Origin of the sequence: Anaerofustis stercorihominis DSM 17244 (assembly GCF_000154825.1) — a bacterium.
Lineage (GTDB): Bacteria > Bacillota > Clostridia > Eubacteriales > Anaerofustaceae > Anaerofustis > Anaerofustis stercorihominis.
The window spans coordinates 1,087,554-1,145,224 of the sequence record NZ_DS560019.1 but is presented as its reverse complement, the minus strand read 5'-3'; the positions used below and the strand labels follow the sequence as shown (position 1 = coordinate 1,145,224).

Below are 57,671 nucleotides of genomic sequence, written 5' to 3'. Positions count from 1 at the left end.
TTGTAAAAATCCTTCTCTGCAATTATCAAGTGAACCGTGATTTGCAAACTGTAAAATACCGAGTTCGTATGTTTTATCCGCCGAATTACCGCTATCGCTGTTTCCGCAGCCGGCAAATAATCCTACTGCACATACTAAACTAAGTCCAACCATCAATAATTTTTTTGTTCTTTTCATTTCTTTTCCTCACTTTATTAAAAATTTTTATTTTTAATATAGAAAAAGCCCCAAGCAAATTGCTTTGCTTGAGGCGAAATTATCCGCGGTACCACTCAAATTGACATAAAAGTCCACTCTCATACACATACCATCATATGCGCCCGGTCTGATAACGGGTCGGGAACCCGATGACCCCTACTACAGTTCAAAGTCACCCTCAAAAGTCCATTCAACAAGGAAATCATGCTATAATCACACCGCCTATAGCTCTCTTTAAATCATTCTTATCTTGCCTACTACTCTTTCTCTACGGTTTTCTATATTAATGTTGTATAGAATAATACACTTTTTTTATTTTAATGTCAAGAGTTTTCTGTAAATTTAGAAAAATCAATTAAACTACAGCCCTACTCTTCATCGTCTTCGCTCATAAATACGGGAGGCGTGATAACCGGTACCTTGCCGAAGGAAGAAAGTACCTGAGAAATCAACAAAGACACCCCTGATATGGTAGAACTCAAGAAAAATTCTTCGTTTTCCAGTATTTTATTTTCCAAATCACTTGTCTTTGACATAAGAACTATCGTATCGTTAAAATCATCTTTAACGCTGAAATTGGCGGTTGCACTGACCTGTAAGAACGGCTCTACATCATCGTCATTTTCATATACGAGTGTTCTCGTGAAATCTATAATAAGCTCCTTATTGTTTGCTTCCAATATCTCTATTTCATCGGTAACGCCAAAATCCAAGTTTTCCCTAAACTCGGGACTTACAAAACTGACCGACGTTAAATCACATACTTCATCTTCTTCGAAATAATCAACAAAATTATGCATTTTTCGCTCCTTTAATACTTTATAAAAGTATTATATCAAAATTTAACATAATAATTACATTTATTTTTTTAATCTGAAAAATACATCACAGTAAAAATTATTAATTATCAGATATACTACAATTTTTCTACAGTATAAAATGTTATTATGATAATACAAAAAATACCAAGGAGTGATATTATGGATACATATATTAAAGCAACGATAGATGTAAGGAAAAATATCATATTTAAGAAATGCAATAATTACAAACTGATGAAAATTGCAGCAAATCTATTTGAAAGGATTTATAAGCTTGGCGAACAGTGCAGAGATGTAAATGAATTTGAAAATAAATTTTTGGAAAGCTATTTAAGTGAAAAATATAAATATTTATTTGAAAAAGTGGAAGGAGACTTGGAATAAGTCTCCTTTTTTATTATATATAATCATTATTTGGAATGTTTCACTTTGATATTATATAATTTATTTACCTTACCCATAAAACCATATGTAAAAGTAAATCATAAAACTTTAGTGTGACTTTATTAAAATGCTTTATTAACGAATAAAAATTTGAACTCAGTTCAAATTTTTAGGTTTAAATATACATATTCAATTCATTATAAAAAGTTTTATATAAAAATACAAATATAAGTTCTTTATAAAAATAACATATGATTTTCATTTGTAACTACATACAATTCTTAGGAGCATAACTCTAAATCTATAAACGAGCAAATTATCATAACCTTTTAAATCCATGCCCCCCTATGCGGGGTGCGACCGCTCGCTGTCTATCGTTCCTAATCCTTTAGGTATACAGTTTTAATTCACATACCTCGTATGAGTTGCAACTACCTTTTGTTCCGGGCTATTCATCATCGTTGAATTTCAATCCATGCATACTATGCAAGGTACAACACTTTTAAATAATTCTCTGTTATTATGTATACCTTATTTCAATCCACAATATATTAATAAGATTTTATGTTTATTCATTATAAAGTTAAAATTTCACTTTGCCATTAAAATAAAATGTAAACAATATCAATTAAATATGTAACTACTCACTGCTAAATAAAATGCCGCAAAAATGATTTGCAAATGTAGGTTTTGCATACCTTTTAGCTACTGCTTCAGCCTCCGAGGCTTGAGCGGAGATTTTTTCGTTCTTTTTTATCTTAAAAAAGAATAGCATTATCTTTTAATCTACGCACCCCTTGCGGAGTGCAACTTTACAAATCCCTTTAAATAGCCTATTACAGTAATATCAAAAATAATAATATTCTAAAACCAAATTATTAAACTCTCTATATAAAAGGATTTAATAATTATCAAAAAAAGTGAGCTTAAGATTATCAGAGATATTTTAATGGTACTTTAATTTATTAAAATTCCAATACCCTTTCAATACAAAATATTTTTACCTTTAAATTATAAAAATTTATGTAACCTGTTTATAAATCATATCATTTAAGTTCATAATTTCTTTAATCTAATGAATATTTTATATCCACTGGAGATATATATTAATAAATACTATTGACAATTTATTAAAAAACACATATTGTAATATTAAATAATATATCCAGTGGATATAAGGAGATATGTATGAACAACATTAAAAATAAACCGCTATATAAATCAATAAAAGAAAAGATAAAAGAAGACTTCAAAGGACTTCCTTATTACAGCAATCTCCCGGGAGAAAGAGAACTATGTATAAAATATGACGTCAGCAGACCAACTATCATATCTGCTTTGAACCTTTTGGAGGAAGAGGGGCTTATTATAAGAAAAGAAAGAAAAGGTGCCTTTTACCTTGGAAACAGCCCTTATACCGACCACCAGCTTACTTCCATAGTCGGGTTCTTCAATGATGCCAAAATGCAGGGTAAGAAAGTTACAAATAAGATACTTTCCCAAAACATAGAAAAAGCCGATGAAAGAATAGCAAAAAAATTAAATGTCAACATACATGATGAAATATTCCTTTTAAAAAGGCTTAGATATATAGACGGAAATCTATTTTCTCTCGCTACGTCATATATACCGATAAATCATACCAAGTATTTACTTCATGAAGATTTCACGGAAAAGTCTTTATATGACGTACTTTCAAGCAAAGGTATCATACCATTTAAAGCATCACAAAAAGTCTTGATAAAACCAAGCGATAAATACGAAGCACTGTACTTGAATATAGAAGAAAAAACGCCTATATGTGTACTAAAATCCACCACTTTTACAAGAAAAAACGAGCTTATTGAATACGTTGAAGTCAAATCCGAAGCATACAAAACAGAATACGAAATGGTGGTCTATAATAATTTAATTTCGGAGGAAAGATGAAAAATATATTAGAAATGAGCATCAACGAGATGTCAAATTTGGATTTTGAATGCAAATGCGGGAAAAGACATAGCCTCCCTATTAAGGAGATATGTATAAAAAATAATGCACTTGATGAACTTAACCGAGTATTATCCACATTCAAGGATAAAAAAATATTTATTTTCAGTGACGAAAATACTTATAATGCTGCGGGAGAAAAGACAGTTAAAATACTGAAAAACAATAATCATACCTTCAAAAATTTTATAATTCCAAACAGCAAAGAAATCCTGATCCCAAACGAAAAAGTCCTCGGTCGTCTTTTTATGGAACTTGAAAATGACACCGAACTTATAATTGCGATAGGAAGCGGGACAATAAACGACCTCGGCAAATACTTATCCGTGAAAACAAAGATACCCTATATCATAATATGTACTGCACCGTCCATGGACGGTTATGCTTCCGACGGTTCACCTCTCATATGCGACGGTTATAAGATTTCATTCGAGGCAACTCTTCCCTATGCCATAATAGGAGATGTGAATATAATGAAAAATGCACCGGACGAACTGATACGAGCCGGGTTTGGAGATATTGTCGGTAAAATAACAGCTTTGATGGACTGGAAACTGTCAAATATATTAACGGGAGAGTATATTTGCGAAACATGTATAACACTCACTGAGAGGGCAATACAAAGAGTAATCGACAGTGCAGATAAACTGATGAACCGAGATGAAAAATCCGTTCAATACCTCCTTGAGGCTCTCACGTTCACAGGTGTGGCAATGGGGTTGGTCGGAGTATCAAGACCGGCTTCCGGTGCGGAACATATGATATCACATTACTGGGAGATGGACTTCATAAAAAGAAACAAATATCCATATCTTCATGGAATAAAAGTCGGTATCGCCACGCCCATAGTCTTGGAACTTTTTGAACTTATGAAAGAAGAATTACCAAAAGAAGTCTTTAAATACAAATACGACAAAAAAGATGTAATAAAATTACTAAAAGCAGTAGGCGCACCGACACTGCCGAGTGAAATTGAAATAGATAGAGACTTATTTTACAAAAGCATGATTGGTGCATATAAGGTACGAAACAGATATAGTATATTTGAATATGCAGTGAAAAGAGGAAAAATCGACGAATATTCTAAAATAATAACGGAAAAGATTTATGGTTAAAAATATATTTAACGTTTATTTGCTAAATCTCAAGTAAATTATTGACATTTCAATAATGTTTAATTATAATAATAAAGCGTGATAAATGGTCCGTTAGCTCAGCTGGTAGAGCACCTGACTCTTAATCAGGGTGTCCAGGGTTCGATCCCCTGACGGATCACCATGTTTGAAATTGTGCGTCTTTCGAAAGAAAGACGTTTTTTTATGCTTAAAAGCATAAAAAAAGAACGAAGTGATTTATTTCATATGAGAAAAAAATCCATAGGATTGTTTTTCGAACGGTCATAAGTCAAAATCAGATAATATAAATTTATAAAACAAGCGAAGCTTAATATATCGTATTAGAAAAATAAGTTGGTATGGAATTATTCCATTCCAACTTATTTTTTATAATAATGCGTAATATCATTACTTATATTATTTATATTACTAAATTTAATTATCAATAAATCACCAATACAATTTATTTTATATAAAACTACACTCAAAAAAAATACATTTATGAAAACTCATAAATGTATTTTAATATTACTCTTCTTCTTCGGCTTGTAATTGTTTTGCCTTTTCAACGGCATCATCAATCGTACCAACGAGTAAGAATGCTGCTTCAGGTAAATCATCATGCTTACCTTGAAGTATTTCCTTAAATCCTCTGAGCGTTTCGGAAATAGGAACATAAGCACCCTTAAGTCCCGTAAACTGTTCAGCAACGTGGAATGGCTGAGATAAAAATCTTTCAATCCTTCTTGCTCTTCCAACGATCAATTTATCTTCTTCACTTAATTCTTCCATACCTAAGATTGCGATAATATCCTGAAGTTCTTTATATCTTTGTAATATTTCCTGAACTCCTCTGGCAATTTGGTAATGTTCTTCCCCTACTACTTTAGGGTCTAATATTCTACTGGTAGAACCGAGAGGGTCTACAGCAGGATAAATACCTTTTTCACTTATTGCCCTGTCAAGTACTGTAGTAGCATCCAAATGGGCAAATGTAGTTGCGGGAGCAGGGTCGGTCAAGTCATCCGCAGGTACGTAAACCGCTTGAACAGACGTGATGGAACCGCTCTTTGTAGAAGTGATCCTTTCCTGAAGCGCACCCATTTCAGTCGCAAGAGTAGGCTGATAACCTACCGCAGACGGCATTCTTCCAAGCAACGCTGAAACTTCACTTCCGGCTTGTGTAAATCTGAATATGTTATCTATAAATAGAAGTACGTCTTGATTTTCTTCGTCTCTGAAATGTTCTGCCATGGTAAGTCCCGTAAGAGCAACTCTCATTCTTGCTCCCGGCGGCTCATTCATCTGACCGAAGCATAATGAAGTCTTATCCAAAACTCCCGACTCTTTCATTTCATAGTATAAGTCGTTACCTTCCCTTGTTCTTTCTCCAACGCCGGCAAAAACAGAAAGTCCGCCGTGTTCAGTAGCGATATTACTGATAAGTTCCTGTATCAAAACAGTCTTACCTACTCCGGCACCGCCGAACAGACCGATCTTACCGCCTTTTGTGTAAGGACAAATCAAGTCTACGACTTTTATACCTGTTTCAAATATTTCAGGTACAGTCTGCATTTCTTCGAAAGATGGTGCTTCCCTGTGTATCGGTGAAAGCTTGACATCGCTTAAATCCATTTCTTTTCCGTCTATAGGCTGACCTAAAACATTGACCATCCTGCCCAATGTTTTATCCCCTACGGGAACCATTATCGGACTGCCTGTAGAAACGGCTTCCATCCCTCTTACAAGTCCGTCGGTCGTATCCATCGCAATACATCTTACCGTATTGTCCCCGATATGTTCACTTACCTCAATGATCAACTCTTCACCATGATTATCTATTTTAATAGCTTCATTCAGTTTAGGTAAATCATTTTCAGCAAATTTAACATCTACGACAGGACCTACAACCTGGACAATTTTTCCTTTTTTATTTTCCATAGGACTTTGTCTCCTTTATTTGTTCTGACTAATATTTCTTATGTCTAGAAATACCTTCATACGTATTTGCTAAATCTATTCTTACTAAAGCTTTTCTCAACTTATGTTCGGCTTGAACGAATTCACGCCTGTTATATTTGGTAGCATGAAGTTTTTCTTCTGCTCTTCTCTTAGCTTCTTCCGCTCTTCTTATATCTATTTCTTCCGGCCACAACGCATCATCGGTAACGATAAGTATCTTATTGTTTTCAACAAGGACGCTTCCCCCGAATAGAGTAGCTTCTCTTTTATTACCTTTCAAATCCGTTATATGCATTATCCCAAGGTCCGCAAGAGTCATGATTGGAACGTGATTTTTCAGTATCGTCATCTCTCCGGTAGTCGCTTTAAAAGTAAACTTTTCTACTTCATCGTTATAAAAAGTCCTTGTCGGAGTCGCTATTTCTAAATGTAAATTTTGGTCATTCATATCATATCTCCTCCTATTTCAAAGCTTCCGCACCGGATACGATTTCGATAAGTTCGTTTGTGATGCTTGATTGTCTGGCAGAATTATATCTTATTTCAAGTTCTTCCAAAAGCTCGTTTGCATTGTCCGTAGCGGCACTCATAGCCATCCTTCTCGAAGCTTCTTCACCTGCATTGTTTTCTATCATCGCTCCGTAAAGAAGACTCGTTATATACTGCGGTACCAATTCTTCAAGAAGTTCTTCTCCGCCCGGTTCTATTACAAGTTCGCTTGTAACGGGAGTCCCGTCACTGTTATCTGCTTTTCTCGAAATAGGAAGTACAGTGGCACTAATAATCCCCTGAGATACTACAGAGTTAAATTTAGAATAAATGATTTTTACCTTCCTTATATCTTCGTCACTGGTATATAAGTTTATAACAGTTCCTATGATTTTCTTGGCAACTCCGTAATTTGGGTCATCGCTTATACCGATATATTCTCCAACCACGTCATAATCATTTTTCTTGAAATAATCCGCACCTTTTGCACCAAGTGCAAAAATAACGGCTTTCTCTTTTTCATCTCCGATTTCACTTACCGCCTGCTTGATAACATTAGTATTAAATCCGCCGGCAAGTCCTTTATCACCGCTTAAAACAACATATATAGTCTTATCTGCATTTTCTCTGTCTTTAAAGTAAATGTTGTTTATATATGAAGTATATTTTGCGACTCTGAGCATGAGCTGATAAGTCGCATCGGTATAATGACTTCTGCAAATAGCTCTTTCTTTGGCTTTTCTTAGTTTAGAGCTCGCTACCAGTTCCATAGCTTTAGTTATCTGCTTTGTACTCGAGACACTTTTCATTCTTCTTTTAATGTCTGCCATATTTTCAGCCATAACTTAGCTCCTTATTCTCGACCACTTAAAAATATACTTTTGTAGTCGTTTATTAGTTTGGAGATTTCTTCGACAAGCTCGTCATCAAATCCCTTGGCAGTCTTGATTTTATCAAGAGTGGAAGGTGAATTTGAATGTGCATGTTCGATCAATCCCTTTTCAAATTCTTTCATTTCATCAACTTCGATTTCTTTCAAGAAGTTGTTTGTAACCGCATATATAACAAGAACCTGTTCTTCTACTTTCATAGGAGAGTACTGCTCTTGTTTTAACATTTCCACGATTCTTTTACCTTTTTCAAGGCTCGCTTTCGTGGATTTATCCAAGTCAGAACCGAACTGTGCAAAGGATGCAAGTTCTCTGTACTGTGCATATTCTATTCTTAGAGGGCCGCCTACTTTTTTCATGGTACTTATCTGAGCGGAACCGCCAACTCTGGAAACCGAAATACCCGGATTAACGGCAGGACGAACACCTGCATTGAAAAGTTCCGTTTCAAGGAAGATCTGTCCGTCCGTAATGGAAATTACATTAGTCGGGATATATGCGGAGATATCTCCCGCTTGTGTTTCGATTATAGGAAGTGCGGTTATAGAACCGCCTTTTTCAAGCCTTGCAGCTCTTTCAAGCAGTCTTGAATGCAAATAGAATACATCCCCCGGATAAGCTTCTCTTCCCGGTGGTCTACGAAGAAGTAAAGTCATTGAACGGTAAGCCACCGCATGTTTACTTAAATCATCATAAACTATCAGTACATCCTTGCCTTTATCCATGAAATACTCTGCGATGGCACATCCTGAATAAGGTGCAAGATATTGAAGAGGCGCCATTTCACTTGCCGTAGCACATACTACGGTAGTATAATCCATGGCTCCGTATTCTTCCAAAGTACCTACTATTTGAGCAACGGTACTTGCTTTTTGACCTATTGCAACATACACGCAAAGTACATCTTCGCCTTTTTGATTTAAAATAGTATCAACCGCTAAAGCTGTTTTACCGGTTTGTCTGTCTCCAATGATAAGCTCTCTTTGACCTCTTCCTATAGGAATAAGAGAGTCAATAGCCTTATATCCGGTTTGTAATGGAATCGTAACGCTTTTTCTGTCTATAACACCGCTTGCTTTCACATCGGCTTTTCTGTATTCTTCGGCTACGATACTTCCTTTTCCGTCGATTGGTTCGCCGAGAGCATTTACAACTCTTCCTATGACTCCGTCTCCAACGGGAACACTCATTATCTTGCCTGTACATTTAACAGTGTCGCCTTCAACTATATCAGTATCATCACCCAAAAGAACACAACCTACGTTATCTTCTTCCAAGTTCAAAACCATTCCATAAACATCACCCGGGAACAAAATAAGCTCACCCATCATTGCGCCGTCTAAACCATGAACCCTGGCGATACCGTCACCAACGCTTAAAATAGTTCCCACAGATGTAGTTTCTATTTTTTTATCATAGTTTTTTATCTGCTCTTTAATTATTCTACTGATTTCTTCGGGTTTTAAATTCATTTTTATTTCCCTTCTTTAAACTATCTTTGTTTCTTTCAACTGTCTTTTAATCATATCCAGTTCGTTCTTTACAGATAAATCTATCATTTTCCCGTTTATATAAAGGATCATCCCGCCGATAATATTTTTATCGACGCTTTTAGATAATATTATTTTTTTGTTAAATTTATCCGAAAGTTTATTTTTTAAACTGCCAATAAGTTCTTCACTTAATTCATTGGCACTCTTAACTTCTACGTTTAAAATGCCGCTATGTTCTAAGTATAAATTTTTAAAATCCAAATATATGAGCTTAATCTCGCCTATCCTGTTTTTATCAACCAATAAGAACAGAAAATTCTTAAGCATTATATTATCGTCTTTATCAAAGACATTATCTATTACTCTTTTTTTATCTTCTTTTTTAAAAGTTTCGTCAGACAGCAGTGTATATAACTCTTCACTTTTATTCAGCAGTTCGTAAAAATCCGTGAACTCTTTATATACAACTTCCATCATATTTTCTTCTATACATAATTCAGACAAAGAATATGCATACCTGTAAGAAGCACTACTCATAACTTACCTCATCCAGACTTTCGATAGCCTTTTTGACTAAAGCTTCATCTGCATTTTTGTCAAGCTTTGTATCAAGTACTTTACTTGTGATATCAAAAGATATGTCGATGATACTGTCTTTCATTTCTTTCATTGCAGTCTCTCTGGCATTTTCGATATCTTTCTTGGACTTAGCTTTTATTCTTCTTGCTTCTTCGTTAGCCTCGGAAATGATATTTTCTTTTATTTCCTTAGCTTCCTTGGTTGCATTATTAGTAATAGTTAAAGCCTCTTCATTTATACTCTTAACTTTTTCTTCATACTCTTCTCTAAGAGAATCAGCCTTAGCCTTTTCTCCTTCAGCTTTATCAAACTCTTCTGTTATCATATCCTGTCTTTTATCGACTATTTCAATGACTTTTTCATAAAAGAATTTCTTAACCAAGATAAAGAACAGTAAAAAGATAGCGCCCTGAATTAACATTTGGTAAAGCATTTCTGTTGAAAAGTTTATCAATGATCCGGCTAACATAAAATCACCACCTTAATATTATTGTTCATTACTGTATCTTAGCTAAAAGGTTTAACAAATAATAAGATTAAAGCGATAACCAAACAGTAAATAGCTGATGTTTCCGCAACCGCACAACCGACAAGTAATGTTCTTAAAATTGTTCCTTCAGCTTCAGGTTGTCTGGCTACTGATTCACAAGCCTTACCTGTAGCATTACCTTGACCTACACCGGTACCTAATGCACCTATCATTGCAAGACCTGCACCTAGTGCTGAGAATGCTAAAATTAAATCACTTCCTGAAATATTCATTATTATTTCCTCCTTGAATAAAGTGTGTGTTTTGTTTTTTTATTTATTTTTTATCCGGCTAAAAGTCGGGTAAAGACTTATTATTCATCCATTGCAGATGATATGAATACCATTGACAGCATACAGAAAATGAATGTTTGTAAAATCCCCGCAAACAAGTCAAAATATCCGTGACAGAATGCTAGGAAGAATGATGGTATCAGTAATAAAATCGCAATGGTCTTTACAAATTTATTCTGAGTAAATTTATTTGGTTTGCCAAATTTCATATATATACAAAGTAATAAAGTCGTAATAAAGGTAAACATTGCCGCTGTAGTCGAACCTAAAAAGATCGAGTAAGCCAATGTCAAGATTATCATACCCCCGGTGATATTACCGAACAAACGAAATCCAAGTGAAACAGGATTTGCGATTTCTCCTATAATATTTATGGGAAGAAGGATAAATATCGGTTCAAAGAACGATTTTATATACTTCTTTACACCTTTGGATTTGATTGCAAAAAATTGAGTCAATATAAATGTAAGAAAACCCAAGGTAAGTGTCGTTGCCGCATCCGCTGTAGGAGGTCTTACTATATTTAAAAAGACAAACCCGCTCAGATTGGATATCAATAAAAATGCCGCAAGAGAAAAGAAATACGGTGAAAAACCAACATTCTTTTTACCCATGGTATTACTTACAAAATCTCTTGTTGAAGTAACCAGTGTTTCCGCAATAACCTGTCTTTTTGTTGTCGGTCTTATCTGTAAATCCTTTTTTAGGAACATCAAGATCGCAAAGGTAAGAGCAAGAACAAAAACAGTCCAAATGATAGTATTGGATATGGGGATATTTCCGATTTTAAAAACTTCATTAACTGTGCTTATAGTTATACCCATTTTTTTCTTCTCCGTTTTTAAATTACTTGTTTTTTACAGTTCTAAGATTATATAAATACAGTACCACTCTAAGTGATAAAAGACCTATTATAAGTCCCACCGCATTTACTTTAATCCACTTGTTAGCAACAAGAAAAACTATTACAATGATAAGAAGCAATTTCCTTATTAAAGAATGAATATTGGCATAGTTTACTGCCTGCTCCTTATCCAGCTTTATAGCGGTCCTAAGGTCCTGAAACAGCCATAAATGAAAGGCTATCGCAGTTATACATCCCGCCATTATTCCTAGGATTATACTCCTATCAAATTTAAAAAGCAATACTAAAACAACAAAAATTAAATTTAAAAATACAGTATATTTGCATATGTCCAGCTGTTCTTTATAAAGCTCTTCGACCGTTAAATTGTCATCTGTCTTATTTACCATTTTTAAACCTCATTTATGTATTTTTTATATTGCCTTTTATTTTCTTCCCGCCTAAAAAGGCGGGATATATTATCTATCTTATTTATCATTTATGAAGCTCTTTATTATATAGTACATATTTCTAAGAGCCGCACATACACCAAGAAATAAAAATATCAAAGTCCATAAATTGTCTTTATGAAACTTATTATCCAAAAACTTACCGAAGAACAGGCATAACAAAATCGTCACTACCATGGTAAGTCCCAGCTGTAATATTATCGATACCGCCTTTGCAATATCCGACATTTCATTATTTTTATCCCTCTGTGTCATATTTGATAACTTCTATCCCCGCTTCATTTAATAGTTCCAAACTAAATTCATCGGGATAGCTTCCTTTATAAATAATTCTTTTGATACCTGCATTAATAAGCATTTTTGAGCAGAGGATACATGGCGAGTCGGTTATATAAATATCCGCTCCCTCGACACTTACTCCCATGGTTGCCGCAGAAATGATAGCATTCTGCTCGGCATGTGTTGCCCTGCATAGCTCATGTCTTTCTCCGCTTTTAATGTTATATTTAAGTCTCACACAAGTATCTTTTGTGCAGTGAGCAAGACCTTTCGGAGCGCCGTTGTAACCTGTTGAAATTATCTTATGGTCTTTTACGATTATCGCACCCACATGTCTTCTTATACAAGTGGAACGAGTTTTAACGACTTCCAGCATTTCCATGAAATATTCATCCCATGAAGGTCTACTATCTACATTATTCATTATTTCTATTCCTTACTATTTATATACTTTTTCTTCGTATGCTTTTATTTTATTTACTCTGTTTTCATGTCTTCCACCTAAAAATTCTTTTTCGTTTAAGTACGTTCTAAGAATTTCGGCAGCAAGTTCGGGACCTGTTATCCTACCGCCAAGTACGATAACATTGGCATTATTGTGCTGTTTACACATCTTTGCAGAGAAGCAGTCAGTACAGTGAGCAGCTCTGATACCTTTAACCTTATTTGCCGCGATACTTATACCGATACCTGTACCGCAAATCAAAATACCTCTGTCAAATTTACCTGCCGCAACATCTTCACATGTTTTTATAGCATAATCCGGATAATCAACACTTTCTTCGGAATTCGTACCGTAGTCTACGAAATCATATCCTTCTTTTTTAAATGTTTCGATTAAAAATTGTTTTAATTCATAACCACCGTGGTCACTAGCAATTACTATTTTCATTTTATTTACTCCTTTTTTTAGTGTATTTATATAAACTGCATAACAGTTTTTAACATAATAATCAAGTTTTAATATATATACTGAAACCTATACTTACATTTAAATCAGCATTGATTTAAAATAATATACAGCCATAATCATACTATAAGAAAACCCTTTTATAAAGCTCTTTTAATTCCCGATTTAAATTCAAAGTAGATTTTATAAATAAATCATATAACTATCAATTCAATGGGGATGGGGTAGCACTTACTTCAAAAATGCTGGGTAAGAATTTTTAGAAGATTTAAGTGCGCAAAGGCTCCGCGCCCAGCGGAAGCATTTACATCCAAGTTTTGTTGCTTCGGACAAAACTTGGCGGATTGTAAGGCAGAGCCTTACAGGTGTATAATATCCCCCGAAGCAGCCTTTAAAAGCCTGTTCATATACGCAAGACCTATCCCTCTACTGTCCATAGCCTGAACATAGATAATATCCAAATTCTCACTATCCATCTCTCTAAGCAGATAATAAAGATTTCTGCTTGCGTCACTTATATCTTTACCAAAAGATTTTAATTTGATTTTTTTATTACCAATCTTTTGAGTAATATTATCCAGCCCGATAAAGCCGGCATCATCTGCTTTTATATCGTTTAAATAATTGATTATACTCTTATCATTTCCATTAAGCACGACTACCTTTGTCTTTGGTTTATAATGCTCGTATTTCATTCCGGGAGATTTAGGTAAAAGTGCATCTTCACCATTGTATCCATAAACTTTCTTACCTATGACTTTTTCAATATCCTCAGCACTTATTTTTCCCGGCCTTAAAAGTTTCACTTTATCTGACGAAACATCCAAAACCGTAGACTCGAGTCCTATTGAAGAATTTTTTGAACAAAGTATCATATCTACCTTGCCCGATAACTCCTCTACAAGATATTTTTTATTTGTAATGCTAGGTCTTTTTGAAATATTTGCACTGGGTGCCGCAATGGGGACACCGCACGCCTTAATGAAACCATTGGCTTCCTTATCGCTCGGCATCCTTATACCTACAGTATCAAGTCCGTTAGATACGCTGTTTGGAACTTTTGAAGATTTTTTCATTATAAGAGTCAAAGGACCCGGAAAAAATTTAGACATAAGTTTCCTTGCATCATCACTGATACATGTAACCAAATCATCTATCATATCAAGATCACTTATATGTACTATCAAAGGATTATCGCTTGGTCTGTTTTTAGCCTTGAATATTTTCTTTACCGCTTCATCATCATAAGCATTTGCACCAAGACCGTATACCGTTTCCGTCGGGAACACTACGGTACCGCCCGCATTTATAACACTTGCGGCATCGCTGAAAATCTCTGTTAAATTGTCATCTTTCGTAAGATCATATATTTTAGTTTCCATTGATACTTCCCTTAAACAATATATTGTTAATTATATCACTTATTTTGTTATTTACCTACTTTTTAAAGATAAAAAAACAAAAATATAATTTAAAATATACAAAGAAATAATCACTAAAAAAAGACGTAAATCAAACAACAATTTACGCCCTTGTAAACTAAATAAAATAGTTTTTTAATTGTAAAACATCGCACCTACAAATACATAAATAAGTAAGCTATTGATTTAAAAATAAATGTTATTTCTAAATCATTTTTTATTATATACCCTAACCTTAAAATAACCTTAAATTTTATAAATATGATACAATTATAAAACTCATTTTTAGAAAGTAAATAATATGACTTCTATAATTATTATAATGAAACCCTTAAAACTATTTATGTATTTATTAAGTTTATTTAATTCGCTTAAATTTTTATGATAAAGCTTACGATATTAATTTTACTTTCACTGTCTGATAATCGATTATAAATAACCTATTCAAAGTATTTGATTTTAAGCTTTACAAACCCAAAAACTATAAATTTCAACTCACCTTATACTTATAGATAGTATTTAAAATACTATTTAAGCATTTTAAGTATCAGTTTAGCTTCTTCCATAATATCCTTAAGTGAACGTTTATTAAGTATATTCACAACCTCAACAACATGCATAGGTTCATGGATAACATAATCGGCACCTGCTTTAATAAGCGATTCACCGCCTCTGAATCCCCAGCCGCAGCCGATAGAAAATGCCCTGGCATTTTTGGCGATTTGTATATCCACTTCACTGTCGCCTATAAACACTACTTCATCGTGATGTATATCAAGAGTCTGCATCAATTGATTGCAGGAAGCAGGATTTGGTTTTAGGGGAAATCCCGAATCGGCAGCAATTATATGCTTAAATTCTATATCTGCAAAAAATTCATTTAGTAGAGGTATAAGAAGTCTTGAAGGTTTATTTGTAATAACACATATATCTATATTATTTTTCCTAAGAGCTCTTATGGCATGCCTGATATTTTTATATGGTTTGCAGTTTTCATTATAATGTTTTGAGTAATGATACTGAACTTCGACATCCATTTCATGTAAGAGCACAGGGTCGTTCATGGTTTTCGGAGTTACAAGATTTATCATATCGTAACAGCTTCCTCCGAAAATATTCTTATACTCATCTATGGGAACCTCATCAAACCCATGATTTTTTAATACATGATTTATACAAAGAGCTGTATCAACCAAAGTATCCATTAGTGTCCCGTCAAAATCAAAAACGGCTGCTTTAATCATAATATTTCTCCTTTAATTTATATATTTATTTTTCGTTTAATTTATTTACTATTTCAATTATTTCTTTTGGCGTATCGACTATATATTTCGCTCCGGCTTCCTTTAATTCTTCAATAGGTCTGAAGCCCCAGCTTACACCGATTATATTTTCTATATCTCCGTTTATGGCAGTCTTCATATCCACGTTACTGTCACCTATGTATATACATTCACTGCTTTTTACATCCAGTTCGCCGATGACATGCATTATACATTCCCTGCTCGGTTTTACAGGATACTTATCGGTTTTTCCTAAAATCACACTGAAAGGAAATTCACCAAAAACTTTTTTTAGCATAGGCACAGTGAATTCATGTCCTTTATTGGTAAGAACCGCTACCTTTATGTCATTTTTTATCAAAGTATCAAGCATTTCATTAATGCCGTCATAAGCACAGGTATTGTCCATATAATGTTTTCCGTAATATTCATTGAACTGATCAAAAATTTTCAAGATCCATTCTTCGTCATTTTTTTTATCTTCGGGAAGGATCCTAATACATAAATTTCTTATCCCGCTTCCGACAAAAAACCTATATTCTTCATTATCGTGAATTGGAAATCCATTCTTTTTTAAAACATAGTTCCCCGCATTTGCAAGGTCAGTCAAAGTATTAATAATAGTTCCGTCCAAATCAAAAATCGCTGCTTTGATATTTTCCATTTTTTACTCCTAATCTTAACAAAAATTTTATTGATATTATATTTAATTTGTCGTTCTTTTTGGTATAATAATAAAGTTATGAATAATGATTTAAATAACTCTATGCAAAAAAACTTAACAATTTTATTTTCTCTAATATATATTTTAATGTTACTTGTGACACTAAATATATCATCTGTAAATAATTATAACAAAGCCTACGAAAATATACAAAGCAAAAATGAAAATACTTTTATATCATCTAAAAATATCAAAGGACCGATAAAGTATTCAAAAAATAAAGAAGATAATGCGATTACAAAAACTGTCTGCAAGATATATGACTCAAAGGGAGAGCTGTCAGGATATATAGATAATAACGAAAAAATCAAAATAATAAAAACTAAAGGGAATAAAGATATTATCTCATATGCGAATACAAATAAGTTTAGTATCTCAGAATTATTATCTTCCATGACTAATAAAAATAAAGACCTATTTACCATTGGTGAAGTAAACAAAAACGATATTAAATCAAGAAAACTGAAAAAAATATATTTGACTTTTGACGACGGACCAACAAAGATGACTTATAAAGTATTAAAAGTTTTAAAGAAAAATAATATAAAAGCAACATTTTTCTTTAACGGCGCAAAAAATAACGAAGGGAAAAAAGTAGTTAATGAAATAGTGAAAGAAGGACACTTGCTGGCACTTCATACTTATTCTCACGATTATAAAAAAGTATATAAAAGCCCAAAGGCTTTCCTTAAGGATTTAGAGAAAAACAGGATCAATTTTTTAAAAGCCACCGGATATGACTGCAGGATTTTCCGTTTCCCAGGAGGAACAAATAACACCGTTTCCTTTTCTTACGGAGGCAAAAAGGTAATAAGAAAAGCTATCAAATTAACGAAATCGCACGGATACGATTATGTAGACTGGAATTCTTTCCCTGATGATGTAGGCGCAAAAATGCCCAAAAAACAATATAACAGGATCATAAAACAGGCAAAATGGAATGACGAATCAGTTGTACTAATGCATGTCTTTGACAGAAATACAGCTCTGCCAAAAGGTCTTGACCATGTAATAAAAACATTAAAAAAACAAGGATATACTTTCGATACGGTTGATAATTTAAATACCCCTGTAAAATTTGCTCCGGCTAAATAAAAAAGAATAAATAAAAAAGCACCTATTCAGGTGCTTTTTTATATGAATTTTTTATTGATTATAATCCCCAGTTAAAACAAACTTACCAAAGTGCTTGAGATAAATAATATTAAATTACTGTTATCTGAAGTATCAGGATTATTTGTCATCTTTTCAATTTTACTATTTGTTTTATCATTACCTTTTTCATAAGGATTATTATTATATTTTACTAAGGATATTCACGAAATACTTTTGACTTTAAGAAATAACTCTTATTTTAGTATTTATTAAGTACGTAATTTAAAATTATCTACCCAAAATTCTACAAATGTAAAATCTCGTTTAAAAAAGTTTTTTATGTTTTTACGTCACAAATTATCTTCAAAATGTAACAACTTTATAATATTTTATTAAATTTTATAAATATGACCAAACTATAAATTTATCAAGAATTCCAATGCTTTTTCAGAATTATCAAAGTTCACATCCTTACCGGTGATATAATTGACTGCATCGTTCCATTCCTTTAAACAATAATCATAAGGATCGATACTTCTGAGTTCATGCTGTATATTATATAAATGACTATTGCATCTTAAATCTGATAAATACATACAGCCAACTTTGAATGATATATATTCCAATAAACTAAGATTATTTTTCCCCTTCATGCTAATATTGCTCCTTAAGGTCAGCTGAATATTTATCATTTAAAATTGCCGAACGAATTAAATTAAGCAGCTCAAGCACACTTCTAAAAGGTACTTTTTTATGCCCTTTCCAAATGACTTCTCCCTGCCAGCTGCTATTACGTCTGTAAATAACATTTATATAAAAAACAATAATATCTTTTTTATTTGGTTTTAACGATTTAGGATCCCAATATTGAGTATAATTGTTTTTTTCTTTACCTTCACTTAACCATTTATCATAAAATTTTTTAGTATGCTTATACTCTTTATCAAAAAAAGTCCTAAGCTTGGTAAACGACTGTGGATTGTTAAGCACATCCATCATCTGATTTATTTTCAAAATAGCATCATCAAACCCTAAGAATGTATAAGGATCTAAAAAAAATAGATTATGTATGATCCCCTTTGGATATCCGTTATTTAAATCTTTTATTTTTAACGTAAAAATCCTGCCGTTTGGGGGTATTTCTTCCGAATAGAAAGAATGTAAATTTGATTTTTGAATTAAATATTTCTTATCCAAAAACTTTCACTCCTTTATATTATTAAACTAAATCAATATCGGCTGAAAAATACAGGGACATAATTTTACTATTTGAAACAAAAATTTTACTTTTAGTTTATAAATAATCATATCTATAAATCTCAAATATTAATACAATCATCTGCATATTTGTATTGATATTTATTTTTTTATTTCATTTTATATATTTTATTTTTAATTTTAATAATATCATATATGTTACTAAAAGTAAGATTATAGTAACAAAAACAACTAACCGACATTATAAAGTTTATTAAATACTTTAATATATTTTATAAAATTTAAAAAGATAAAAACAACACCTATTTGATAAGGTATACACATAGGTTTATAAAATTTATGTTATAATAAAACAAAAAAGGATTTAACAATGAATACAAAAGAAACAAAATTTGATTATGTATATAGAAATTTAAGAGAAAGGATAGTGAGCGGTGTAATTCCGAAAGGAAACCGTTTATCATCTTCAAGAAAATTATGCGACGAATTCCATGTAAGTATTTATACAATAACTAATGTACTAAATAAACTTAAAGAAGAAGGCATGATAGAAATCGAACCTCGCAAAACTCCCATAGTAGTTTATAATACAAATGAAAATAAAGACCTAGCAGAAAAAATATTATCTCAGAGAGATGTTTTCTTACAGCTATATGAAACAATGGCATTGATTATACCTCCCATTTTAACTTTTTCTTCAAAAGGATTGGAATCAACAAATTTACTGCCTCATTATATTGAAATAGAGAAAATCAAAAAAAGGACGCTTCCTCCGGATAAATGGAGGATAATATCTAACATTTATCGAGATATAATAAACAGAAGCCAAAACCCTTTTATTGAAGACTTATATAATAACTTTGAACTCCATAGCTATTTGAGCTTTTTTGCGGAAGAACAAAAGGCATATACGGGAATATCTATCAGAGACAGTATACCCGACATAAAACACTTGGTAACGAAACTAAATTTAAGTGATCCTTTAAAAAGATACGAACACTTCAATAAAGTCTACAACACTGCTTTTTCAATAATAAAATGCAGTCTGGAAAATTTAGAAAAATCAGTAAAAACCTTACCTGCTCAAACAGGGGAATTCACATGGGATATAAGAAGAGGGAAAAACTATCAGTACAGACAGATAACACAGGATTTGATAGATAAAATCGGAAGAGGCATATATCCCTATGATACTTTCTTGCCTTCAGAAGCAATGTTGGCAAAAGAATATAATGTCTCCGTTTCCACCATACGTAAATCTTTATCCATAATGTTTCAAATAGGATTCACCAAAACCATTAATGGAAAAGGAACCTTAGTGATAACACCGAGTGATGCAAATAACTATGAAATAAACAAATTCCCAAATTTAAAGCAAGACGCATTATCATATTTATATGCTTTGCAGCTGATGTTATTGATTATAGGTATTGCTTCATATAGGGCTGCTGAAAAGTTCAGCGAAAGTGAAATCGAAATATTAACTGATAATGCAAAAGATACAAACACTATCTCATTTGATAATTTATTAAGTGAAATAATTTAATAAAACAGATTTAAAACCGCTTAAAGAAATACTTATACAAACCAACGAAGTAATTGAATGGGGATATTATCTTTCTTTATATAACAATAAAACTCAAAGCATATATAAGCTGAATAAAAAAAGTTTACAAGCCTGTTATTATCTAAAAAAGAAAGACTATCATAGTTTTGCATTCGAAATGGAAGATTGCTTCCGTCTTATTTTAAAAGCCGTACGTAAATATATGATAGAAGTAAACAATATAAAAGAGGCTAAAGACATATTTATCCCATAATAAAAATATTTTTCCACACAAAAAAAGAGCATAAAATGCTCTTTTTATTTTTCACTATTATCCAAAGCATGCTTAACGAATTCTCTGAACAACGGATGTGCTCTGTTAGGTCTGCTCTTGAATTCAGGATGTGCCTGAGTAGCAACATACCATGGATGGTCTTTGATTTCAACCATTTCAACCAATACCCTGCTTGGAGAAATACCTGAAATGATCATTCCGGCTTCTTCAAGTTTATCTCTGTATTCGTTGTTTACTTCATATCTGTGACGATGTCTTTCCGAAATATGTTCTTCCCCGTATGCTTCATAAGCTTTTGTACCTTCTTTTAAATCACAAGGATAAGCACCGAGCCTCATTGTTCCGCCTTTATTATCTATATCCTTTTGTTCCGGCATTAAATCTATAACAGGATTTTTTGTGTTTTCATCAAATTCGGAACTGGTTGCGTCTTTGATACCAAGAACATTTCTTGCGAATTCTATTACGGCAACCTGCATTCCAAGACAAAGTCCCAAGTAAGGAACTTTATTTTCTCTTGCATATTTAGCGGCGAGAAGTTTTCCTTCAACACCTCTTGTTCCGAACCCTCCCGGAACGATAATACCGTTTACGTCTTTTAATTTATCTTTAACGTTTTCTTCAGTTATTTCTTCAGAATCGATCCAGTCTATCTCAACTTCTGCTTCATTTTCTATACCGCCGTGATACAATGCTTCCGCAACGGATAAATAAGCATCTCTCAATGAAACATATTTACCGACAAGTGCAATCTTGACTTTCTTGTTTATTGATTTTACTTTATCCACTACTTGTTCCCATTCGGTAAGGTCAAGTTCTTTTGCAGGTATATTTAAACATTTGATGACATAATCGGCTAAACCTTCGTCTTCAAGAGACATAGGTACTTCATATAAAGTTTCCGCATCGTAATTCGGGATTACAGCTTCTTTCGGAACGTCGCAGAATAATGCTATCTTTTCTTTGATAGATTCCGATACAGGAAGTTCGCTTCTCGGAACTATGATATTAGGCTGGATACCTATACTTCTAAGTTCCTTAACCGAATGCTGCGTAGGTTTCGTTTTAAGTTCCATTGCTTTTCCAAGGTAAGGAAGAAGCGTTACGTGTATGTATAAAACTCTGCCGGGACAATCACCTTTCATTTGTCTTATTGCTTCAAGGAAAGGCTGGCTTTCTATATCCCCAACGGTCCCGCCGATTTCGCTTATTACAACGTCTGCTCCGGACTCTTCGCCCGCAGCTTTAATGAAATCTTTGATTTCATTGGTTATATGAGGTATTACCTGAACCGTCCCACCAAGGAAATCTCCTTTTCTTTCCTTAGAGATAATAGACCAGTATATCTTACCGGTGGTTATATTACTTTTATTCGAACAATTTATATCTATAAATCTTTCATAATGACCAAGGTCCAAGTCAGTCTCTGCACCATCTTCGGTCACAAAAACTTCCCCATGCTGGAATGGAGACATCGTTCCCGGATCAAAATTTAAATATGGGTCTAATTTTTGAATGAATACATTTACCCCTCTTGCTTTAAGTAATCTTCCCAAACTTGCCGCAGTTATTCCTTTACCAAGTGATGAAACTACTCCGCCTGTTACGAAAATATAATATGGTTGCATAATTAACTCCTTACTCATCGATTACATCATCTTTTATTAATTTTTTTCTAAATAGATATATCACAAATAATATGATACCATAAAGTAAACTTATTGCAACTAACATTTTAAAATCCTTGCCGATAAATCCCGCACCCAAAAGCCCGGGATATAATATCCCCGGTGTCCTTGCAAGCAGTAAAAACACAATGAATTCTTTATAAGATAGATTACTGCTTCCGGCTATCAAGCATAGTGCATCATCGGGAAAAAACGGAAGTAAAAATGCTAAAAATAAACTCAGTTTACCTTTTTTACCAGACACTATTTTTAAATAATGGTCATAAGTCTCCTTTTCTACAAACTTAAGAGCAACTCTCTCGCTGAAATGTTTACCTATGGCAAACATAGCCATACTTCCGAGATATATTGCAAGACCATTGAGTATAAGGCTGTTTACAAAACCAAACAGTCCTCCTCCGACAACACCGAGCACATTACCGGGTATCGGAGCAATAATAACTTGTAAAAACTGCAAACTAAAAAAAACTAAAGGAGCCCACACTCCAAAACCGGAAATGAACGCCTTTAATCTTGCGGGGTCGGTAAAGAAACCGAACCCCACCTTGTTAATAACGAATGCAATTAATAATCCTATACTTATTACTAAGAGAGTTATTCCCGCAATTCGTTTTTTATTCATTATTTTCTTCCAACAGCTTTTTTAGCAGCTTCGATAATATCAGGAGTATCTATATGATATTTTGCTAAAAGTGCATCAGGTGTACCACTTTCACCGAATGTATCCTGAACAGCTACATATTCCATCGGAACAGGACATTCTTCACTTAGAGCTTGTGATACAACGCTTCCAAGTCCGCCGTAAACAGAATGTTCTTCACAAGTTACGATAGCACCTGTTTCTTTTGCAGCTTTAACGACAGCAGCTTTATCAAGAGGTTTGATTGTAGCCATGTTGATAACTCTTGCATTGATACCGTCTTTTTTAAGTTCTTCAGCCGCTTCGATAGCTTTTTGAACCATGATACCGCAAGCGATCAATGTTACATCATCGCCTTCTTTGATTGTTGCGGCTTTACCAACTTCAAATTTATAATCATCACCGAACACTACAGGTGTAGCAGCTCTTGCAAATCTCATAAATACAGGTCCGTCGATTTCTGCAGCAGCTTTAACTACTTGTTTAGCTTCTGTATCATCGGCAGGAACGATAACTGTCATGTTAGGAAGAGCATTCATAAGAGCGATATCTTCTAACATTTGGTGAGTAGCACCGTCTTCACCTACTGTAAGTCCTGCATGTGTCAAAGCAAGTTTAACGTTTAATTTAGGATAGCATACAGCATTTCTTACCGCATCGTAAGCTCTTCCCGTACCAAATACAGCAAATGTAGAAACGAATGGGATTTTACCTGCAAGTGATAAACCGGCAGCTAAACATACCATGTCCATTTCAGCGATACCCGCATTAAAGTGTCTTTCAGGGAATGCTTTTTTAAATACACCTGATTTTGTAGCGCCTGCTAAATCGGCGTCTAATACAACGATGTTAGAATTTTCTTTACCAAGTTCTGTTACGGCATTTCCGTAAGATTCTCTAGTAGCAATATTACTCATTATTTCCAACCTCCTAATTCTTCAATAGCTTCTTTAGCTTGTTCTTCACTAGGAGCTTTTCCATGCCAACCAACTTGGTTTTCCATGAATGAAACACCTTTACCTTTTACTGTCTTACAAATAATTACACTAGGTTTTCCTTTACAAGCTTTAGCTTCTTCGTTAGCTTTTCTTAATTTGTCAAAGTCATGTCCGTCATCTACATTGATTACATTGAAACCAAATGCAGCGAATTTTTCATCGATTGGGTATGGTGACATAACGTCTGTTATAGGTCCGTCGATTTGTAGATTGTTGTTATCTACATATACGATTAAGTTATCAAGTTTGTAATGACTTGCAGCCATTGCAGCTTCCCAAATAGTACCTTCTTGGATTTCACCATCTCCTACCAAAGTATAAACAGTAGAATCTTTTCCGTCTAATTTGTTACCTAAAGCAAGACCTGCAGCTACAGGGAAACCAAGTCCCAATGAACCTGCTGTCATATCAACGCCGGGGCATTTATGAATTGCAGGATGACCTTGAAGTCTTGTATTGATTTTTCTGAATGTCTTAAGTTCTTCTCTTTCAATAATTCCTTTTTCAGCAAGAGCAGCATATAAAACAGGTGATGCATGTCCTTTACTTAAAATAAATTTATCTCTGTTTGGATCGTCAAGATTGTCTTTATCGATGTTCATAGCTTCAAAATAAAGATATGTAACGATATCGGCACTTGATAAAGATCCGCCTGGATGACCGCTTTGTGCAGCAGCTACTTCTGTAATAATGCCAACTCTGACATTATTAGCAATTGTTTTTAAATCCATAATTCTTCATTTCCTTTCAAAATATAATAATTTTTTATGAAAAAATTGAGCTAATAGATTTTCCGGTATGGATTATCTTTATTGCCTTAGCAAGTAAAGGCGCAACAGATAATACCGTAATCTTGTCAATTTTCTTATCAGCTGTTAATGGGATAGTATTTGTGGCTATCAATCTGTCAATAGCCGAGCTTTCAATTCTTTCTACCGCCGGACCCGATAACACAGGGTGAGTACAAGCACAAATGATTTTACTTGCACCGAGTTGTTCCAAAGCATTTGCCGCACCTACGATAGTACCTCCGGTATCTATCATATCGTCGATCATAATAACTTTCTTTCCTCTTACTTCCCCGATAACGTTCATTACTTCCGCAACATTATCCTTTGGTCTTCTCTTATCTATTATTGCTAAAGGAACATTTAAATATTCCGCTAATTTTCTTGAACGCTTAACACTTCCCGCATCAGGAGATACTACAACCACATTGTCCATACTTTCATTTTCGGAAAGGATATAATCGGCAATGATTGGTCTTCCGTATAATCTGTCAAACGGTATGTTAAAGAACCCTTGAATTTGATCTGCATGAAGGTCTATCGAAATAACTCTGTCAGCACCCGCAGTAGTAAGCATATCAGCAACTAATCTGGCTGTGATAGGAACTCTTCCCTTTTCCTTTCTATCTTGTCTTGCATATCCGTAATACGGCATAACAACATTGATCCTTCCGGCAGAAGCCCTTTTAAGTGCATCTATGATAATAAGTAATTCCATCAAATTATCATTGACCGGATAACATAAAGATTGAATGACAAAAACGTCTCTTCCTCTAACTGATTCATTGATTGTTACATTGATTTCTCCGTCAGAGAATTTACCGATTTTTGCCGAACATAGAGGTAATGCTAAATTGTCTGCTATTTCTTGTGCCAAAGCCTTATTTGAATTACCTGCAAGTAAACAAATGTCTGAAAAAGATTCTATCATTTTCTACTCCCCATTATATTTTATATTTTATTAAAATAGTGACTAAACTATTTATAAACTTATTATAGCAAAATTTGATTTGTTTTTAAATTGTAATGGAATAACTTTTTATTTTTTTTTGTATCCTTTTTTTACTGTCTGTCTGCTCCTTGCAATTGCAAGAGAGTCTTTTTCAACATCGTCTGTAAGTGTGGAACCCGCTGCGATATATACATTATCGTCTATATTTATAGGCGCAACAAGATTTACATTACACCCTACAAAACAGTTATCACCGACTTTTGTACGATATTTCTTTTTACCGTCATAGTTTACGAATACGACTCCGCACCCTACATTGGTATTCTCGCCTATATCGCCGTCTCCGATATATGTAAGATGACTTACTTTAGTCCCGTTACCTATAGAGGAATTTTTGACTTCCACGAAGTTACCGAGTCTGGTATTATCTTTTATATCCGCATTCGGTCTTAAATGAACATAAGGACCTATTTGATTGTTGTCATTTACTTTTGCGTCTACAATAACACAGTTATCTATCTTATTGTTATTTCCGATTATACTATTTTCAATCCTTGAAGAGTATATAATATTTTCTTTCCCTATAACACTGCCTTTTTTGATTATCGTATTTGGATAAATCACAGTGTCGGTATCAACTTTTACATTCCTGTCTATATACGTAGATTTAGGGTCGATAATCGTCACCCCGCCTAGCATCAATTCTTTATTTATTTTTTCTCTGAATAATTCTTCGCATTTGGATAATTCATACCTGTTATTTGCTGCTTCTATAATATTACCTTCACTTGCGGCAAACGCATCTACATTATAATCATTATCTTTGAATATTTCAATCATATCAGTAATGTAGTATTCGTTTTGAGCATTATTTGTGGAAAGCTCATCCAAATGTTTTAAAAGTTTTTCTATATCGAATATGTAAGTCCCCGAATTTACTTCTTTGATTTCGGTTTCGTTTTTATTTGCATCTTTAAGTTCAACTATCTTTTCGAGCCTTCCGTTTTTTCTCACTATTCTTCCGTAACTCTTTGCATCGTCTAAAATAGCTGTAAGAACGCCCAGATCCAGCTCGTTATCATAAGAATATTTAACGAAATCATTTATGATATCTTTATTTATTAAAGGAGCATCTCCGCATAAAACAAGTATCTTGCCTTTTTTATCTTTAAGGAATTCCTTTGCCATCATGACCGCATGACCTGTCCCAAGCTGTTCGCTTTGAAGGAAGTAACTATACTTATCTCCGGTCATCTCCTTAACCATTTCGGCTTTATATCCGACTACTACCCCGATATCTTCAATGCCTGCTTCTTCCACATTCAAAATAACATGCTTAAGAAGAGTTTCTCCGCATATTTCATGAAGCACTTTTGGTTTATCGGATTTCATTCTTGTACCAAGCCCTCCTGCAAGGATTAATGCCGATACGTATTCGTTTCTTTTCTCCATAATTTTCACCTACCAGCTAACATTATAATAAAGAAGTGAGAAAAAGTACATAAAAAATTTAAATTTATTCCTTTTATTTATTTATGTATGGTAAAATATTTGTAATATAGAAAGAAAGGGATGAAAAAAATGACAAAAGTAAAGATAGAAATGGAAGACGGCGATATTATGCTCGCTGAACTTTACGAGGATATAGCACCAATAACATGCGATAATTTTATCAAACTTGCTAAAAAAGGATTTTACAACGGACTTATATTCCATAGAGTAATAAAAGGATTTATGATACAGGGAGGTTGCCCGGACGGAAACGGAATGGGAGGTCCCGGACATACAATAAAAGGAGAGTTTTCTTCCAACGGGATCAAAAACGATTTAAAACACGAAAGAGGCGTTTTATCTATGGCAAGAAGCATGGATAAAAATTCTGCGGGAAGCCAATTCTTTATCATGCACGAAAATGCTCCTCATTTAGACGGAGACTATGCTGCATTCGGAAAACTTATCGAAGGATATGACGTTTTAGATAAAATCGCTGAAACTCCAACCGACTATATGGATAAACCAAAAGAAGAAAGAAAAATAAAAGAAATCACTGTTATTGAAGAATAATTACAATTTACGTTCGATAAATTCAGTAAAAAGTATAAATAATTTTAGTACAAAAAGTCGCCTATGATTAGGCGATTTTTTTATCCTTTCTATATCTATTTTATTACCTTATCCAATAAAACAATAGCTTATATAGTTTTAATAAATAATTTGTTTTATCATATTGATTTTTAGAAAATATATAAAAATAATTTTTATATTATACTACTTAAAAAAATATAAAGCATTTTACTAATTTGACAATAAAAGGTATATAATTAAATAAATTAAGAGAGGGATTTATATTATGAAAAAGAAAAGTATACTATTTATTTTTATATCAATCATGGGTTTAAGTATTTTCACTCCCGTTAATGCCAAAACAAAACTATACGATTTGATAAGAGGAGATAAGCATTTTAAAACGAAATGCGTCAATATAATCAACAATAAAAAAAGCGAATTTTCCTTACCTAAGAAAAATGTAATATATGTTTCATCTAAAACAGGAAATGACAAAAACAAAGGTACAAAAACATCACCGTATAAGACCATAAAAAAAGGCTTATCCAAAACAAAGGCAGGATACACGCTTGTTTTAAAAAAGGGTAATTACAAAGAAGAAATTGATATAAAGAAAAAGGGAAATAGAAATAAATATATTACAGTAAGAAATTACAATAAAGAAGAAGTCATAATAGACGGTTCCGACATCAAAAACCATAGCTCAATAATAGATTTAAACAATTCTTCATACATAAAAATCATGGGACTTACCGTTAAAAATGCAAAGGGAAATGATATAGCAGGTATTAACTTATCAAGCGGAGCAAACCATATTATTATAACAAATAATAAATTAACCGATATAAAAGTAAAAAATCCAAAGAAAAAAGAATATACCAATGGGATTTTGCTACTTGGAGAAAGCGGTAAACATAAAATAAATAATATCCTTATAAATAATAATACATTATATGATATGAACACCGGCTGGGGAGAATGTATTTCCGTTTCAGCAAACAATGAAAATATAAATATCACAAAAAATAAATTAAATAAAACAGGTAATATCGGTATCGACCTTACAGGGAATTACGGATACTGCAAAACAAAAAAACAGACTTTCCAAGAAAGTGTTTTGTTTATAAAAACAATATACAAAACGAGAAATCAAAATATGCAACAAGCTATGGGCTTTATGTAGACGGTGGACAGGATATAAGACTTCAAAGCAATAAAATAACCAATTCAGACGGAGGGATCGAAATAGGCTCCGAGAGGAAACCAAGCAAGAAGTACAGCACAAAGAACATAAAAATATATTATAATAAGGTATACGAATGCACACAAAATGGTATCACCGTTGGCGGATATAAAAAAAGTCTCGGAAAAGTTTATAATGTAACGCTGTATAAAAACAAATGTATAAACAGCGGTAAAAAGGAAGCAATACTTACAATATCAAAGGCAAAGAATATAAATGTAAAAAATAATATATTTTCCAATAAATATACAAACTCTCCTATTGTATATATTCCTTTCAATAAAAAATATAGTAATGATTTAAAATTCAGCAAAAATATTTACTACAGCAAGGGAAAAACGTCAAAATCAAAATATTACTATAACGGGAAGTACATTAAATCATTTAAAAAGTGGACTGAAATATCAAAAGATAAAGGAAGCAAATTCAAGAAAGTGAATTATTAAAAAACACATATCATTAATTATTATTTTCTTTCCTCGGGGCACTACGCCTGCTTACGCAGATTCCGCGCCCCGACACAATGCTTCCACTAAACTAAAAAAGACCTTTTTTAAAAGGTCTTTTTTAATAATAAATTACTTTATTTTGATTTATACTTTATTTCTTAAATGCAGGATCTGTAGGACAGTATCCCCTATCTCCCGAAACTCTTCTCGGATTAGGTCTTTTAGGTTTTTTGAGGGGTGCTTTTCTCGTAGTGGAAAATACCTTTACGGTAGACCCCGCACATCTGTCATATATCCATTTTGCATCTGCAACGGTAAGCCTTACACACCCGTGAGAAGCATTCCTTCCAAGCTTTTTATATTCAGAAACACTTATTGACTTCTTATTTCCCCTTTGATAATACCATGCAGAATGGAACAAATAATTCCCTGAAATCTGTGTGCAGTACTGACCGTAAACACTGTTCATAAGTTCATGCCATTTGCCTATCCTTCTGAGTTTAAAAGTCCCTCTTATAGTAGGTGAAGAAGCAACACCCGTAGAACAAACCATCGCCTTTACAGGTATTATATATCCGTACTTCTTATCTTTAGCATATATTATGACCGTATTGGTCTTAGTATTAACGGTAACCAAATATTTCTTTTGCTTCCCTATTAATTTATCGACGTTCTGAGCTTGTTTACCCTTTGAATTAAAATAAAGTTTATATCTTTTTCCGCCGATCTTAACATATTTCCAAACCTTTTTCTGCATAACTCCGGTCTTAGGATGGAAATAATATCTCGTACCCTTTATGCTTGCCACACCGTAAACCAAGGTTCCGTTTTTCTTTGCATAATACTTCTTACCGCTTTTCTTATACCACCCCGGCTTTTTACATAATGATACGACCTTGCATTTTACTTTCCTGCCGCTTCCGTCAAGAGCCTTACAAGTAATGGTTGCTTTACCGGGACCGACAAAATATAATTTACCTGTCTTGGAATTGACTTTTACCACATTTTTATCGCTGGTATAATATTTGACCTTTTTATTGTAAGCGTTGCTTGGATATAGCTTAGCTTTTAACTGATACTTGCTTCCTATTTTTTTCTTTACCGTTGTCTTGTTTAATTTTATTTTAGTGACCGCTCTTACAACATTCACTTTGCATGAAGCTTTCTTTCCGCTTCCGTCAAGAGCGGCAGCATAAATATATGCACTTCCGTAACTTTTTGCCGTAACTTTGCCCGAACTTGTTACAGTAGCAACCTTTGAATTACTGGTAGTATATTTATATCTTCTGTCATTTGCATTTGAAGGGTAAATACTCGCCTTTAAAACAAAGCTCTTTTTAGGAAATAAACTTACACCGGTTTTGTTCAATTTTACCGAAGTAACAGGCTGATTGACAGTGATATTACAAGTATCCTCAATATCCCCGTCTTTTGCCTTACAGGTAATTACCGCACTTCCTCTTGACTTTGCAGCTATATTCCCACTATTATCCACATTTACTACATTTGAATTACTGGAAGTAAACTCCACATCATCTAAACTTGCCTCTGAAGGCAGTATATTTACCTTTAAAGTATCTTTGTTTCCCGCCTTATAAGTAAGGTTCTTATTTTCAAAGCTTATACTGCTTACGGAAATCTTGCTCCCTTCCGTACCGGATGTATCATCTGAAGCGAATACACCAACAGGCATAAAACTTAAAACCATCACAATAACGGTAAATATTGAAATCAATCTCTTTTTCATTAACAACTCCCCCATTTTTTATCAGAACATCCCCGTATATAATGTTCTTTCAATTATATTTTCTATTACATAACAAAGAGGATCTTCGTTATTAGTCTGAGTCAAAACTATATCACTTGCATTTTTCAGATTTTCGCTAGCGTTCTTCACACTGACTCCCAACCTTGCATTTTCAATCATAGGAAGGTCGTTATCGCTGTCCCCCACCGCAAGTATCTCCTCTTCTTTTACATTCAGCCTTTTAGCTACTTCCAAAAGTGTTGCGTATTTATCTATCCCCTTTGGATAAAAATCTATAAGAACTTTGAATGACACACATCCGCTTATCTTTTCATATTCTCTGCTTAATATATTATCTCTCTCTTCATCTGTTTCATAATAAGCACAAATTTTAAAAGGATTTGGAACGTCCAAGATATCCTTCATTTTTATATAATGAGCATCTCCGTTATTTGGAAGCATAGTTTCTACACATCTTCTGTCTTCGGTTTCATACCACATGCCCGTTTCATTTGTAACCACAAAAGATTTACAGGTCTTCCTTAAGTGTTCTATCAATACTTTATATTCATCTTTATCAAAGACATTGACAAATTCCGCTTCGCCCTCTGTATTGAAATAACATATCCCGTTATCCGCAACATGATAACTATCTGTAAGACCCAAGGACTCTGCAATGGGAAGAACGCCTTTATAATATCTTCCGCTGGAAAGAACGACATAAACTCCCATATCCGCACATTTCTTAATGGCGTTTCTCGTTTTTTCGGTTATCTTTTTATCGTCGGTAAATAAAGTCCCGTCTATATCCGTTGCCAAAATTTTATACATAATCTACTACCCCTATTTAATTTTAATCTAAAATTTTGCATTATTTACTGTTCTTGGGAAAGGAATGACATCTCTTATATTTTTCATTCCCGACAAATACATTATAAGTCTTTCAAATCCAAGACCGAACCCTGCATGTTTTACGCCTCCGTACTTTCTAAGATCCAAGTACCAGTCCATGCTGCCACTGTTCATACCGAGCTCTTCCATTCTTGAAACCAAAACATCATATCTTTCTTCTCTTTGACTGCCGCCTATTATTTCTCCCACACCGGGAACAAGTAAATCCACCGCGGCAACAGTCTTATTATCATCGTTCATCCTCATATAAAAAGCTTTAATTTCCTTAGGATAATCCGTCACGAACACGGGTGCACCAAAATGTTTCTCCGTCAAATACCTTTCATGTTCCGTTTGGAGGTCAAGCCCCCATTTTACCGGATATTCAAATTCAACGTCGGCTTTTTCAAGTATTTCTATCGCTTCGGTGTAAGAAATCCTTTTAAATGTGGAATTTACTATACCCTTTAGCCTTTCAACAAGCCCTTTATCCACAAATTTATTAAAAAATTCTATTTCATTTCCCGCTTTTTCAAGTGCATAATTTATCACATATTTCATTAAATCTTCCGCAAGATCCATATCGTCATTCAAATCGGCAAAGGCGATTTCCGGCTCGACCATCCAAAATTCCGCCGCGTGACGCGGTGTATTCGAATTTTCCGCTCTGAAAGTAGGTCCGAATGTATAAACATTTTTAAAGGCAAGCGCATAAGCTTCCGCCTGAAGCTGACCCGAAACGGTCAAATAAGTCTCAGCACCGAAAAAGTCTTTTGTATAATCAATACTATCTTCTTCATTTAAAGGCGGATTTTTCATGTCCAAAGTCGTTACCTGAAACATCTCTCCCGCACCTTCGCAGTCACTTGCGGTTATAAGAGGTGTATTCACATATACAAAATCTCTTGTTTGGAAGAATTCATGGATTGCAAAGGAAATCAAAGAACGTAGTCTGAAAACAGCATTGAAACTATTTCCCCTAGGTCTTAAATGCGCGATTTCTCTTAGATATTCAAAGGAATGTCTCTTCTTTTGAAGCGGATACGAGCCGTCGCTATCGGCTAAAAGACTTACTTTTGTAGCCTTTATTTCAAAATCCTGTTTCATATCCGGCGTTAAAACCAAAATCCCGTTTACTTCTATACCGCTGGAAGCATGAAATTTAGTTACTTCTTCATAATTATCTATACTGTCTTTTTCTACAACGACTTGTACATTTTTAAAATTAGTACCGTCATTTATTTCAATAAACCCGAATTGATTGGATGAACGTATTGTTTTTATCCATCCGTTTATAGTTATTTCTTTATTTTCATAGCTTTTAAAATTTTCAAATAAATGCTTTGTATTTATTTTCACGTCATTTCTCCTTAAATCCCTGTACTCTTTTTATATTATATCATAGAATTTATTTATTCATAGATAAAAAATACTTATAAATTACTTATTTTAAGGGGATAAAAAAAGAAAAAATATATATAATAATATATATGTACAAGGTGAAAAAACATTCAATCCAACAAATTACATGGCGCATAAGTGTTTATAAAATAAAGGAATAAATAAGTCACATATTAAATAAAAAAGATTTAAAAAGTATTGACAACTTACAAAATTTGGGGTATACTATTCTAGCATTTGTAAGTGCGGGTGTAGCTCAGTGGTAGAGCCCTGGCCTTCCAAGCCAGTCGCGAGGGTTCGATTCCCTTCACCCGCTCCATTATATTTTTAAACACTATGCGCCTGTAGCTCAGTTGGATAGAGCAACGGCCTTCTAAGCCGTGTGTCAGGGGTTCGAATCCCTTCAGGCGCGCCATAAAAATACTTTGAATGTTTGATGGTGATTGTAGCTCAGCTGGTTAGAGCGCTGGATTGTGGCTCCAGAGGCCGTGGGTTCGAATCCCATCTTTCACCCCAAAACACAGGGGTATAGCCAAGTCGGTAAGGCAACGGACTTTGACTCCGTGATCGTAGGTTCGAGTCCTGCTACCCCTGCCATATTAAAAGCAAACTGTCATAACGGCAGTTATTTTTTTGTCTTATAACATGGTTTGTTTTTAGAATCTAAAGGTAAGTACTATAATTTCAAAATAAAATTCATATAAACTAAAGTACTATATTAAATATATTTCTTTTTTAAAAATATTATACAATTTAATTCTTACTATTTTAATGGTACTATTCTTATCTTAATCAAAATAAAAAAGGATAAATTTAAATTTATCCTTTTTAAATAAAATCTTGATTTATTCAAAATTGACGATTGCGCGAGGATCTTTTATCCTTAAAGTTACAGTTTCCAAAATCCTAAAATAATGGTTAAAATCCTTAAGTTCCAGATACCCTACTCCAAAGTCCGCCCCAACGGCTAAATCTATATATTCTGGTTCTACGCATAATAATACCGCTTTATTAGAACCGAAAGCACCTGTAGTATAAACTCTTCCATCTACGAGTTTAGAAATACGCTCAAGTTCGAGCATATTTATTCCCGGCTGAATCCTCTGTAAATCCAAATATACATCTGGAGAGAGGACCAAAGCATATCTTCCTAAAAAACAATTGCTTGAAAGATAAGCTATACCATGAGCAACATCTTTGAAAGCATCTTCATTTTCTTTCCAGTTACCTCTTTTTATCCCAAAAGTCCCTTCTGCATTAAAAAGACCTTCCATACCTAACTCTTTATTACCAAAAAGAATTAAATCATCTTCTTTTTTTGCCGCCTTTTGAGCCGCAGCCGCAGCAGAAGACAGATCAAACGGCCATCCGCTCTTTTCACTTTGTTCCATATCTCTCCATAACAAAGAAAAATCTTCATATAACTGAGGCATTTGAACTATTTTACGACCGGTGATTTCGCCGAAACCATTTGACAACGCTTCTGTTTTATCAACGGAATCTATAGGTATAAAACTTACCCCGGCACCAAGGGGACCGAACAAACTTAAAAATCGTCTGCAAACCAAATGCTTTTTTAATGTATCTACTACCGTTTTATCTATCTCATCCCATACATCACTACTAAAAGGTGCATCTTCTCTTGCTAAATATTTCATATATATTTCTCCTTTCTTAATCTTCTTTTAAACTACCGACCCTATGATTGATAGCTTTTTCACTGTCAGAATCGGACATCCCCAATTCTTCCAGCATTTCCTTTACTTCATTTTCACCATGGAAAAATGAGTCTGCTTCTTTAGGATCCAAATAACGCATTAATGTGATAAGCTCTCCCACATGGGCTTTTTCCTCGTCTCTTATATCACCGAGTACAGCTTTGGCAGCAGGGTCATCGGTTGCAAGATAATGTGCATCGTATAAAAAAATAGCTTCCAGTTCAGATGCAATATCAAGTCTTAAAGCCTGCATCAATTCCGCATTTGACATTTTTCCCTTTACGTTTCCCTGAAACGGGTTTGCAAAACTTGGCATAAAAAACTCCTTTCTTACGCATGAGCGTAATCGAATATTAATAACTTACAGTATTTTAATAATTTTGATTTGAATAATCTTACAATATAAATTTCATAAATAAAAAAATCATTAACATTCATTTTTATATTCATATTATTACCATAACTAATTTGATTTTTAATATCAGTTTATAAGTATATAACACGACATTGTAATCATAATTATTATTTCTTTCTTTGTATTTTTTATTACATTTATGAGATTTATATTTTAATAATTTTATTTTAATAAATTATTTGAATTTAAAAATTCAATAACATATACTTTCCCCCTATTCTCACAACAAATTATCTAAATTGGATATTTGCTAAAATGAAATAAACAGACTAAAAATCCGTACTTTAATATTGAGCTATTTAAAATGTATATAAAGGTATTAAGAGGATATTATAAAAAAGTATTTATTGAAAATTATAGTTGTATACAAAGACTACAATAATATTTTCGAGATTAAGTCAAAAGGTCTTAATTTCGAAATAAATTCAATAAAAAAAATTAATAAAAAATATATTTATAATAAAAAAGTAATATGTAATATTAAAGATAAAATTCTCCTTTAAATAAAAAGACATTTATATTATTCTTTTTTATTTACATTTTATCTTTTAAACATCTGAACTTTATGATATAAAAACTTATATTTTCTCTTGATATATATTTTTTTTGTATTATAATAATAAAGTACAATTACATCACAGGGGTATAGCCAAGCTGGTAAGGCAATAGATTCTGGCTCTATGACGCGCAGGTTCGAATCCTGCTACCCCCGCCAAAACGCTGAATATAGCCGATTGTGAAAAACAATCGGCTTTTTTTGTATCTATAATTACATTTCATAATAATTATTTGATTTTTATTTGATTTTTACATAATAGTGTGTATGATAAATATATAATATATAAATATAATTATAGTGTGTAAATAAGAGGCTCATTATGAATAAAAAAGAAAAAATATATGATATGTTAAAAAAAATACAATTTGACAATAATGATTTTACAGATATAAAAAATATTGCAATGGATGCTACACAGATATCTGATATATTAAATACAGACAGAAGTAACACAAGCAGATATCTAAATGATTTGGTAAAAGAAGGTAAAATAATTAAATTAAACGGCAGACCCGTAAAATTTATCGATAAAAACATTTACAATGAAATAAATAATACTAATGACAGTAATTTGTCAAAAAACGAAAATAACGATGATACCGATCCATTCCAAGAACTAATAGGTGCAAATGCTTCTTTAAAAATGTATATTGAACAAGCCAAATCGGCAGTATTATATCCACCGAGAGGGTTGCACACTTTATTAACAGGACCAACCGGAACCGGTAAAAGTACATTTGCAGAAAAATTTTATGAATATGCAATTCAAATGAAAACAATTAGTGAAAAAGCAAAATTTGTTGTATTCAATTGTGCGGAATATGCAGAAAACCCTCAATTGGTTATGTCACAACTTTTCGGGCATATAAAAGGCTCTTTTACAGGTGCAAATACTGATAAAAAAGGACTTATAGACGAAGCTGAAGGTGGGATTATTTTATTGGACGAAATACATAGATTATCCCCGGATTGTCAGGAACTTCTATTTATGCTTATGGACAAAAATGTCTTTAGAAGACTTGGGGAAACAGATGCAATCAGAAAAGCAAATGTTCTGATCATTGGAGCCACTACAGAAGATATAAATGAAACTTTACTAAAAACATTTATAAGAAGAATGCCGGTGACCATAAATCTTCCGCCACTAAAAGAAAGACATCTATCAGAAAGACTTGAATTGATAGAAAATATATTTATGACAGAACAAAATAATATGGACGTGCCTATAAGACTTCATAAAGATGCTCTTATTTCTTTATTGTTATATGAATGTGTAGGTAATGTCGGTCAATTAAAAGCTGACATACAAATTATTTGTGCAAGAGGCTTTTTGAAGTATAAAATAAATAAATCCCAATATGTTGACATATCGGTTTCTATATTACCTGAACATATACAAAATGGATTATTGTTGGCAAATAATAAAAATGATTTGATTGAGTTTATAAAAAATTCCGATGAACATCATTACTTTGATACTTCAAAAATTAAAAGCAATGATAATAATGAATCAGAACTAGTTGCTCAAATTAATAAAAAATATAATAATTACATAAAAATGGGAAGAAGTAATTCGGAAATAAATAGTATTATCAATTCTGAATTGGAAGTTTATTTAAAAAATATACTGGATAAGTACCAAATTAATGAAAAAGATATACATAAAGAAAATTTATTAAAAATTGTTGATGCTAAAATTCTCGATACTTGTGATGATGCAATAAATTTTGCGGAAATGAAACTTAATAGAAAACTTTCCAGCCGTATCAAAATAGGCATGATAATGCATATTAATTCTTTAGTTAGCAGAATATCTAATGGAGATTCCATAGAAAACAAAAAAATTAATGATATCGTATTAAACAATCCTAAAGAATTTAAAATAGCCAAATTTATATTTACATTATTAGAAGAAAACCTAAATATTAAAATACCAAAATATGAAATAGGTTTTTTAACTATGTTTTTATGTGCACCTGAAAAAATAGAAAACATTGATACTATCGGCGTTATAGTTATTGCCCATGGACAAAGCACCGCTTCCAGCATGGCGGAGTTTGTAAATAATTTATTAAATACTAATCACTGTAAAGCTATTGATATGCCTATTGATATGAGTGTAAATTCTGTTTTTAATAATGCATGTCAAATGATTAAAGAAATCGATGAGGGTAAAGGTGTTTTACTTTTAGTTGATATGGGTTCTTTAAGTATTATGGGAGAAATGCTAAAAGAAAGAACAGGAATTAAAATATGTACAGTCGAAATGGTTTCAACTTTGGTTGTTATAGAAGCCGTTAGAAAGTCCATATTAAAGGATACCGATTTAGATTCTCTTAAAGAAGAATTAAGTAAAATATATTTAAACTTTACAAATAAAAATATTAACAAATCATATTTAAGCGAAGAAAAAACCATAATAACTTCTTGTATATCCGGAGAAGGTGTAGCAGTAAAAGTCGAAAATATCATACGAGAATCAATCGACTTAAAGAAATATAATATTACAATAGAACATTTAGATATATTGAGTGCAAATAATGCTGAACATATTCTAAAAGAAAAAGGAATTAAAAATGTCATTGCTGTTGTTGGAACAGTGAACTTAAGTATTAAGGATATTCCATATATACCTATTGATGAATTGATAGTGGGAAATGGAATTAAAACACTTGAAAAAATCATTAATACAGAGTTTTATACCCCCAATAATAAACAAAATGAAATAATAAATAAAAGTGTTGTCAAAGAAACATTAAAAAACATACTAACTTTTTTAGATGCAAATAAAGCAAATGAATTATTAATAAATTCTTTTGAGATAATTTTTTCAGAATTATCGTTGACTAAAACAAAAGATATCTTTTTAAGATTTATCATGCACACAGGCTGTATGATAGAAAGAGTTTTAAAAAATGAAACAATCCCATATTCAAATGTAAAAAAATTCATTGCAAAACATAAAAACAAATATGAAACAATCAAAAAAGGATTAGAAAAATGTGAAGAATCATTTAACATAAAAATTCCAGATGACGAAATTGCATATATTATCGAAATATTGGATTAAGATTATATACACTAACAAAATTAAATATACACACTAGTATATTTAACTACACATTAATAATTTTTATTTTAAAAAGTCGGATAAAAAAGAAAAAATCCGACTTTTTTTATTTAAAAAATATACACACTAACACTTGGCACGAGATTTGCTACTTATAAATACAAAGATAAAAGGAAGGAGGTAACGATATGATTGGAATTTTACTTGTCACCCATGGAAATGCGGGAAAAGAGTTAATAAAAAGCAGTGAACTTATTATAGGGCATCAACAAAAGATAGACTCTTTATCACTAAATCATGGGGATGATATCAACGAATTGCAGAAACATGTATTAAACAAAATCGAAATTTTAAATGATGGTGACGGAGTTATTGTTATGGTTGATCTTCTCGGCGGAAGTCCTTGTAATGTAACAGGTAAAATAATAAAAGAAACAAATAATGTAGAATGTTTAACAGGAGTAAATTTACCAATGTTAATCGAAGCAATATCATCAAGAGAAAATTTAAATCTTAAAGAACTCACGGATATCAGCAAAAACTCTTCTAAAGAAGGGATTAATAATTTAAAAATGCTTATGTTTGGATAATTTGTAATTATAAAACCAAAATATTAAAAAAATTAAAGGAGGATAAAATGGCAAAAATTAATCTTGTCAGAATAGACAGCAGACTTATTCATGGACAGGTAATAACAAAATGGTTAAAAATGTCAGATGCAAACAGAATAATCATCGTTGATGACGAATTGGCTAAAGACGATTTTATGTCTATTATTTATACAACTGCAGCACCAAAAGATGTTAAAGTTGAAATTTTAAGTATTGAAGATGCTAAAAAAGGTTGGGTGGAAAATCAACTTGGAAACGGAAGTTTATTAATTTTATTTAAAGATATAAAAACTTGTTATCAGCTAAAAAATGAAGGAGTTGATATTGAAAATATCCAAATAGGAGGACTTCCGAGTGCTCCGGGAAGGACAGTTATACTAAGAGCTGTATCATTTGATGATGACGATATTTCAAAATTAGAAGAACTTCATGAAGCAGGAGTTGAAATAAATATTCACATTATTCCTGAAGAACCTAAAATGAACTATGAAAATATGATTAAAAAATACAAAGAAAAAAAATAAGAATTAATTAAGGAGAAAAATTATGTTATTAACTTTATCAATCGTTGCCGGTCTTTGGTACTGGATCAGCCAAAGTAAGCTCGGTTATACATTTCACTGGGCAATTTGTCAGCCTATAGTAATGGCTCTGCCTTTCGGACTTATATATGGAGACATATCAAAAGCATTAATAATAGGTGCATCACTTGAAATGGTTTATCTTGGCATGGTTGCCGCAGGAGCAAATATACCTGCAGATGAAAGCTTGGCCGGTGTAATTGCTATTCCTATCGCACTAGTTTCAGATATATCTGCAGCAACTGCAGTTACCCTTGCCATTCCTTTTGGGTTGCTTGGTGTACTTCAAGATCAAATTAGAAGAACAATACAAGCAAATTTTGCTCACAAAGCAGATAAATACGCTGAAGAATGTAATATCAAGGGTATAGAAAGATGTGCTATATTATTCCCATTGATTTTGGGTTTCTTTTTAAGATTTCCACCCGTATTTCTAGCTAACTATTTCGGCTCAGGTGTTGTAGAAAATGTTTTAGCAGCTATACCTCAGTGGTTAACTCATGGTTTGGAAGTAACAGGAGGTTTATTGCCTGCATTAGGTTTTGCTATCACTGTATTTATTATCGGGAAGAAAACTTATTTGCCATTCTTTATTTTAGGATTTTTCATGGTTCAGTATTTAAAAATAAATGTTATGGCAGCCGCAATATTCGGAACATGTATGGCTTTACTCATTGTTTTCTTAAGAAGAGAAAATCAAAATACCACAACATAAAAGGAGGAAAAAATGAAACAAGAGAAATTAGATAAAAATTTAGTTAATGATAATGTTAACGAAGTGATTGAAAATAAAGAAGAACAACCTGAAAAAATCACACAAAAAGATATTAATAAATCTTTTCTTAGATGGTGGATAGATGTGGAAGTTGCCAGTTCATATGAAAGAATGCAAGGTATACCATTCTGTTATTCCATGATACCTATTTTAAAAAAATTATATAAGAAAAAAGAAGATTTAAGTTATGCTCTTAAAAACCATTTGAATTTCTTTAATACTCAAGGTACATGGGGATGTCCTATTCATGGTATGACAATCGCTATGGAAGAAGAGCTTCACGACAGTGATAGAGAAATGAGAGAAAATGCGATTACAGGTATAAAAACCGGGCTGATGGGCCCTCTGGCAGGTATAGGAGATACTATTGACTGGGGTACATTAAAAACAATTATCGCAGGAATTGCGGTTACCTTCGGTGCAACAGGAAGTATTTTGGGTGCTATCATTCCATTTGCATTTACAATAATCACATTTTTTATAGCTAAGTATTTATGGAATATGGGATATAAACTCGGAAAAGAATCCGTAAAATCAATTCTACAATCCGGTTGGATAAATGAACTTATTTCAGGTACGGCAATTTTAGGACTGTTTATGATGGGTGCCTTAGCATCCAGCTATGTTAAGTTAAGCATTCCTATAACTTTTACAGTAGGCGGGACACAAATGGCTGTACAATCCATACTTGACAGTATTGCTCCTGGATTATTACCTCTTGGTGTAGTCTTTGGAATATATTACATCCTAAAAAACAAAACACAAAAATACGGACTTATATCTATTGCCATAGTTGTACTTTCAATTATAGGTGCTCTAATAGGATTATTTTAAAGGAGGATACTGAAATTATGCTAGTAAGAATGGATGAAATTTTAAAAAAAGCAAAAAAAGGAAAATATGGGGTTGCAGCTCCAAATGTTTATAATGATATCAGTGTAAAAGCTTGTTATGAAGCGGCTGATAAATTAAACTCTCCGATTATTCTAGATTGTGCCGGACTTCCTTTCCTTGAAGAAACTGCGGATATAGTAAGATTTTATGAAAGAAAATACCCACATGTCGTTGCAGCATTAAACTTAGACCATGGCGGTCCTTTTGAAGAGATCGTTCATGCTATCAAATATGGTTTTACATCTGTAATGATAGACAGATCAACTCTTGAGTTTGACGAAAATGTAAGAGAAGTAAAAGAAGTTGTGAAAATTGCACATGGTGCTGATGTTTCCGTTGAAGCAGAACTTGGACATGTAGGTCAAGGCTTTGAATATGAGCAAACAAGAGATGCCGGACTTACAAAAAAAGAAGATGCTTTAAGATATATTGATTTAACCGGTGTTGATTGTCTTGCGGTTGCAGTCGGAACATCTCACGGAACATATAAAGGAACTCCTCATTTAGAGTTTGAACTTTTGAGCGATTTAAGTAAATCAATAGATATTCCTCTTGTATTACACGGCGGCTCCGGAACAGGGGACAATAATTTACAAAAAGCAGTACAAACAGGTATTCAAAAAGTAAACTTATTTACAGACCTAAGTTCTGCAGCATTAGATGCAATGATTAAATATCTTGACTTTAATTGGGACGATCTGAAGCAAGAGGGCTCTAAAGGTGAATTCGGAAACTTAAAAGCTAACTTATGCGATATATCAATAGCAGCAAAAGACGGTTTTGCTGAATTATTGGAACACTACATTAAACTTTTTGGTTCTAACGGAAAAGCTTGATTTAGTAAAAAATTAATTAAAACTAACTGACGTAAGGAGATATTATGAACAACTTTAATTTTTTATGTGATACTAAGTTTATTTTCGGTAAAGAAACCGAAAAAGCGGTAGGCAGTGAAATAAAACAATATGGTAAAAAAGTCTTATTTGTAAATGATGGAGGGGACTATTTAAAAACAACAGGTTTATATGATTCGGTTGTGGATTCCATAAAATCCGAAAATTTACAATTTATAGAATTAAGCGGTGTTAAAGCAAATCCGGAAGTTGAACTTGTAAGAAAAGGTATTGACATTTGTAAAAAAGAAAATATAGATTTTATTTTGGCAGTTGGTGGCGGAAGCGTAATTGATACTGCAAAATCAATCGGTGTAGGTGTTTATTACGATGGCGATGTATGGGATATTTATGAAGGAAAAGGAAGAATAAACGATACTTTACCTGTCGGTGTTGTTCTCACTATTCCAGCAACGGGAAGCGAAGCAAGTATATCGGCTATTTTAACAAACGGACATTCAAAAAAAGCAATTGACGATACAAGAATCAGACCTGTGTTTGCTGTTATGAACCCTGAACTTACATACTCTCTTCCTCCATTCCAAACAACTGCAGGCTGTGTGGATATTATATCTCATGTATTTGAAAGATATTTTACAAACACCAAACATGTTGGATTTACCGACAGACTATGCGAAAGCACAATAAAAACAATTATTGACAATGTATATAAAGTTATGAAAAATCCAAGAAACTACGAAGCAAGAGCAGAAATCATGTGGGCAGGAACAATTGCTCATAACGGAATTTTAGGTGTTGGCAGAGATGAATGCTGGGGAGCACATATGATAGGTCATGAACTTAGCGGTGAATATAATATTACCCATGGAACAACACTTGCCCTTATTCTTCCGCATTGGATGAAATATGTTTATAAGCATGATGTAATGCGTTTTGTAAGATATGCCGTAGAAGTATGGGGAATCAGCCAAAATTATGATAATCCGGAAGAAACAGCTCTTGCCGGTATAGAAAAAACAAAAGAATTCTTTGAATCGGTTGGGCAGCCTACATCTCTAAAAGATGTAAACATAGGAGATGAAAAAATCGTTACAATGGCAGAAAAATGCACAAAGAACGGCAATATAGGCGGATTTGTATCACTTAACAAAGAAGATGTAATAAATATTTATAAAAGTGCTTTGGAATAAAATTTTACAGAAATAAAGAGGAGAAATAAGAATGGACATAAAAGAAATGAAATTTTCGGTTTTGACGAAAAAAGGTCATGCAGAAGTTAGAACAAGACCTTTACCTGAACTTGGAGACAGGCAAGTTTTAATAAAACAGGAAGCTTGCAATATATGTACAACAGATTATGGCCAATGGTTAGGACTTAGAGAACATCAAGGTTATCCTATGGCTGGAGGACATGAAGGCTCAGGTACAATCGTAGCAAAAGGCAAAAAAGTTATGGATTTTGAAATCGGTGACAGAGTTGCAATGGCTTATGACGGATGCGGTGAATGTGAGGCTTGCAGAAAAGGAGATGTATTACATTGTACCGATACATCTATAACAGGAAAGACTGAAGATGGTTATTGGGGAGCTTTTGGTTTTTCAAATTACGCAGTTAGAAATGCAAGAAGCGTTATCAAAGTAAGCAAAGATTTATCCCCAAGTGAAGCTGCATTCTTAGAACCTTTGGCTACAGTAGTTAAGGGACTAAAAAAATTAAAAGTAAAACCTATGGAAAATGTAGTAATAATAGGAGCAGGAACAATGGGGCTAGTTAATGCTCAAGCTGCAAAAGCAAACGGATGCAGAGTTATCGTTTCAGAAGTAATGGAAAAGAAACTGGAAACAGCAAAAGCAATGGGATTTGAAGTTATTGATGCAGGTAATTCTGACCCCGTTGAAGAAGTTAAAAATCTTACAGGCGGTGTAGGTGCAGATGCTGTTATTGTTGCAGTAGGTTTGACTCTTGCAAATAACCAAGCTATTGAAATGTTAAAACCAACAGACGGACGAATTTTATTCTTTGCTGCGGGATATCCTGCTCCACAGTTAGATTTTGATTCAAACTTGGTTCATTATAAGAGACTCGAATTAATCGGCACATTTGCTGCTGATTCAATAGATTTCTTTACTGCAGGAAAAATGTTGAGTGACAGAAGCGTAGATGTTTCAAAAATAATCGAGCCAACTAAATTTAAACTTGACGATGTACAAAAAGCGTTCGAAATGGCAGCAAAACCAGGAATGTACAGAGTAAGTGTTTTACTTCAAGATTAATTAGATATGTACGTGTAATAAATACTTTAAAATTAAAATTGTTGGAGGAACTATTAATTTAAATAGTTCCTTTTCTTTTTTATATCTTATTATATAGATAATTTAAACTATTATATTTTTTGACTATTCCATTAAACAAACATTAAGAATATGGGGAAACAAATTATAAATATACTAAATATGAAAAATCATAAAAACAATAAAAATAAATAATTTATATCTAAAACTTTTCTCTTAATTTATGACTTTATTTGACATTTAGCTATTTTAAAGATAAGATACAATTATAAAGAACTATATCATAATTGGGGAAAGGAGAAATATAATTATGAAAAAGTTATTGACGTTTTTTGGATGTTTTTTTATGGTATTTGGTTTATCTATGGTAATCAATATTGGAAGCAGTGGAATTAATTTTAATTTAAACAATGTAAAAGGTGCAACGATAACCCCTGAAAGTAAGCCATATAAGGATTATGGAGTTACAAGCAAGAATTATAACAAACAAAGAAAACACTCCTATTTAATACAATCGTATTTAAAAGCCTTTGAAGACAATAAAAAAGGCGGTACATTGTATTTAACTAAGGGTTCCGGTAATGGCGTTTATACTCTTTCAAATGAAATGTGTATTCCTTCTAATGTAAAAATAGTTATAAAGGACGGAGTAACGGTAAAAAAAACGTACGATGCAGGAGTTAGTAAAGATGGCAATGAAATAAACGCTTCTACATATATGTTCTCTTTTGTACCAATCTCTTTAAGAAGTTCAGGAGCAGTTAAGAGAGGAAGCGGAAATGCTACAGAGAATTCCAGTATCATAGGTGAAGGCAGTGCAACGATAGATGCAGGTGGTGCAACATCTTATAAAAATGGAGGACAACCATATTGTGGAACTATAGCTTTTGGAGACAATACAAATTGTAAGGTAAGCGGAATAACATTTAAAAATATGAATAAGACCTACGGACACTTTATGGAAGTCAACGGAACTGCAGATTGTATTATCGAAAATAATACTTTCATAGGAGGAACAACTGCTATAGATGAAAACGGAAATAAAGTAAATGCGGAAGCAATCAATATTGACACATTTGATAATGTTAAAAAAGGATTTTCAGGTAAATGGTTAGCACCTGACGGAACACGTAACATACGTTTAAAAATCAGAAATAATAAATTTTCCGATATGAACATTGCAATTGGTACTCATGGATATACTCATGATAATCCTCATAAACAAGTTGAAATCACAGGAAATACATTTACAAATATTTATTCAAAAGTTATACAGCCAATGAGATGGAAAGAAACTGTAATTTCAGGTAATACATTTAACTGCTCTCCTGAAAATACAATAATATACTGTAGAAGTGCAAATGTAATGGATGTATACAACAACACTTTTAATGTAAACAATGCAAGTACAAGAATATATCATTTTAGATATGCATATCATCAAAGTGGAAGTACGGACAAGTTAAAAGTGGAGCCGGTAGCAAACAACATTACAGCTGAAAATAAAGAAAATATACTTCATAACAATACCTATAATGGCACATATTTTAAAAATATTTATTTTAGAACAGCACCAATTAAGGTAAACGGAGTCTATACGGACCCTAAGGATGCAAATGGTAAATGGATATACGATGATATTTGGACATTGGATTAAATTGAACTATATTTATAATGAAATATTGATTAAAAAATAATAACGTAAAAAACAAAATTTTGAGTTAAATAAAATTTCTACGACAATAAAGAGTCTATCTTCAAAAAACATGGTAGGCTCTTTATTATTTACATATTAAATACTTCATAACGATTTTTTAACAACATAATTTATATCTTTTACATAATAAACTATCATTAATTTGCATAATGTAATTAACATACAATTACGGACACAAAATAAATCAAAATCTGAATTTTTACAAAACACAAACATATTAGAAACTATGTAAAACCAATATTAAATCATTATTGTATCATACTCCGAACTCTCTCCGATACGAACAAAAGTTGAATATTAATTATTTTTATGCTATAAAGGTAGCATAGAGTACGACTATACACATTATAAATCATACACTTTTTATTTATGGGAGATAAAAATGAAAAAGAATAAAGCCCAACTCATATTAAACGAAATAGAAAAACGAACGTCTGACTTACCGAAAGACTATTTTCTTGATAGTAAAGATTTTAATTACAGTTACTACTCTACTATCTCCGTAGCAAATGATTTAAATATGCAACGGACAAATGTAAGCAAATGTCTTAACGAATTGGTCGAAGATAAAATATTAATTAAAATAACGGGAAAACCAATATTATATTTCCATAAAAAAAGCTTGAAGAAAATTTTAATAAGAATTTAGATAAATGTGTATACGATAAAAGCTCAATATTAAATTCTCTTAATGATAATATTGATATAACAAAAAATAAAAATGAAGATAAAAAAGTGTATGATGTATTTAAAAATATAGTGGGATTTAATGATACACTAAAAAATCAAGTTTCATTGGCTAAAGCAGCAGTTACCTATCCCCCTTTGGGGTTAAATACAATACTAATAGGTTCGACCGGATGCGGGAAAAGCACTTTTGCGGAAGCAATGTACAACTATGGGATGACGATAGGTATGTTTTATAAAGATACAAAATTCGTAGTTTTCAATTGTGCGGATTACGCAGACAATCCTCAGCTTTTAGTCTCTCAGCTCTTCGGAAATATAAAAGGAGCATATACGGGTGCAGACACAGAACGAACGGGATTAGTCGACAAAGCCAACGGCGGGATATTATTCTTGGACGAAGTCCACAGACTTCCAAAGGAAGGACAGGAAATGCTGTTCACCCTGATGGATAAAGGTATATACAGAAGGGTCGGTGAAACGGATATTACAAGGAAAGCTGACCTAATGATAATTGCGGCAACTACCGAAAGAAAAAATTCCCAGCTCTTAAATACCTTCATAAGGCGTATACCCATAACAATAGAGTTACCGGATATCAATAAATACAATACGCAGGAAAGATTGGAATTAATATTTAAATTCTTTTATGTCGAATCGGCAAAGACCAAAAGAAAGATTAAAGTCAGCAAAAAGATTTTAAAAAGTTGTTTAAATTACGACTGTCCGCTAAATATAGGCGGTTTAAAAAGCGATATCCAGCTCATATGTGCAAAGGGTTATTTTTCCTGCGTTACAAATTCAGAAAAAGATATAAAGATAAAATGGAACGATATTCCAAACAATATGAAGCTTGGATTAATAAGTACAAACCACGAAAGCAGCAATTATGCAGACCTCGTTCTCGATGATACGGTAATTTTTGATTACAGAGAAGTCAACGAAAGCAAGTATCTTTCAAATCAAATGAATAAATTTGAACATGAAAATAAATACTACAGCAAAATCATAGAAGACTACTATGAACTATCATTTAAAAATGAAGAAAACGATAATGTGAGAAAAAAAGTCGAAGATGATTTAAAGAGTTATTTCTTATCCATGCAGGAAAAAATAAGAAGTAATCAGCTTCCCGAATACGGAGAACTGCTTTCGAGAATAGTCGATGAAAGGATCATTGAAGCAGTTATCGATGCTATCGATTCCGTCAAAACCATATATAATAACCAGGAAAACAATAAGAGGATCGTTTGTGCATTATCTTTACATATAAATAATTTGATTGAAAGGATAAAAAGCGGCAAATATTCCGTAAATAATAATTTGATCAAATCTGTAGAGCAGCTCTACCCCATCGACTATTACGCAGCTCAAAAGATAATCGAAGTACTTTCAAAAGAACTCAATATAGAAATCTCTTCAAACGAAATCATGTTTGTAACAATGCTGTTACATACGATGAATGATATGGATCTGGGAAACAGGATAGGAGTTTTATGCATAGCTCACGGAAGCAATGTTGCAAGTTCTATAGCGGAAGTGGTGAATACACTCTTGGACATAGAAGGTCTATATGCTTTGGACGTTCCTCTTAACGAAAAGGTAGAAAGTATATTAAATAAAGCGATTAATTTAGTAAAAGAAATAGATAAGGGAAAAGGCGTGATATTACTAACGGATATGGAATCTTTATGCGACTTTGACACATTGATCACCGAGGAAACGGGGATACCTACAATATCTATCCCAAATGTAACGACGCTTATGGCATTGGAAATTACGAGAAGAGCATATAGTTCCACAGTAGAATTAAATGATTTTTATAATGAGTTGATAGACGATAATGTAATATATAACAAAAGAAATATAAATAAAAATAATAATACATTAATGAACAGTGAAGAAAAAAAATTCATTAAAGTCCTTGATGAAATGTTGACTTTCATAGATCCGACAAAAATTTATAATTCTTTAAAATCTGTCCTTATAAATATATGGAACGATTTAGGACTTACAAAAGACAAAATGTTTGAATATAAGTTTATAATGCACTGTGCATTTATGGTTGAACGAGCTATAAAAAAAGAACCTATGCCGGGAAAAAACCTCAACTATTACTATAATAACAGAAAAGAAACCCTTAAAAAATTGGAAGAGTATTTCAGACCGGTTTATCAGGAATTTGGTTTTATTATGTATCCGAGCGAGTATGAAGCAATAATAGAAATGTTTGATGTTCATTATGATTTTGAGATTTAAAATTATACACATAATCAATTAAATCATTGAAAATTTAATGTGTATAAAATAAAGTCAGCATATGTATAATTATATAAAAAAACAGAAATTTGCAATAAGAGGCTAAATAAAGGGATTTGCCTCTTATTTTTTATTTATTTTTATACACATCAACTTGGCATGATATTTTCTTATATATAATTGAAGCATAAATTTTACGGAAAGGATGGTGTAATAATGATAGGAATTATACTCGCTTCGCACAGCAACTTAAGTAAAGGTGTTAGAGATGCAATGAACTGTATCATGGGAGAACAGGATAAAGTGAAAGCTCTGTCTTTAAATGTAGCCGATGATATAAATAAGTTTGCTCCTTTAATAGCTGAAACAGTTGACGAAATGGATAACGGAGAAGGTGTGTTGATATTTGCAGATTTGCTTGGAGGAAGCCCCTGCAATCAATCAGGTAAATTACTAACTTCCAAAAATGTAAAAATAGTCACAGGGTTAAACCTTCCCATGTTATTCGCTGCAATAGAAGCAAGATCACAAGGAATGGATTTAGACAGTACTGCACAGTATTCCATAGAATCTGCGATAAACGGAATTCAAAACTTAGAAACCGTTCTAACAATGAACAAAAATCAAAAAGGAGGAAATTAAAATGGGAGAACTCGTTTTAGTAAGAGTTGATGAAAGATTGATCCACGGAGTTATCTGTGTTACATGGGCACCAAACGTAAATGCCGATACGATCATAGCGGTCGACGATATTACCGCAAATGATGATTTTGTAAAAAGCATTATGAAATCAAGTGCATCCGGTGCATCAGGACTAAATGCAGATATATTGACAATAGATAATGCAGTTTCATCATGGAAAGAAAAAGGGCTCGGCGAAGGACGGATACTTTTAATCTTTAAATCCATTGAGGATGCTTATAATGCTTATGAAAAAGGTTTAAACTTTACTTCCCTTCAGCTTGGATGGACAAACCCCAAAAAAGGAAGAGAAAGGATCGACCAATCTCTATGCATCAGTGAAGCTGATGTGGATTTAGTAAGGAAAATGGAAAAAGACTACGGCGTAGAAGTAAATATGCAGTATTCTCCTCAATTCGAGCCGGTTTCCTTTGAGTATGGAATAAAAGGAAAATTTTAAATAGAAAGGAAAATATAAAATGGAAATCACATTAATACAAGTAGTTTTGATATCTTTGATTTACGCACTGTTCCACGGAAACGGCGGACTTCCTCCGATCGGCATGATTACGACGATGGTCACTCCTTTTACTTTCTCATGGCTTATCGGTGCCGTGCTAGGAGATTGGAAGCAGGGACTTATAATAGGTGCGACGATACAAACGATAAATATGACTCCGGTCATTATCGGAGGGATTACGACCGTAGATTTATGGTATTCCGCTACACTGGTAATACCTCTGGTTATAAGCTACGGACTTGATATCACAGCAGCAGTCGCAATTGCCGCACCGGTAGCGGTAATCGCAAACTTCCTAGGGCAAATTAATATAATCGGTTTATTTGATCTTGTGTATGTCCCTTTGGGAGATAAAGCAGCTGCCGAGGGAAATTGGAAGAAACTTCTATATGTAAGTCATGTATTGCCTGCAGTACTGAATACAGCATTTAAATTCGTTGTTGCATTCATGGGAGTTTATGCGGGAACAGCCGCAACAAGTTTGATAATAAACAAAATCCCCGAAAGCGTAATGCTAGGCTTCGGTGCCGCAGCAGGATTGATGCCGGCAGTAGGTTTTGCAATGTTCCTGGCATTAATAGGTAAAATGAAATTCTTACCATATTTCTTCGTAGGATTTTATCTCGTAAAATTTGCAGGTCTATCAACTATTGTTATAGGACTTATAGGACTGATTTTAGGATTTATATACATGCTTAACAGAGAAGGCATGAACGATTCCGAAAATTTGATAGGAGGTAATTAAATATGTCAGAAAATAATAATATTGAAAGAAAAGCTCCGGATAAAATTACTAAATTTGACTTATTTATGGAGCAGCTTATATTTATGGATGGTATCGCCCATACACAGGGGAATACAAGAAAAGGCGGATTATCATTTTCTTCCGCAATGGAATATATATTACATAAGTTTTATAAAAATAAAGATGATTTGGCAGAAGCCTTAACCAGACATATGGATTTTTACATGACAGATTACGCATGGGGCGGTTGTATAAACGGACTTATAATTTCAATGGAAGAACAAAGAGCTAATGACCTCTACGAAAACGGAGAGTCCACTATTTCTCCTGATTTGATAAGGGCGGTTAAAACCGGTTTGATGGGTCCATTGGCTGGGTTTGGAGATACTATCGTTCAAACGGTATTTTGGGTAATAACCATAGGTTATGCACAGCCTCTCGCAATGGCAGGCAACTTCCTCGCTGTACCGATATCTTGGCTTGGGATAGGATTTTCCAGATATTTATTATCTTGGCTTACCTGTTTCTCCGGATATTATTCAGGAAGAGAAGCAGTATCGAAACTTACATCCTCCAAACTGGCACAAAAAGTACTCACCGTATCCGCAGTTGTTGCAATGTGCATAATGGGAGCTTTAACTGCAGGAAATGTCAACTTTGTAACTGCAGTCACCATTGGGAAACAATCCCTACACGAATTAGTAGATTCACTTCTTCCGGGTATTTCAGGTTTAGCTCCCGTATTTATAATATATTATCTTTTTAAGAAAAAGAAAATACATATTGCAAAAATAATGATAGGAATTATAGTTATTTGCATAATTCTTGGTATTTTGGGATTATTTGGATAAAAGTAAATAAAAATATGACAGAAAGGTCAACGATTTAAAATGGGAAAATATATAATACTTACTATTATAAGCTTTGTCATAGGTTTTTCACTTTGCATGCTTATAAGTACAAAGTTAAAAAGAAAATGGGATAAAGAATACGCAGATACTCTTGTTATGGTTTTGCAGGAACAGTTTGAATGTGCAAAGCATTCAGGTGCACAGTCGGGTATACATTATATGCTTGATGAAAAAGGACTGGACTATACGATATATTATTTCGATAAAGTATATACCCTTATTCATTCGGTAAAGAACAAAAGTGAGAGTCAACAAAATATCGAAAAATCATTAAAAACTTTTCTGTCAGGTGCTTTAGCAAAAGACATTCAGGAATACAAGGAAAAGATGAAGACAAAAGAAAGCAGAATGGAAACATTAAAACAATCTTTAGAAAAAGAAACAAAAGGATTTACCAAGACGGAAAGGATATAGAATATGTTATACACAATGAAACCAATCCTGGATAAAGCCAGAGAGGACCATTATGCAGTTGCGGCGCCGAATGTACTTGACTATAAGACAATTGATGTTGCAATCAAAACCGCGGAAAAGAAAAATGCTCCGATCATATTGAATGTAACATTTGAAACGAATGATGATTTATCCACATTCGTAAATTACGCAAAGGATAAGGCAATACATTCAAAAGTACCCGTAGCGATAAATCTCGATCACGGAGGAGACTATGAACAAATCATAAAATCATTAAAAATGGATTTTACTTCCATTATGGTTGACCGCTCAATGCTCGAATTCGAAGATAACATAAAAGAAGTATCGGAAATAGTTAAAATCGCTCATACATTGGGATGTTCGGTAGAAGCCGAGCTCGGACATGTGGGAACCAATATAGGAGCTGACTCGGAGGGGATGCTTGGAAGTAATACGATCATTACCGAAGAAGATAAAAAAGCTACTTTTACAAAAGTAGAAGAAGCAGTGGAATACGTTGAAAGAACAAAAGTGGACTGCCTAGCTGTAGCTATCGGCACAGTACACGGACTCTACCCCAAAGGATTAAAACCGAGCATTGACTTTGAATTATTAAAAAAGCTCAGAGACGCAGTTAAGGTGCCGTTAGTCATACACGGCGGGAGTGGTTCCGGAGATGATAATCTGGCACGTGCCTGCAAAGAAGGCATATGTAAAGTAAATATTTGCAGTGACTTATTAAAAAAAGGGCGTGAATATATCAATAATGGATATTTGAAGGATTCTGATGATATGCTCACAAAACTCATGTATCCGCTTCCCGCATACTATGCAGGTTATTCGGATATGCTTGAATATTATATAGATTTGTTCAAAAGCACAAATAAAGCATAAAATTTCAAAAAAGAAGGTATAAGAAAATGTTAGACTCAATAAGTGATAAAACTTTAATATTGATAGTATTTTCAATAATTACTATTTTAAATATAATAGCTATTTTTAGGAAGACTTATTACAGCAATGATAAAAAATCCGATAAAGCCATGGCTCATGTATTAAACAGTAAATATAAACTCTATAAAATAAAGAGAATCGATATTTCATATATCAATATTATTTACGGAGTGATGAATATCATCTTATCTGTTACGGCTCCTTTTATAATATTATATTTTAATTCCACAATAGGTATTATTTATTATGTAGCAGGTATGCTCATCGGAAATATCATAGTTAATCAATATATAATAAGTAAATACTTGAGACTAAAATAACATTTTCTTAAAACTTCAAAAAATAACAACGGAGGTTAGAGAATAATGTTAAAAGCTCTATGGACAGGAGAATATGATGATGAATGGAAAAAAATATTCTCACAAAATTTTGAACTTGAAAGAGCCAGCTTAAATATAGGGGCAGTATATCCTGACGGATTACTGAGAGGTATAGACTTGATAGAAGTATTAAAGGATAAAGATATTTTTATTGACGGATACGACCCTGTAGATGAAGAGATAATAAAGAATTGTCCCAAATTAAAAATGATTTTAAGCGTAAGAGACGGTCCGGAAGAAAATATAGATATAAATATGTGTACCAAATACGGGATACCGGTTTTGTTTGCGGGAGGAAGATGTGTACATAGTGTTGCAGAATTGAATATGACGTTGATGTTTAATCTTGCATGCAACTTTATTAGATTAACCAATCGAATGAGAAATGAAGGCTGGACTTCTACGAATATGACAGAAGACTTATTTTCGCAAACGGAATTATATAGGAAAACACTTTCTATTATAGGACTTGGAAGAAACGGAAGAGAGCTTGCGAAATTAGCTAACGGCATTGGTATGAATGTAGTTTCTTATGACCCGTATGTAACAAAAAAACAAGCAGAGGAATTAAACGTTACTATGATGTCTCTTCCGGATGCAATGTCAGCGGGAGATTATGTCACATTACTTGCAAGAGTGACACCTGAAACAGAGGGCATGATAGGTAAGAAAGAAATCGCAATGATGAAACCTACCGCATATCTCATAAATACCGGGAGATCGAAACTTGCTGATGAAAAAGCTATATTCGATGCTCTGGATAACGATATAATTAAAGGTGCGGCTTTGGACGTATTTACCTCGGAACCTTTAAACAAAGATAGCAGAGCCTATAAAATCCCTGAGGATAAACTATTATTAACTCCGCATATGGCAGGTATTTCAATGGAAAGAGTTCCTCATCAATATGAATATTTAATGGATAGTTTTGATAAATTCAAAAAAGGCAAAACAAAAGGACTCAGATTATATAATCCCAAAGTATTTGACTCCTTAGAGTTTAAAAATCGAGGCGGTATTATATTTGAATGTGAAAAATAAACTTACGATGAAGAGCTGATATACTCTTCTAAGTAAATAAAAATCAGGAGGGAAAAAATGATAACTGATATGATATTATACGTTATATTGACTTTGATAACTATATATATAAGACAAAAACTTATAAACAATAGTTTAAAAGCCTATGGGGAATTAGAATTTAAAATAAATGAATTAAATCATGATACGAAAAAGGAATTATGGCTTATTATACTAACTCTGATCGGAAGTCTTTTCTGTGTATTTATAATCAGTTTTTATAATAATAATGAACTCATTCCCTCCTGGCTTTTTTCTTTTCTTTGTGCTGTCATAAGCGGGATTTATATAAGCTCAATCTTACAAAACAAATATTTAAATATAGGATTATATAAAAGTGGTATTATTTTAAAATCTCAAATAATAAAATATAAATGGATAAATTATTATTCTATTTCCACATCCGATGATGATTACTACACTATATATCTATATGATAGAAATAATAAAAAAATCAATATCAACGAACCCATAAAAATAAAAAATATTGATTTTGAAAATATTAAAGAAGTTTTTCTAAAACATGATATAAAAAACAATAACTAAAACCGATCGATTCGATCGGTTTTATATTTCTTCGCCGATTATAAATCACAATAAATCCTGCAATGCCTCAATAAATTTCTCGGTAGCCTTTGAAAAGACCTGATACTTTTTCCAAACGATATAAAGAGGTGCTTCCAATTTAGGTTTCAGCGGTTTAAAACAAAACTTGCTTCCACCGGAGGTATTTACGAGCTTATCCAAAGTAAGTACGTATCCCAGCCCTTCATCGACCATTAATGTAGCATTATAAACTAAATTATAAGTCGCAACGATATTTAAATCTTCAAAGCTATACCCGCTCCACCCCGATAATTCATTTGTTTTCAGCGCCTGTATGGAAACTATCAAAGGTAAATCTTTTAAATCCGCTGAACTTATCACGTCTTTATCCATAAGAGGGCTGTCCTTTTTCATCAAAAGCCCCCATGTATCCGTAACGGGAAGCCTAATATAATCATATTTATTTAAATTCGATGAACCTATTAAAATACCAAAATCCAATAATCCCTTGTCCAGCCTTTCGGTCACGTCCTGTGCATTCCCGCTGTAGAGATGATATCTGATACCCGGATAATTTTTTTGTAGTTCTTTTGCGGTCTTAGCCACTATCCTCATGGCATCGGTCTCTCCCCCGCCGATATATATATCCCCGCTTATTATATCTTCATTTGATAAAAACTCCGACTGAGTTTTATCAGCAAGCTCAACGATCTCCTGAGCACGCCTTCGAAGAAACATACCTTCTTCGGTAAGGGTAATTTTTCTTTTCCCTCTTATAAATAATTGTTTTCCAAGCTCCTTCTCCAAATCCATAAGCTGTTTTGAAAGTGTCGGCTGAGTTATATGTAAAACTTCCGCCGCCGCAGTAATATTTTCTTCTCTGGCAACCGCCAAAAAATAACGAAGTACTCTTAATTCCATATTATCGCATCTCCTTATCTTTTTTATCTTTTTTATATTTTATAGATTATTACCATTCCTGTCAACTATGGTAATCCATTCAATATAGGTATTTGCTATTTTATATTTCTTACATATAATTTAATTAAGAAGGAGGCATTATTATGAAAAGTAAACTTGATATTATTCAAAATCTAAAAGATGCGGGCTGTAATGATGATTTCATAACAAAGTATATCAAATTTGAAAAATACGGCAACCATCAAGGACAACTTAGGCTTCTTTCAATGCACAGGACTTCACTTATAAATCAAATCCATGATAGTTACAAAATGATCGATTGTCTCGACTATTTGATTTATAAAATGAAGAAACAAATATATTAAAAAAATTTAGGAGATTTTATTATGAACATGA

The 57,671-nt window shown here is 32.9% G+C and carries 60 protein-coding genes, 5 tRNA genes and 1 other annotated feature (2 of these 66 cut by a window edge); of the genes, 34 read left to right on the top strand and 31 right to left on the bottom strand.

Annotated features, from left to right (window positions below; translation table 11 throughout):
- Both ANASTE_RS10375 and ANASTE_RS10370 read right to left on the bottom strand, forming a co-directional pair.
- On the bottom strand, positions 1-177 hold the 5' portion of the coding sequence (locus ANASTE_RS10375; protein ID WP_007050974.1) for an ABC transporter substrate-binding protein. 498 nt of this gene lie to the left of the window's left edge; only the first 177 of its 675 coding nucleotides appear in the window; it begins with the start codon at positions 175-177; its stop codon lies beyond the left edge, outside the window.
- Positions 178-243: 66 nt separating this feature from the next.
- Positions 244-478: a binding site (T-box leader), on the bottom strand.
- A gap of 88 nt (positions 479-566) precedes the next feature.
- Positions 567-998, bottom strand: a complete 432-nt coding sequence (locus tag ANASTE_RS10370; RefSeq protein WP_007050973.1) for a hypothetical protein — start codon at positions 996-998, stop codon at positions 567-569.
- Positions 999-1,178: 180 nt separating this feature from the next.
- On the opposite strand from ANASTE_RS10370, the gene ANASTE_RS10365 reads away from it, so the two are divergent.
- The 4 genes from ANASTE_RS10365 (at position 1,179) to ANASTE_RS10350 (ending at position 4,670) form a co-directional block, all read left to right on the top strand.
- Positions 1,179-1,403: a hypothetical protein gene (locus ANASTE_RS10365; protein WP_039945582.1), complete on the top strand. Its 225-nt coding sequence runs from the start codon at positions 1,179-1,181 to the stop codon at positions 1,401-1,403.
- Between the two features lie 1,188 nt (positions 1,404-2,591).
- Positions 2,592-3,332 carry a GntR family transcriptional regulator gene (locus tag ANASTE_RS10360; protein WP_007050970.1) on the top strand — a complete coding sequence of 247 codons (741 nt, stop codon included), beginning with the start codon at positions 2,592-2,594 and terminating at the stop codon, positions 3,330-3,332.
- Complete coding sequence (locus ANASTE_RS10355; RefSeq protein WP_007050969.1) at positions 3,329-4,507, top strand: sn-glycerol-1-phosphate dehydrogenase; 1,179 nt, start codon at positions 3,329-3,331, stop codon at positions 4,505-4,507. The genes ANASTE_RS10360 and ANASTE_RS10355 overlap by 4 nt, the downstream gene beginning before the upstream one ends.
- Positions 4,508-4,594: 87 nt before the next feature.
- Positions 4,595-4,670, top strand: a tRNA-Lys gene (locus ANASTE_RS10350).
- Positions 4,671-5,035: 365 nt separating this feature from the next.
- Here the strand turns inward: ANASTE_RS10350 and atpD are convergent.
- The 15 genes from atpD to ANASTE_RS10275 all read right to left on the bottom strand — a co-directional run bounded on the left by atpD (position 5,036) and on the right by ANASTE_RS10275 (position 16,613).
- Positions 5,036-6,448: a F0F1 ATP synthase subunit beta gene (atpD, locus tag ANASTE_RS10345; RefSeq protein WP_007050968.1), complete on the bottom strand. Its 1,413-nt coding sequence runs from the start codon at positions 6,446-6,448 to the stop codon at positions 5,036-5,038.
- Between the two features lie 28 nt (positions 6,449-6,476).
- Complete coding sequence (gene atpC, locus ANASTE_RS10340; RefSeq protein ID WP_007050967.1) at positions 6,477-6,917, bottom strand: ATP synthase F1 subunit epsilon; 441 nt, start codon at positions 6,915-6,917, stop codon at positions 6,477-6,479.
- 13 nt (positions 6,918-6,930) lie between these two features.
- A complete protein-coding gene (gene atpG, locus ANASTE_RS10335) occupies positions 6,931-7,800 on the bottom strand; it encodes an ATP synthase F1 subunit gamma (protein ID WP_007050966.1) in 870 nt (289 codons plus the stop codon).
- 11 nt (positions 7,801-7,811) lie between these two features.
- Entirely contained in the window at positions 7,812-9,320 is a 1,509-nt protein-coding gene (atpA, locus tag ANASTE_RS10330) for a F0F1 ATP synthase subunit alpha (protein ID WP_007050965.1), read from the bottom strand.
- Positions 9,321-9,335: 15 nt separating this feature from the next.
- The gene (gene atpH / locus ANASTE_RS10325; protein ID WP_007050964.1) at positions 9,336-9,878 is read right to left on the bottom strand and encodes an ATP synthase F1 subunit delta; all 543 of its coding nucleotides are present in this window, start codon (positions 9,876-9,878) and stop codon (positions 9,336-9,338) included.
- A complete protein-coding gene (atpF, locus tag ANASTE_RS10320; protein WP_007050963.1) occupies positions 9,871-10,389 on the bottom strand; it encodes a F0F1 ATP synthase subunit B in 519 nt (172 codons plus the stop codon). Before atpF ends, atpH begins: the two co-directional genes overlap by 8 nt.
- Before the next feature lie 38 nt (positions 10,390-10,427).
- Positions 10,428-10,682, bottom strand: coding sequence for an ATP synthase F0 subunit C (gene atpE, locus ANASTE_RS10315; protein ID WP_007050962.1), 255 nt, complete (start codon positions 10,680-10,682; stop codon positions 10,428-10,430).
- An 80-nt stretch (positions 10,683-10,762) separates the two neighbouring features.
- On the bottom strand, positions 10,763-11,566 hold the full coding sequence (locus tag ANASTE_RS10310; protein ID WP_007050961.1) for a F0F1 ATP synthase subunit A: 804 nt from the start codon (positions 11,564-11,566) through the stop codon (positions 10,763-10,765).
- A gap of 22 nt (positions 11,567-11,588) precedes the next feature.
- Positions 11,589-11,996: an ATP synthase subunit I gene (locus ANASTE_RS10305; RefSeq protein WP_007050960.1), complete on the bottom strand. Its 408-nt coding sequence runs from the start codon at positions 11,994-11,996 to the stop codon at positions 11,589-11,591.
- A 78-nt stretch (positions 11,997-12,074) separates the two neighbouring features.
- Entirely contained in the window at positions 12,075-12,311 is a 237-nt protein-coding gene (locus ANASTE_RS10300; RefSeq protein WP_007050959.1) for an AtpZ/AtpI family protein, read from the bottom strand.
- The gene (locus ANASTE_RS10295; protein ID WP_007050958.1) at positions 12,295-12,759 is read right to left on the bottom strand and encodes a deoxycytidylate deaminase; all 465 of its coding nucleotides are present in this window, start codon (positions 12,757-12,759) and stop codon (positions 12,295-12,297) included. The genes ANASTE_RS10300 and ANASTE_RS10295 overlap by 17 nt, the downstream gene beginning before the upstream one ends.
- A gap of 15 nt (positions 12,760-12,774) precedes the next feature.
- Complete coding sequence (gene rpiB / locus ANASTE_RS10290; protein ID WP_007050957.1) at positions 12,775-13,227, bottom strand: ribose 5-phosphate isomerase B; 453 nt, start codon at positions 13,225-13,227, stop codon at positions 12,775-12,777.
- 377 nt (positions 13,228-13,604) lie between these two features.
- Complete coding sequence (locus tag ANASTE_RS10285) at positions 13,605-14,627, bottom strand: L-threonylcarbamoyladenylate synthase (RefSeq protein WP_007050956.1); 1,023 nt, start codon at positions 14,625-14,627, stop codon at positions 13,605-13,607.
- Between the two features lie 566 nt (positions 14,628-15,193).
- Positions 15,194-15,910, bottom strand: coding sequence for an HAD family hydrolase (locus tag ANASTE_RS10280; protein WP_007050955.1), 717 nt, complete (start codon positions 15,908-15,910; stop codon positions 15,194-15,196).
- A gap of 25 nt (positions 15,911-15,935) precedes the next feature.
- Positions 15,936-16,613, bottom strand: coding sequence for an HAD family hydrolase (locus tag ANASTE_RS10275; protein ID WP_007050954.1), 678 nt, complete (start codon positions 16,611-16,613; stop codon positions 15,936-15,938).
- A gap of 147 nt (positions 16,614-16,760) precedes the next feature.
- Between ANASTE_RS10275 and ANASTE_RS11565 the strand changes: the two genes are divergently transcribed.
- Entirely contained in the window at positions 16,761-17,768 is a 1,008-nt protein-coding gene (locus ANASTE_RS11565; protein ID WP_187361982.1) for a polysaccharide deacetylase family protein, read from the top strand.
- Positions 17,769-18,184: 416 nt separating this feature from the next.
- On the opposite strand, the gene ANASTE_RS10265 is transcribed toward ANASTE_RS11565, so the two are convergent.
- Both ANASTE_RS10265 and ANASTE_RS10260 read right to left on the bottom strand, forming a co-directional pair.
- A complete protein-coding gene (locus tag ANASTE_RS10265) occupies positions 18,185-18,421 on the bottom strand; it encodes a hypothetical protein (RefSeq protein ID WP_007050952.1) in 237 nt (78 codons plus the stop codon).
- A gap of 1 nt (position 18,422) precedes the next feature.
- Positions 18,423-18,965, bottom strand: a complete 543-nt coding sequence (locus ANASTE_RS10260; RefSeq protein WP_007050951.1) for a hypothetical protein — start codon at positions 18,963-18,965, stop codon at positions 18,423-18,425.
- 391 nt (positions 18,966-19,356) lie between these two features.
- Here ANASTE_RS10260 and ANASTE_RS10255 point away from each other — a divergent pair, with 391 nt between their 5' ends.
- Positions 19,357-20,532: a GntR family transcriptional regulator gene (locus ANASTE_RS10255; protein ID WP_007050950.1), complete on the top strand. Its 1,176-nt coding sequence runs from the start codon at positions 19,357-19,359 to the stop codon at positions 20,530-20,532.
- 318 nt (positions 20,533-20,850) lie between these two features.
- On the opposite strand, the gene ANASTE_RS10250 is transcribed toward ANASTE_RS10255, so the two are convergent.
- The 6 genes from ANASTE_RS10250 to glmU form a co-directional block, all read right to left on the bottom strand.
- On the bottom strand, positions 20,851-22,455 hold the full coding sequence (locus ANASTE_RS10250) for a CTP synthase (RefSeq protein WP_039945580.1): 1,605 nt from the start codon (positions 22,453-22,455) through the stop codon (positions 20,851-20,853).
- Between the two features lie 10 nt (positions 22,456-22,465).
- Positions 22,466-23,137 carry a TVP38/TMEM64 family protein gene (locus ANASTE_RS10245; protein ID WP_007050947.1) on the bottom strand — a complete coding sequence of 224 codons (672 nt, stop codon included), beginning with the start codon at positions 23,135-23,137 and terminating at the stop codon, positions 22,466-22,468.
- Positions 23,137-24,072 (bottom strand): transketolase family protein, encoded by a 936-nt coding sequence (locus tag ANASTE_RS10240; RefSeq protein ID WP_007050946.1) that lies wholly within the window; start codon positions 24,070-24,072, stop codon positions 23,137-23,139. Before ANASTE_RS10240 ends, ANASTE_RS10245 begins: the two co-directional genes overlap by 1 nt.
- Positions 24,072-24,884: a transketolase gene (locus ANASTE_RS10235; protein ID WP_007050945.1), complete on the bottom strand. Its 813-nt coding sequence runs from the start codon at positions 24,882-24,884 to the stop codon at positions 24,072-24,074. Before ANASTE_RS10235 ends, ANASTE_RS10240 begins: the two co-directional genes overlap by 1 nt.
- 34 nt (positions 24,885-24,918) lie before the next feature.
- Positions 24,919-25,872 carry a ribose-phosphate diphosphokinase gene (locus ANASTE_RS10230; protein WP_007050944.1) on the bottom strand — a complete coding sequence of 318 codons (954 nt, stop codon included), beginning with the start codon at positions 25,870-25,872 and terminating at the stop codon, positions 24,919-24,921.
- 108 nt (positions 25,873-25,980) lie between these two features.
- Positions 25,981-27,345, bottom strand: a complete 1,365-nt coding sequence (glmU, locus tag ANASTE_RS10225) for a bifunctional UDP-N-acetylglucosamine diphosphorylase/glucosamine-1-phosphate N-acetyltransferase GlmU (protein ID WP_007050943.1) — start codon at positions 27,343-27,345, stop codon at positions 25,981-25,983.
- A 120-nt stretch (positions 27,346-27,465) separates the two neighbouring features.
- On the opposite strand from glmU, the gene ANASTE_RS10220 reads away from it, so the two are divergent.
- Positions 27,466-27,957 carry a peptidylprolyl isomerase gene (locus ANASTE_RS10220; RefSeq protein ID WP_007050942.1) on the top strand — a complete coding sequence of 164 codons (492 nt, stop codon included), beginning with the start codon at positions 27,466-27,468 and terminating at the stop codon, positions 27,955-27,957.
- Positions 27,958-28,243: 286 nt separating this feature from the next.
- The gene (locus ANASTE_RS10215; protein ID WP_007050941.1) at positions 28,244-29,143 is read left to right on the top strand and encodes a right-handed parallel beta-helix repeat-containing protein; all 900 of its coding nucleotides are present in this window, start codon (positions 28,244-28,246) and stop codon (positions 29,141-29,143) included.
- A 660-nt stretch (positions 29,144-29,803) separates the two neighbouring features.
- Here ANASTE_RS10215 and ANASTE_RS11560 read toward each other — a convergent pair.
- Genes ANASTE_RS11560 through asnS form a run of 3 tightly spaced genes read right to left on the bottom strand, consistent with a single transcriptional unit; the run spans position 29,804 to position 33,649 of the window.
- The gene (locus ANASTE_RS11560) at positions 29,804-31,399 is read right to left on the bottom strand and encodes an Ig-like domain-containing protein (protein WP_052294614.1); all 1,596 of its coding nucleotides are present in this window, start codon (positions 31,397-31,399) and stop codon (positions 29,804-29,806) included.
- A 21-nt stretch (positions 31,400-31,420) separates the two neighbouring features.
- A complete protein-coding gene (locus ANASTE_RS10200) occupies positions 31,421-32,230 on the bottom strand; it encodes a Cof-type HAD-IIB family hydrolase (RefSeq protein ID WP_007050939.1) in 810 nt (269 codons plus the stop codon).
- Between the two features lie 27 nt (positions 32,231-32,257).
- Entirely contained in the window at positions 32,258-33,649 is a 1,392-nt protein-coding gene (gene asnS, locus ANASTE_RS10195; RefSeq protein WP_007050938.1) for an asparagine--tRNA ligase, read from the bottom strand.
- 287 nt (positions 33,650-33,936) lie between these two features.
- Between asnS and ANASTE_RS10190 the strand changes: the two genes are divergently transcribed.
- The 4 genes from ANASTE_RS10190 to ANASTE_RS10175 all read left to right on the top strand — a co-directional run bounded on the left by ANASTE_RS10190 (position 33,937) and on the right by ANASTE_RS10175 (position 34,288).
- A tRNA-Gly gene (locus ANASTE_RS10190) sits at positions 33,937-34,010 on the top strand.
- Positions 34,011-34,029: 19 nt separating this feature from the next.
- Positions 34,030-34,106: transfer RNA gene (locus ANASTE_RS10185), tRNA-Arg, on the top strand.
- Between the two features lie 24 nt (positions 34,107-34,130).
- Positions 34,131-34,207 (top strand) — tRNA-His (locus ANASTE_RS10180).
- A 6-nt stretch (positions 34,208-34,213) separates the two neighbouring features.
- A tRNA-Gln gene (locus ANASTE_RS10175) sits at positions 34,214-34,288 on the top strand.
- Between the two features lie 248 nt (positions 34,289-34,536).
- Here the strand turns inward: ANASTE_RS10175 and ANASTE_RS10170 are convergent.
- Both ANASTE_RS10170 and ANASTE_RS10165 read right to left on the bottom strand, forming a co-directional pair.
- Positions 34,537-35,349: a family 1 encapsulin nanocompartment shell protein gene (locus ANASTE_RS10170; protein ID WP_007050937.1), complete on the bottom strand. Its 813-nt coding sequence runs from the start codon at positions 35,347-35,349 to the stop codon at positions 34,537-34,539.
- A gap of 16 nt (positions 35,350-35,365) precedes the next feature.
- Positions 35,366-35,725, bottom strand: coding sequence for a hypothetical protein (locus ANASTE_RS10165; protein WP_007050936.1), 360 nt, complete (start codon positions 35,723-35,725; stop codon positions 35,366-35,368).
- A gap of 977 nt (positions 35,726-36,702) precedes the next feature.
- Here ANASTE_RS10165 and ANASTE_RS10155 point away from each other — a divergent pair.
- The 20 genes from ANASTE_RS10155 (at position 36,703) to ANASTE_RS10060 (ending at position 56,354) form a co-directional block, all read left to right on the top strand.
- A complete protein-coding gene (locus ANASTE_RS10155) occupies positions 36,703-39,453 on the top strand; it encodes a sigma 54-interacting transcriptional regulator (RefSeq protein WP_007050935.1) in 2,751 nt (916 codons plus the stop codon).
- 188 nt (positions 39,454-39,641) lie between these two features.
- The gene (locus tag ANASTE_RS10150; protein WP_007050934.1) at positions 39,642-40,043 is read left to right on the top strand and encodes a PTS sugar transporter subunit IIA; all 402 of its coding nucleotides are present in this window, start codon (positions 39,642-39,644) and stop codon (positions 40,041-40,043) included.
- A gap of 47 nt (positions 40,044-40,090) precedes the next feature.
- A complete protein-coding gene (locus ANASTE_RS10145) occupies positions 40,091-40,588 on the top strand; it encodes a PTS system mannose/fructose/N-acetylgalactosamine-transporter subunit IIB (protein ID WP_007050933.1) in 498 nt (165 codons plus the stop codon).
- A gap of 22 nt (positions 40,589-40,610) precedes the next feature.
- Positions 40,611-41,360: a PTS mannose/fructose/sorbose/N-acetylgalactosamine transporter subunit IIC gene (locus ANASTE_RS10140; protein ID WP_007050932.1), complete on the top strand. Its 750-nt coding sequence runs from the start codon at positions 40,611-40,613 to the stop codon at positions 41,358-41,360.
- A 12-nt stretch (positions 41,361-41,372) separates the two neighbouring features.
- Complete coding sequence (locus ANASTE_RS10135; protein WP_007050931.1) at positions 41,373-42,254, top strand: PTS system mannose/fructose/sorbose family transporter subunit IID; 882 nt, start codon at positions 41,373-41,375, stop codon at positions 42,252-42,254.
- A gap of 17 nt (positions 42,255-42,271) precedes the next feature.
- Positions 42,272-43,150 (top strand): class II fructose-bisphosphate aldolase, encoded by an 879-nt coding sequence (locus ANASTE_RS10130; RefSeq protein WP_007050930.1) that lies wholly within the window; start codon positions 42,272-42,274, stop codon positions 43,148-43,150.
- Positions 43,151-43,194: 44 nt separating this feature from the next.
- Entirely contained in the window at positions 43,195-44,358 is a 1,164-nt protein-coding gene (locus ANASTE_RS10125; protein ID WP_007050929.1) for an iron-containing alcohol dehydrogenase, read from the top strand.
- A gap of 31 nt (positions 44,359-44,389) precedes the next feature.
- The gene (locus tag ANASTE_RS10120) at positions 44,390-45,442 is read left to right on the top strand and encodes a zinc-dependent alcohol dehydrogenase (protein ID WP_007050928.1); all 1,053 of its coding nucleotides are present in this window, start codon (positions 44,390-44,392) and stop codon (positions 45,440-45,442) included.
- 328 nt (positions 45,443-45,770) lie between these two features.
- Complete coding sequence (locus tag ANASTE_RS10115; RefSeq protein WP_007050927.1) at positions 45,771-47,117, top strand: hypothetical protein; 1,347 nt, start codon at positions 45,771-45,773, stop codon at positions 47,115-47,117.
- Positions 47,118-47,559: 442 nt separating this feature from the next.
- Entirely contained in the window at positions 47,560-47,826 is a 267-nt protein-coding gene (locus tag ANASTE_RS10110; protein WP_007050926.1) for a hypothetical protein, read from the top strand.
- Between the two features lie 86 nt (positions 47,827-47,912).
- Positions 47,913-50,123 carry a sigma 54-interacting transcriptional regulator gene (locus ANASTE_RS10105; protein ID WP_007050925.1) on the top strand — a complete coding sequence of 737 codons (2,211 nt, stop codon included), beginning with the start codon at positions 47,913-47,915 and terminating at the stop codon, positions 50,121-50,123.
- A 216-nt stretch (positions 50,124-50,339) separates the two neighbouring features.
- Positions 50,340-50,765 (top strand): PTS sugar transporter subunit IIA, encoded by a 426-nt coding sequence (locus tag ANASTE_RS10100; RefSeq protein WP_039945577.1) that lies wholly within the window; start codon positions 50,340-50,342, stop codon positions 50,763-50,765.
- Between the two features lies 1 nt (position 50,766).
- Complete coding sequence (locus ANASTE_RS11555; protein ID WP_007050923.1) at positions 50,767-51,264, top strand: PTS system mannose/fructose/N-acetylgalactosamine-transporter subunit IIB; 498 nt, start codon at positions 50,767-50,769, stop codon at positions 51,262-51,264.
- A 19-nt stretch (positions 51,265-51,283) separates the two neighbouring features.
- Positions 51,284-52,069, top strand: coding sequence for a PTS sugar transporter subunit IIC (locus tag ANASTE_RS10090; protein WP_007050922.1), 786 nt, complete (start codon positions 51,284-51,286; stop codon positions 52,067-52,069).
- A 2-nt stretch (positions 52,070-52,071) separates the two neighbouring features.
- A complete protein-coding gene (locus ANASTE_RS10085) occupies positions 52,072-52,920 on the top strand; it encodes a PTS system mannose/fructose/sorbose family transporter subunit IID (protein WP_007050921.1) in 849 nt (282 codons plus the stop codon).
- 39 nt (positions 52,921-52,959) lie between these two features.
- Positions 52,960-53,394: a hypothetical protein gene (locus ANASTE_RS10080; RefSeq protein WP_007050920.1), complete on the top strand. Its 435-nt coding sequence runs from the start codon at positions 52,960-52,962 to the stop codon at positions 53,392-53,394.
- A gap of 3 nt (positions 53,395-53,397) precedes the next feature.
- Complete coding sequence (locus tag ANASTE_RS10075; RefSeq protein ID WP_039945576.1) at positions 53,398-54,288, top strand: class II fructose-bisphosphate aldolase; 891 nt, start codon at positions 53,398-53,400, stop codon at positions 54,286-54,288.
- Positions 54,289-54,314: 26 nt separating this feature from the next.
- Positions 54,315-54,668, top strand: coding sequence for a hypothetical protein (locus ANASTE_RS10070; protein ID WP_007050918.1), 354 nt, complete (start codon positions 54,315-54,317; stop codon positions 54,666-54,668).
- 45 nt (positions 54,669-54,713) lie between these two features.
- Positions 54,714-55,769 carry an NAD(P)-dependent oxidoreductase gene (locus ANASTE_RS10065; protein ID WP_007050917.1) on the top strand — a complete coding sequence of 352 codons (1,056 nt, stop codon included), beginning with the start codon at positions 54,714-54,716 and terminating at the stop codon, positions 55,767-55,769.
- 57 nt (positions 55,770-55,826) lie between these two features.
- Positions 55,827-56,354 (top strand): hypothetical protein, encoded by a 528-nt coding sequence (locus ANASTE_RS10060; protein ID WP_007050916.1) that lies wholly within the window; start codon positions 55,827-55,829, stop codon positions 56,352-56,354.
- A gap of 45 nt (positions 56,355-56,399) precedes the next feature.
- Here ANASTE_RS10060 and ANASTE_RS10055 read toward each other — a convergent pair whose 3' ends face one another.
- Positions 56,400-57,275, bottom strand: a complete 876-nt coding sequence (locus ANASTE_RS10055) for a LysR family transcriptional regulator (protein ID WP_007050915.1) — start codon at positions 57,273-57,275, stop codon at positions 56,400-56,402.
- A gap of 143 nt (positions 57,276-57,418) precedes the next feature.
- On the opposite strand from ANASTE_RS10055, the gene ANASTE_RS10050 reads away from it, so the two are divergent.
- On the top strand, positions 57,419-57,640 hold the full coding sequence (locus tag ANASTE_RS10050) for a hypothetical protein (protein ID WP_007050914.1): 222 nt from the start codon (positions 57,419-57,421) through the stop codon (positions 57,638-57,640).
- 27 nt (positions 57,641-57,667) lie between these two features.
- Positions 57,668-57,671 carry the 5' portion of an iron-containing alcohol dehydrogenase gene (locus ANASTE_RS10045; protein ID WP_198004123.1) on the top strand. It continues 1,169 nt past the right edge of the window, so 4 of the gene's 1,173 nt are visible here — the first part of the coding sequence; it begins with the start codon at positions 57,668-57,670; its stop codon lies beyond the right edge, outside the window.

What these genes read in the sequence shown, in the direction of transcription:
- ANASTE_RS10370 (WP_007050973.1), bottom strand. Translation starts at nt 998, where the DNA reads ATGCATAATTTTGTTGATTATTTCGAAGAAGATGAAGTATGTGATTTA.
- ANASTE_RS10365 (WP_039945582.1), top strand. Translation starts at nt 1,179, where the DNA reads ATGGATACATATATTAAAGCAACGATAGATGTAAGGAAAAATATCATA.
- ANASTE_RS10360 (WP_007050970.1), top strand. Translation starts at nt 2,592, where the DNA reads ATGAACAACATTAAAAATAAACCGCTATATAAATCAATAAAAGAAAAG.
- ANASTE_RS10355 (WP_007050969.1), top strand. Translation starts at nt 3,329, where the DNA reads ATGAAAAATATATTAGAAATGAGCATCAACGAGATGTCAAATTTGGAT.
- atpD (WP_007050968.1), bottom strand. Translation starts at nt 6,448, where the DNA reads ATGGAAAATAAAAAAGGAAAAATTGTCCAGGTTGTAGGTCCTGTCGTA.
- atpC (WP_007050967.1), bottom strand. Translation starts at nt 6,917, where the DNA reads ATGAATGACCAAAATTTACATTTAGAAATAGCGACTCCGACAAGGACT.
- atpG (WP_007050966.1), bottom strand. Translation starts at nt 7,800, where the DNA reads ATGGCTGAAAATATGGCAGACATTAAAAGAAGAATGAAAAGTGTCTCG.
- atpA (WP_007050965.1), bottom strand. Translation starts at nt 9,320, where the DNA reads ATGAATTTAAAACCCGAAGAAATCAGTAGAATAATTAAAGAGCAGATA.
- atpH (WP_007050964.1), bottom strand. Translation starts at nt 9,878, where the DNA reads ATGAGTAGTGCTTCTTACAGGTATGCATATTCTTTGTCTGAATTATGT.
- atpF (WP_007050963.1), bottom strand. Translation starts at nt 10,389, where the DNA reads ATGTTAGCCGGATCATTGATAAACTTTTCAACAGAAATGCTTTACCAA.
- atpE (WP_007050962.1), bottom strand. Translation starts at nt 10,682, where the DNA reads ATGAATATTTCAGGAAGTGATTTAATTTTAGCATTCTCAGCACTAGGT.
- ANASTE_RS10310 (WP_007050961.1), bottom strand. Translation starts at nt 11,566, where the DNA reads ATGGGTATAACTATAAGCACAGTTAATGAAGTTTTTAAAATCGGAAAT.
- ANASTE_RS10305 (WP_007050960.1), bottom strand. Translation starts at nt 11,996, where the DNA reads ATGGTAAATAAGACAGATGACAATTTAACGGTCGAAGAGCTTTATAAA.
- ANASTE_RS10300 (WP_007050959.1), bottom strand. Translation starts at nt 12,311, where the DNA reads ATGACACAGAGGGATAAAAATAATGAAATGTCGGATATTGCAAAGGCG.
- ANASTE_RS10295 (WP_007050958.1), bottom strand. Translation starts at nt 12,759, where the DNA reads ATGAATAATGTAGATAGTAGACCTTCATGGGATGAATATTTCATGGAA.
- rpiB (WP_007050957.1), bottom strand. Translation starts at nt 13,227, where the DNA reads ATGAAAATAGTAATTGCTAGTGACCACGGTGGTTATGAATTAAAACAA.
- ANASTE_RS10285 (WP_007050956.1), bottom strand. Translation starts at nt 14,627, where the DNA reads ATGGAAACTAAAATATATGATCTTACGAAAGATGACAATTTAACAGAG.
- ANASTE_RS10280 (WP_007050955.1), bottom strand. Translation starts at nt 15,910, where the DNA reads ATGATTAAAGCAGCCGTTTTTGATTTTGACGGGACACTAATGGATACT.
- ANASTE_RS10275 (WP_007050954.1), bottom strand. Translation starts at nt 16,613, where the DNA reads ATGGAAAATATCAAAGCAGCGATTTTTGATTTGGACGGAACTATTATT.
- ANASTE_RS11565 (WP_187361982.1), top strand. Translation starts at nt 16,761, where the DNA reads ATGTTACTTGTGACACTAAATATATCATCTGTAAATAATTATAACAAA.
- ANASTE_RS10265 (WP_007050952.1), bottom strand. Translation starts at nt 18,421, where the DNA reads ATGAAGGGGAAAAATAATCTTAGTTTATTGGAATATATATCATTCAAA.
- ANASTE_RS10255 (WP_007050950.1), top strand. Translation starts at nt 19,357, where the DNA reads ATGAATACAAAAGAAACAAAATTTGATTATGTATATAGAAATTTAAGA.
- ANASTE_RS10250 (WP_039945580.1), bottom strand. Translation starts at nt 22,455, where the DNA reads ATGCAACCATATTATATTTTCGTAACAGGCGGAGTAGTTTCATCACTT.
- ANASTE_RS10245 (WP_007050947.1), bottom strand. Translation starts at nt 23,137, where the DNA reads ATGAATAAAAAACGAATTGCGGGAATAACTCTCTTAGTAATAAGTATA.
- ANASTE_RS10240 (WP_007050946.1), bottom strand. Translation starts at nt 24,072, where the DNA reads ATGAGTAATATTGCTACTAGAGAATCTTACGGAAATGCCGTAACAGAA.
- ANASTE_RS10235 (WP_007050945.1), bottom strand. Translation starts at nt 24,884, where the DNA reads ATGGATTTAAAAACAATTGCTAATAATGTCAGAGTTGGCATTATTACA.
- ANASTE_RS10230 (WP_007050944.1), bottom strand. Translation starts at nt 25,872, where the DNA reads ATGATAGAATCTTTTTCAGACATTTGTTTACTTGCAGGTAATTCAAAT.
- glmU (WP_007050943.1), bottom strand. Translation starts at nt 27,345, where the DNA reads ATGGAGAAAAGAAACGAATACGTATCGGCATTAATCCTTGCAGGAGGG.
- ANASTE_RS10220 (WP_007050942.1), top strand. Translation starts at nt 27,466, where the DNA reads ATGAAAAAAATGACAAAAGTAAAGATAGAAATGGAAGACGGCGATATT.
- ANASTE_RS10215 (WP_007050941.1), top strand. Translation starts at nt 28,244, where the DNA reads ATGAAAAAGAAAAGTATACTATTTATTTTTATATCAATCATGGGTTTA.
- ANASTE_RS11560 (WP_052294614.1), bottom strand. Translation starts at nt 31,399, where the DNA reads ATGAAAAAGAGATTGATTTCAATATTTACCGTTATTGTGATGGTTTTA.
- ANASTE_RS10200 (WP_007050939.1), bottom strand. Translation starts at nt 32,230, where the DNA reads ATGTATAAAATTTTGGCAACGGATATAGACGGGACTTTATTTACCGAC.
- ANASTE_RS10170 (WP_007050937.1), bottom strand. Translation starts at nt 35,349, where the DNA reads ATGAAATATTTAGCAAGAGAAGATGCACCTTTTAGTAGTGATGTATGG.
- ANASTE_RS10165 (WP_007050936.1), bottom strand. Translation starts at nt 35,725, where the DNA reads ATGCCAAGTTTTGCAAACCCGTTTCAGGGAAACGTAAAGGGAAAAATG.
- ANASTE_RS10155 (WP_007050935.1), top strand. Translation starts at nt 36,703, where the DNA reads ATGAATAAAAAAGAAAAAATATATGATATGTTAAAAAAAATACAATTT.
- ANASTE_RS10150 (WP_007050934.1), top strand. Translation starts at nt 39,642, where the DNA reads ATGATTGGAATTTTACTTGTCACCCATGGAAATGCGGGAAAAGAGTTA.
- ANASTE_RS10145 (WP_007050933.1), top strand. Translation starts at nt 40,091, where the DNA reads ATGGCAAAAATTAATCTTGTCAGAATAGACAGCAGACTTATTCATGGA.
- ANASTE_RS10140 (WP_007050932.1), top strand. Translation starts at nt 40,611, where the DNA reads ATGTTATTAACTTTATCAATCGTTGCCGGTCTTTGGTACTGGATCAGC.
- ANASTE_RS10135 (WP_007050931.1), top strand. Translation starts at nt 41,373, where the DNA reads ATGAAACAAGAGAAATTAGATAAAAATTTAGTTAATGATAATGTTAAC.
- ANASTE_RS10130 (WP_007050930.1), top strand. Translation starts at nt 42,272, where the DNA reads ATGCTAGTAAGAATGGATGAAATTTTAAAAAAAGCAAAAAAAGGAAAA.
- ANASTE_RS10125 (WP_007050929.1), top strand. Translation starts at nt 43,195, where the DNA reads ATGAACAACTTTAATTTTTTATGTGATACTAAGTTTATTTTCGGTAAA.
- ANASTE_RS10120 (WP_007050928.1), top strand. Translation starts at nt 44,390, where the DNA reads ATGGACATAAAAGAAATGAAATTTTCGGTTTTGACGAAAAAAGGTCAT.
- ANASTE_RS10115 (WP_007050927.1), top strand. Translation starts at nt 45,771, where the DNA reads ATGAAAAAGTTATTGACGTTTTTTGGATGTTTTTTTATGGTATTTGGT.
- ANASTE_RS10110 (WP_007050926.1), top strand. Translation starts at nt 47,560, where the DNA reads ATGAAAAAGAATAAAGCCCAACTCATATTAAACGAAATAGAAAAACGA.
- ANASTE_RS10100 (WP_039945577.1), top strand. Translation starts at nt 50,340, where the DNA reads ATGATAGGAATTATACTCGCTTCGCACAGCAACTTAAGTAAAGGTGTT.
- ANASTE_RS11555 (WP_007050923.1), top strand. Translation starts at nt 50,767, where the DNA reads ATGGGAGAACTCGTTTTAGTAAGAGTTGATGAAAGATTGATCCACGGA.
- ANASTE_RS10090 (WP_007050922.1), top strand. Translation starts at nt 51,284, where the DNA reads ATGGAAATCACATTAATACAAGTAGTTTTGATATCTTTGATTTACGCA.
- ANASTE_RS10085 (WP_007050921.1), top strand. Translation starts at nt 52,072, where the DNA reads ATGTCAGAAAATAATAATATTGAAAGAAAAGCTCCGGATAAAATTACT.
- ANASTE_RS10080 (WP_007050920.1), top strand. Translation starts at nt 52,960, where the DNA reads ATGGGAAAATATATAATACTTACTATTATAAGCTTTGTCATAGGTTTT.
- ANASTE_RS10075 (WP_039945576.1), top strand. Translation starts at nt 53,398, where the DNA reads ATGTTATACACAATGAAACCAATCCTGGATAAAGCCAGAGAGGACCAT.
- ANASTE_RS10070 (WP_007050918.1), top strand. Translation starts at nt 54,315, where the DNA reads ATGTTAGACTCAATAAGTGATAAAACTTTAATATTGATAGTATTTTCA.
- ANASTE_RS10065 (WP_007050917.1), top strand. Translation starts at nt 54,714, where the DNA reads ATGTTAAAAGCTCTATGGACAGGAGAATATGATGATGAATGGAAAAAA.
- ANASTE_RS10060 (WP_007050916.1), top strand. Translation starts at nt 55,827, where the DNA reads ATGATAACTGATATGATATTATACGTTATATTGACTTTGATAACTATA.
- ANASTE_RS10055 (WP_007050915.1), bottom strand. Translation starts at nt 57,275, where the DNA reads ATGGAATTAAGAGTACTTCGTTATTTTTTGGCGGTTGCCAGAGAAGAA.
- ANASTE_RS10050 (WP_007050914.1), top strand. Translation starts at nt 57,419, where the DNA reads ATGAAAAGTAAACTTGATATTATTCAAAATCTAAAAGATGCGGGCTGT.